Raw genomic sequence first — 55,521 nt, 5'->3', positions numbered from 1 at the left:
CCGGGGCCGCCAGGGCCGCGGCGAGCAGGACGGCCGCGAGGACGAGTTGCCGCGTGTCGCTCACCTCAGACCTCCCCGAAGAAGCGCTTGCCGAACAGACCCTGCGGGCGGACGACCAGGATGACCAGGAACAGCCCGAAGGCGACGATCTCCTGGTAGTTCACGCCGAGGTAGCTCGCCGCGAAGGACTGGATCAGCGCGTACACGAAGCCGGCCGCGACCGCGCCGGTGACGGACCCGATGCCGCCGAGCACGGTGATGACGAAGACCGCGCCGATGAAGGAGTTTCCCAATCCGGGCGAGATCGGGAACAGCGTGCTGGCCAGCGAGCCGGCCGCGCCCGCGAGCGCCGCCCCGATCCCGGCCGTGTAGCCGTAGATCCGCTCCGGGACGATGCCCATCAGGCGCGCCGCCTCCCGGTCGAGGGCGGTCGCCAGGATCGCCTGGCCGAGACGGGTGCGCGTCAGGACGAGGTACAGCAGGCCCGCCAGGGCGAGGGAGAGGAGGGCGGCCGCCAGCCGGACGTACGAGACCAGCACCGGGCCGATCGCGAGCGCCTCGGAGGAGTAGCTCGTGTTGACGGAGCGGATGTCCGAGGTGAACAGCGCGACGAACACGTCCACGAGGAAGAGGTCGAGCCCGAACGTCATCGCGAGCGTGAGCAGCACGCTCGTGCGCATCACCGGGTTCAGCAGCAGGGACTGCACCGCGAACCCGACGCAGAACAGCGCCGCCATGACGAGCGGCATCGACAGGAACGGGTCGATGCCGAGCCGCGCGGCCATCAGGTAGGCGAGGTACGCCCCCATCATGATGTAGGCGCCGTGCGCGAGGTTGATGATGCTCATCACGCCCCAGACCATCGAGAAGCCGATGGTGGCGACGCCGTAGACGCCGCCGAGGAGGAGCCCGTTGACGAAGGTCTGCGCGAGCATGCTGGACCGGCTCCTCGGGTGAGGTCGGGTGCCGGGGCAGGGCGCGATCGCGCCGCGATCATGCCCCGCCCTCGGCTCTGCTGCGGTCGCGCGTCCCGCGACCAACCGGCATCGGCTGCGCCGGAGAACGCCCTAGGGAACCGCGCGCGGGTAGACCGGGTCCGCCTGCTTGACCGCGAAGGGGTAGATCACCTTGGGCTCAGCGCCGACGATCTGCGAGACGTTGAGTCCGGCCCGCGTGTTCACGCCGTTGGCGTCGAACTTGAACGGTCCGTAGAAGGTCTCGCCCTGCATCGACAGGAGCGCGTCCCGGACTGCCGTGGGATCGACCGACCCGGCCTTGTCGATCGCGAGCTGCAGCACCACGCCGGCCGCGGCGCCGCTCGCCGCGTGGAAGGTGGGCGCCTTGGCGTACTTTGCCTCGAACGCCTTCGCGAAGCCGGCGCTGTCCCCGAAGACCGGATCCTTCCAGGTCAGGGTCGGCACCCAATAGTCGACGCCCATGATGCCCTCGGCCGCCGGACCCACCGCCGTCCGGAAGTCCTGGACGCCGACCGCGGTCGCGAGCCCGACGAGCTTGGGCGCGACCTGCAGTTCGCGCAGGGACTTGACCAGGAGGATCGAGTCCTGGACGTAGCCGGTCGCCAGGAGGATGTCGGGGGCGGCCGCCTTGATCTGCGTCGCGACCGCCGAGAGGTCGTTCGCCCCCTTCGGGTACTTGCCGGTGTAGACGACCTTGAGGCCGAGGGCCTCGGCGCGCTTGCGGGCCCCCTCGCCGGTGATGTTGGGGAACAGGTCGTCGGGCCCGACGATCGCCACCGTCCCCGGCGCGGGCTTCAGGTCCTTGGCGAGGTCGAGGATCGGCACCAGCCCCTGATCCGCGAGGGGCGAGGGCGTGAAGAGGTACTTGTAGCCGCGCGCGTAGAGGCTGTTGGCGGTGGCCATCGGGGCCAGGGTGAGCGCCCGGTAGCGCTCGCTGATCACCGCGGTGGCGGTGGCGATGCCCGATGAGTACGGCCCGAAGACGAGCGAGACGCCGTCGTCGCTCACGAGCTTCTCGGTCAGCTGGGCGCTCGTCTGCGCCTTCGACTCGTCGTCGTAGTAGACGACCTGGACCTTGTAGGTCTTGCCCCCGGCCTTCAGGCCGCCGGCGGCGTTCACGCGCTCGCGCCAGAGCTCGTAGCCGTCCCGGAGCAGGCCGCCCTCGCGGGAGAAGGCGCCGCTCAGGCTGACGGCGGCGCCGATCTTGAGCACCTCCTGGGCCCGGAGCGGCGACGAGAGTGACGCCGCCGCGAGGCAGCCCAGAACGACCCGACGCGTCCACGCTCCAGCCATGATCCCGCACCCCGACCGCCCGACGAACCGCATGCATGCTGCATGTCCGGTCTGGTGAATACAAGCTGTATTTTCCTCGGGCGCCCGCCTATGATCGGGGCTCCATCCGGTGCGACCGCGGAGGCGGCTCGATGACGTCGACGAAACGGCAGCGCGCGAGCGCGCCGGCCAAGGGCGGCCCGGGCAAGGGCCGCCCGAGCAAGGGCCGCGGCCGCGAATTCGCCTACGAGACGCTGAAGCGGCAGATCGTGTCGCTGCAGCGCGCGCCGGGCTCCGAGCTCGACGAGCTGCAACTCGTCGGCGAGCTCGGGATCTCGCGCACGCCGCTGCGCGAGGCCTTCGTCCAGCTCGCGAGCGACGGGCTGGTCGTGCTGATGCCGAACCGCGGCGCGCGCGTCGCCCCCCTCGACCTCGCCTACACGCAGGAGCACCTGGAGGCCTTCGACCTCCTGCAGCGCGTCGCGACGGCCTGGGCGGCGGCCCGCTGCTCGGCGGAGGATCTCGCGGGCATCCGGCGCCGCGCCGAGGCCTTCGAGGCGGCGTGGCGGGACCGCGATCCCACCGCCATGATCGACACGAACTTCGCGTTCCACGAGGCGATCGGCCATGCCTGCGGCAATCGCAACGTGGCCCGGACCTATATCGGGCTGCTCAGCGAGAACCTGCGCATCGCGAGGCTCGCGATGGCGTACGAGTGCTACGGGTCGGCCGACGCGTACGAGGCTCACATCGAGTCGATCATCCGGGAGCACGGCGAGATGCTGGACGCGATCGAGACCCGCGACGCGGAGCGCGCCGAGTCGGTCGCCGGCTCTCACGCGGGCCTCGCCCGCAAGCGGGTGATCGAGTACCTCTCGTCCAGCCTGGTCGACGGCCCGATCGGTCGCCTCCTGGCGACGGCGGCGTGACAGGAGCCCCCACGCGATGTGCGACGTCTGCGCCGTCTTCGGGATCGGCGACCATTGGACCGATGCCGCCAAGCTCTCGCGGAGCCCCTTCCCGGCGCGCGACATCCAGAGGCACCGGCGCCACCGGCGCGAGAGGATCGCGCTGATGAACCGCCTGGTCGCGCCCGCCGGGCTCGCCTGCGAGGATTGGGACGGGGACGCCTTCCTGCTGACCGACCGGGCCGGCCGCACGCGGGTCGCCGCCAGCCTCGCGGAGTTCTGGGGCGCGGCGGAGGCGCTCTCCGGCCGGATCCTCGATCCCCTGACCGCGCGCTTCGAGGGAGGAGCCCCGCGATGGTAGCCCTGCCCGAGCCCATGCCGCTGTTCGTCCTGACGGGGTTCCTCGGCAGCGGCAAGACGACCCTGCTCGGCCGCATCCTGCGCGCGGACGCGGAGGCGCGCACCGGCGTGCTCATCAACGAGTACGGCCAGGCCGGCCTCGACCACCGCATCGTGGCGCACGTCGCGGAGGCGAGCGCCGTCGTGGCGAACGGATGCCTGTGCTGCTCGGTCCGGCCCGAACTGGCGCGCGCGCTGCTCGACCTGCTGCGCCGCTCCCTGGCGGGCGAGGTGCCCCGGTTCGAGCGCGTCGTGCTCGAGACCTCCGGACTGTCCGATCCCGCCCCGATCATCAACACGGTCCAGACCCATCCGGTGCTGAAGGAGTACTTCCGGGTGGCGGGCGTGATCGCCACGGTCGACGCCGTCAACGGCCTCGCCTCGGCCGACGACCACGCCGAGTTCGCCAAGCAGGTCGCGGTCGCGGACCTCGTGCTGGTGACGAAGTCCGACCTCGCCGCGCCGGCGGCGGCGCGCGGCTTGGCGGAGCGGATCCGGGTCATCAACGCGCTGGCGCCGGTCCGCGACGCCCGCGCGCCGGACCTCGATCCCGCCTCGCTCCTGCGCGAGCAGCCTGTGTCGCGCGTCTCGGCCGTGAGCGCGGACGCCGCCCCGTCCCACGCCGTGAGCACGTTCTCGATCTCCCTCGACGAGCGCCTCGACTGGTCGAGCTTCGTGACGTGGCTGTCCCTCCTCCTCAACCGGCACGGACGCTCGGTCCTGCGCTTCAAGGGGATGCTGAACCTCACCGACGAGAGCGCCCCCGTGCTGGTCCACGGGGTCCAGCACATCATGCACCCGCCCGAGCACATGGAGGGCTGGCCGGATGACGACCGGCGCTCGCACCTGGTCTTCATCGCTCGGGGGCTCGATCCGGCCGAGATCAGGGCGTCCCTCGCCTCGTTCCTCCGGTTCGCGAGGGAGAACATGGCGCCCCGGCCCGGCCTGCTCGTCGCGGAGGAGGTCTGATCGCCGGGCCGGTCTCCCGCCGCGGGAGCCTGCCCCCGGCAGGGACGCCGGGCGGGGAGGGGACTTCCGGGCGAGGAGGAAACTTCGGCGGTGGAGCGCCGGGACGACCCCGCCCGGGGCCGGGGCCGGCCCGCGGGAGGCTCCTCACGGACCGACCTCCGGTCCCTCGTGCGCGGCCGCCGGGGACACGTCCGACCGGGCGCCCGTGAGGTAGCTGAGCACCATCTCCACCACGTGCCGCCGACGCACCGCCACCCGCTCGCCGGCCATGAAGTCTCGGTCGAGCAGCCAGGACAGCGTGTGCTGGTTCGACAGGAAGAAGTAGGCGAGACCCGAGATCGACAGGTAGAGGTCGACGGCATCGACGTTGTGGCGGAACGTCCCCGCGGCCTGGCCGCGCTTGAGGATCTCATCGATCGTGTCGAGGAGGTTGCGGTAGAGCGGCTTGACCGAGGTCGAGCGCTTCAGGTGCTGGCCGAAATGGATGTTCTCGATGCTCATCAGGCGGATGAGATCGGGCGTCGACACCAAGTGGTCGAAGGTGTTGGCGACGAGGGCCGCCATCGCGGCCGCGGGCGGCAGGTCCCGCAAGGATTCGTCGCGCTGACGGGTGCGCAGGCCGGCATAGATGCGTTCGAGAATTTCGAGGTAGAGGGACTCCTTGGAACCGAAGTAGTGGTAGATCAGGTTCTTGTTGACACCCGCCTGCGCGGCGATGCGGTCGACGCGGGCCCCGTTGAGCCCATGCGTGACGAATTCCCGCCGCGCCGTGTCCAGGATGCGCGCGCGCGTCTCCTCGGCATTGCGCGCCGGCCTGTGGGCCGGCGGGGCGGACTCAGCGCCCATCGGGGACGGCCCCCGGCAGCGGCGCGGCCCGCCGCGACGCGCGCAGGCGGCGCGTCGCGGCCTCGTCGACGATCCCCCGCGCGATCACCACGCCGAAATGCCGCTCCGCGAAGGCCGCGGAGATCTTGCCGTCGAGGCAATCCTCCAGGATCGCCGCGGCGTCGCGGTCGAGCGGGTCACCGAATCCGCCGGCCCCGGCCTGCTCGTGGACGATGAGCGTGCCCCTGCCGACCCGCGTCGTGATCTTGCCGGGGAGAAGGCGGCGCTCGCCGTCGACCTCCATGGCGTTGCGCGACGGACCGCCCGGCTCACCCCCCGCCAGGCCGTAGGGCCGGTGCTTCACCCGGTCGGTCCGCATCTGCAGGAGCGCCTCGTCCGCGAGGATCCGGTAGCTGCGCCGCACGCCCACGCCGCCGCGGTAGCGGCCGGCCCCGCAACTGTCCGGGACGAACGCGTACTCCTCGATCCGGACCGGATGCTCGGCCTCCATGATCTCGACCGGCATGTTGGACAGGTTCTGCGACGCGTTGGTCACCGCCTCCAGTCCGTCCTTGTTCGGTCGTCCGCCCCAGGCTCCGCAGATCATGTCGACGATGATGAAGGGCTGCCGGTTCGGCCTGAGGCCGGAGATGCAGATCACGCTGTTCCCGCCCTCGCCGGCCGCCGGAACCTTGTCCGGAACGATCTGCGCCAGGGCGCCGAGCATGGTGTCGAAGACGCGGTAGCCGGTGAGGGCCCGGGCCGCGCAGGGACCAGGCATCACGGGGTTGAGGATCGAGGCCTCCGGCGCCCGGACGCTCACGCAGCGGAACATGCCGACGTTGTTCGGCACCTCCTTGGCGAGGACGCAGCGGACGGAGAGGTAGGTCAGCGAGTGGGTGAAGCTCAGCGTCGCGTTGATCGCGCCCCTCACCTGCGGCGACGAGCCCGCGTAGTCGACGAGCAGGGAGCCGTCGTCCCTCACCGTGATGGCGACCCGGATCGGGATGGGCGCGTCCGAGAAGCCGTCGTCGTCGATGTAGTCGGTGAAGTGCCAGGTGCCCCTCGGCCAGGTCCGGATCTCGGCGCGCGTCATGCGCTCGGCGTAGTCGAGCAGCTCCTGCATGTAGGCGTCGACCTCGTCCGCCCCGTAGCGCTGCATCAGCTTCTCGAGGGCGCGCCTGCCGACCTGCGCGGCCGCGAACTGCGCCGAGAGGTCCCCCCAGACCCGGTCGGGAACGCGGACGTTGATCCTGATCAGCGCCTCGAGGGTGGTGTTGAGGGTGCCGCGCTCGTAGAGCTTCAGCGGCGGGATGCGCAGGCCCTCCTGGTAGATCTCGGTCGAATCGGAGGCGTTCGACCCGGGAACGCGGCCCCCGACATCGGTGTGATGGCAGATCACGACCGCGAAGGCCCGGCGCTTGCCGCCGTGGAAGATCGGCACGAACATGAAGATGTCCGGCAGGTGCATGCCCCCGTGATAGGGGTCGTTCATGATGACGACGTCGCCGTCGTGCAGGTCGCCGTCGAACGTGGCCAGCACCGCCTGCATGGCTTCCGGAATGGCGCCGAGATGCTGCGCGATCGTCTTGGCCTGCGCCACCATCTGGCCGTCGGCGGCGCACAGGGCCGCCGAGAAGTCCATCACGTCCTTGACGATCTCGGAGCGGGCGATGCGCACGACCGTGTAGGCCATGTCGTCGGCGATCGCGTCGAGGCCGCTCTTGATGACCGCGAAGGTGATCGGGTCGACGTTCATGCGCTGAACTCCAGGACGATGCAGCCGATCGCGTCCTTGCGGATGCTGGCGTCGGGCGGGACGACGATGGTCGCGTCGAACTCCTCGACGACGAGCGGTCCCGGCCGGGCCGTCGCGCCGAGGGCATCGCGGCCGACCACCTCGACGAGCCTGGGCTCCTCGCCGCGCGCGAAGGAGACCGCGCGGGTGCCCCGGCCGGCGGCGACCGCGCGCGGGGCGATCGCCATGGCGTCGAAGGCGAGGCGCTTCTCCCGCAGCCCCCGGCCGACGACCCGCAGCTTCATGAACTCGATCGGCGTCGCGTCCCGGTAGCCGTAGGTCTTCACGTATTCCGCCACGAACCGCTCCTCGAGCGCGGCGAGGTCCTCGCCCTCGAACGGGACGGTCAGATCGGTGGCCTGACCCTCGTGCCGGAGGTCGGCTTCCCAGAGCAGGTGCCGCCGCGCCTCCGGGTAGCCGTCCTGGGCAAGACGCGCCGCGACGTCGGCCTCCAGGGCGGCCTTGGCCGCGGCGAGGTCCCCGGCATCCATGGCGTCGAGGCGGCGCGCGACCACGGCGAGGGCCGTGTGCTCGGTGTCGGAGGCCAGCATGCCGACCGCGCAGAACACCCCCGAGAGGGGAGGGACGACCACGCGTCCGATCCCGAGCTGACGCGCGAGGTCGGGCGCGTGCACGCCGCCGTTCCCGCCGAACGCCATCAGCGTGAAGTCGCGGGGATCGCGGCCGCGCTCGATCGTCACGGCCCGCACGGCGCGGGCCATGGCGGCGTTGGCGACCGCGCGCACCCCGTGCGCGGCGTCGGCGACCGCGAGGCCGAGCGGATCGCCCACGTGGTCGCGGATCGCCCGCTCGCTCAGTTCCCTGCTGATCGCCAGGCGGCCGCCGGCGAGCGCACTCGCATTGATGAACCCGAGGACGACGTTGGCGTCGGTGACGGTCGGGCGCGCGTTGCCGAGGCCGTAGCAGGCCGGCCCGGGCACCGCGCCCGCCGAGTGGGGGCCGACGACGAGCAGGCCGCCCTCGTCGATGGCGGCGATCGAGCCGCCGCCCGCGCCGACCTCCGCGATGTCGATCGCCGGGACCTTGAGCATGTAGCCGCCGGCCTTGATGAAGCGGCTCGAGGTCGAGATCCCGTCCCGAAACTCGTACTCGGACGTCATGGTCGGGCGGCCGTCCTCGACGATCACCGCCTTGGCGGTCGTGCCGCCCATGTCGAACACGATGATGTCGCGGTCGCCGCGCGCGTGGCCGAGGCGCGCCGCGCCCGCGACGCCGCCGGCCGGCCCCGACGCCACCACCATCACCGGCCTCTCCAGGGTCGCGCGCGCGGCCAGCATCCCGCCGTTCGAGGTCATGACCAGGATGGGCGCCCCGACGCCGATCCCGCGCAGCCCGCGCTCCAGGGCGTGCAGGTAGGCGCGCATGGCCGCGAGCAGGTAGGCGTTCACGACCGTCGTGCTGGTCCGCTCGTACTCCTTCATCTCGGGCAGGACCGTGCAGGAGCTGGTGACCAGCAGGTGGGGGAACTGCTCGCGCAGGATCGCCTCGGCGCGCCGCTCGTGCGCGGCGTTGCGGTAGCTGTTGATGAAGGCGACGGCGACCGCCTCGATCCCGGCCTCGCTGAGCTGGCGGCCGGCGGCGACGACGTCGGCCTCGCTGAGGGGCCGCACGATGGAGCCGTCGGCGGCGACGCGCTCGTCCACCTCCAGCCGGTGGCGACGGGAGACCAGCGGCTTCGGCTTGTCCCAGGTCAGATCGAACATGTCGGGCATGCGGATGCGCCCGATCTCCAGCACGTCGCGGAACCCTCGCGTCGTGATCAGCCCCGTCCTCGCCCCCGTGCGCTGAAGGATCGTGTTGGAGCCGACCGTGGTGCCGTGAAGGACTTCGGCGACTTGCGAGGGCGCGATCCCGAGCTCCGCCAGCAGCGCGGCGACACCGGCCACGACGGCCCGGCTGGGATCGTCCAGGGTCGAGGAGACCTTGCTCTGATGGACGGTGCCCGCCGCGTCGAGCAGGGCGATGTCCGTGAAGGTGCCGCCGATATCGACGGCCACGCGGACGCTGGCGTCGGCGGAGCGGGAGCCCATCGGGAACCTCTTCTAACTAACCAGTTAGTTAAGGATGCGGCGCCGAGGATGGGGTGTCAAGGAGGGCACGCGGCCCGCCGCACCCGAGCCGGCGGGTCGGGGTGGGGCCGCCGGGCCACGTGCACCTCACGAGCGTCGTGCCGGCACACCGGACTGTTCGGCTCGCCGTCGCCGCGCTCGGCAGCTCGCCCCCGGCAGAGCGGCGACAGCGCGACCACAGGCTGGCTCAGCACCCGAGCAGGCGGCTGCATCGCCCGCTCGCCGCACGGTTCGAGACCGGTCGGTCGCGCCGTAAACCCGCCACCCCCAGCCGCATGCCAGCGGGCGGCGAATTGCCTCACGCCGAAACAGGTGGAGCGCAAGACAATTGTGCCGGGGTGGCCAGCAGCTCTGGCCGACTTCTCCGGGAAGGATGGCTCGATGACCGTGCAGGCTTGGCCGTGGCTGACCCTGTCCGCGATGTCGCCCGGTGCAGCGGCCATCCGCTTTCCCTCCAGCCGCCGGTCCTCCGATGACGAGACCGGTCGTCATGACTGGACGCGGCCAGGGATAGGCCTGCCGCTCGCAGCAGCCCCGGCAGCACACGAGGATTGTCTGCCTGCTCACGACAGCGAATGCGCTGTCACGACTCAGAACCGCCTCCAGGCCCTCGCCACGGACGCGAGGCACTCCGGCATGCCCGGGGGCGGAGCCGTGTTCGGCATGCCGGCCGCCAACCCGCCGCTCATCGCGACCGCCCTGTCCTTCGACTGCCCAAAGATCTCGTGGACCAAATGAAATTGATATCACATTTTCTACGATCCGACTGCCGCCGCTTGCGTTGTGCTCTAAATACGGCCGCATTCTTTAAGCTGCAATAAATTTGATAAATTCCATGAGTTATTTAGCCGCAATCTTGCGCTCCTGGCGAGGATCCGGGCCGTACATGCGCCGTTATTGCGTCGCTATTATTTTTCTCACGATCTATGAATGGCTTTATTGAAATGTGTGCACAAGGGATTGTATAAATATCATATATCTGAATCATAAGAGCGAAAAGAAATGATGCAAGGCGGGAAAGTAGATGTACAGAAGGTCGCAGGCCGGAACGAGATCATGCCCGACGCATTGGAGAGCGGACGAATCTTCAACGACAGGAGCCTCCCATGCGGCGTTCATTCCTGGCAATTGCTTTAACCGCCGCCATCGCGACACCGGCCTTTGCGGTGGACGACAATCAGAAGGTCCCCACGCGCGGGCCCGAGTTCATCACCGTCCCTCAGGATGCCGTGCTCAGCTACAGTCTCATCGGCCTCAACGTCGTCGATGGGCAGCAGAATACAGTTGGCGGGATCAAAGATCTTGTCCTCGAGAGTGGCCAGCTGAAAGGATACATCGTTTCGGTCGGCGGCTTCCTCGGCATGGGCGAGCGCTACGTTGCCGTCCAGCCGAACTCCATCTCCCTTGGCTACGACGAGGAGAATAAAAAGTGGAAGGCCATCGTTGGTGCGAGCAAAGATCAACTTAAATCTGCTCCGGAATTCAAGTACGAGGGCAAGTTCAAGCGGTAAAGCCAATTCACCGCATTGACGTTCCAGCAAATCATGCCTCGCGCAGCCGATCAACGCGGGCATCACTGCATCTATGGAGAAATGTATGGCTACCGACATCAGCTCGATCTACACGACCGCTCTGCGCAATACACACGCTCTCGAAACCCAAGGCCTCAGCCAGATGGAGCATCAGCTCACCGGTCTTGAGCACTACCCCGAGTACGCGAAGACCCTGCAGGCGCATGTCGGCATCACGCGCGAGCAGATCAGAAGAGTCGAGCAGGCGCTCTCAGCTCTCGACGCCAGCGCCTCGACCCTGAAGGAGACGGTCACCAACACCGCCGGCAAGATCGGCGCAGCCGTGCACGCCTTGGCCCAGGATGAGACACTCAAGAACCTCTACGCGGGCTACGCCTACCAGTACGACCAGATCGCCGCCTATCGCTCGCTGATCGTCATCGCTGAGGCCGCGGGTCACCCTGAGCACGCGCCCCTGTTCCGCAAGTCCCTCGAGGAGGAGAAGCAGGCGGCGCAGCGCGTCGACGGCCTCATCGAGTCCGTGACCCGCGCCTACATCGAGCGCACGACGGCGGGCGCGAAGGCCGACAGCTGAGCCGGCCCGGCGCCGACCGATGCGCGACCTCCGTGTCGATCTGGACAGCGACGTCCTCATCGTCGGGGCCGGCCCGGTCGGGCTGGCTCTTGCGATCGGTCTTCGGCTGCACGGGCTGTCGGTGCGCGTTGTCGACCGGGCACGAGGCCCGAAGAACGAACCCCGCGCCGCCGTGATCTGGCCGCGCGGGGCCGAGGTGCTCGACGACCTGGGCCTCGGGGCCGCCGTGTCGGAGGCGGCCAACACGCTCCGCACGGTGCACTTCTACGGGCAGGGCCGGCGCCTCGGAGCCGCCCAGCTGGGCTCCGTCGCCAGCGCCTACCCGACCCCGCTCCTGATCGAGCAGCACGTGACGGAGCGCCTCCTCGAAGGCCGCTTGCGCGCGCTCGGGGCCGAGGTCGCGTGGGGATGCGAGGCGCGCGACCTCTCGCCCGATCCGTGCGGTGTGACGACGATGCTCGCCGATTGCGCCGGGCGGGCCCGCGCGTGGCGCAGCGCCTGGCTGGTCGGCTGCGACGGCTCCCGCAGCCTCGTGCGGGATCGCCTCGGGATCGCGTTCGAAGGGCACCGCGTCCCTGATCTGCAGATCCTGCAGGTCAACGCCGTCCCCCGCTGGCGGCACCCGGCCAACGCGCGCGAGGGCTACTATTTCCTCGCCCCCGGCGCGTGCCTCGGCTGCTTTCCCGTTGCGGAGGGCTCCTGCCGCTTCTTCTGCTACGCGACCGACCCGGATCCGGACGCGCACGCGCCGCCGTCGCTGGCGGAGGCCGAGGCGCTGATCGCGCGGGTTGCGGGGACGCCCGAGATCCGGCTCGAACGGGCGACCTGGTTCAACCGCGCGCGTTTCCAGACCCGCCTCGCCGCCCGGATGCGCCGGGGTCGCGTGCTCCTCGCGGGCGACGCGGCGCACGTGTGGTCATCGCTCGGCGGTCACGGCATGAGCCTGGGATTGCGGGGCGCCCACAATCTTGCCTGGAAGCTGGCCGCCGTTCACGGAAAGCGAGCCCCGGACCTGCTGCTCGACAGCTACGAGGACGAGCAGCGCGCCAGCGTGAGGCGCTTCCTGAGCCTGATGCGCTACAATCTCGTCGAGACGCCGAGTTCGCGACCCGGCCTCCTCCTGCGGGAGGGCGCCCTGTGGGCGGCGCTGGCGCATTCCGCCCCGATCCGGTGGGTCGAGCGCGCGGTGAGCGACGTCGACGACCATCACCGTGACGGCCCGCTGGCCGGAGGCGCGACCGCCCCGGCGCGAGCGCCGCGGGGACTGCGTCCGGGCGACCGCCTTCCCGACGCCGGTGAGGACGATACGCCCGACCGCCTCCACGGCTGCCTCGACTACCGCTCCTGGACACTCCTGCTGCCGCTCGACGCGTCGGCGGCGGAGCATGCCGCGATCCGCTCCCTGCTCGCTCCCTGGAGCGACACCATCCGGATCCGGGTCGCGCCCGCTTCCGCCAGGATGATCCTTCCGCGCGCAAGCCTCGTCCTGGTCCGGCCGGATCGGCACGTGGCACTGATCGCGCAGCGCCGGGACCTCGCGCGTCTTCACCGGTACGCTGCGCGTTGGCTCGTCGGGCCGTCCCCAAGCGGGCCCACCGCCCCGGCAGCCGCAGACGCGAGCGCCGATGACGGGTCGCTGTGCCGCGACTCACCCCACCTCTAGGACCGTCGGATGGACGAGCCGCCCGTGGCCCGACCACGACCGTGCCCGCGGCTCTCGGCGCGTTCGGCGACGCACCCCCCTCATCACCCTGGCGCACGCGCCGAGCGTGCGCGGCCTCCGGCCCGCCGCGACCGACCGGGCCGAGGTCCAGGTCGGCTCCGTTCCGGCCCGATCTCGTCTTCGACGCTAAATCGTCGCGGCAGAAACATTGTGCCCTCCTCCTTGTTGGCCGATTGGAATGGCCGCCCCGGATCGGAGGGCAGCGTTCCACTCCCAAGCTGCCTCGCCGAGGATCCGCCGCATGACGTCCACACGCGCACGGCTTCTGTCGCTGGCGACCGCGGTCCCACCCCACGTCCTTCGCCAGACGGACGTTGCCGAGATGGCCAGCACCCTGTTCTCCGAACGCTACGGCGAGTTCGACCGACTGTCGCGCGTGTTCGCCACCACGGGCATCCACAAGCGGCATTCCGTTCAGCCGATCGACTGGTACATGCAGGCGCGCGGCTGGCCGGAACGGACGGCCGCGTACCTGCGGGGGGCGGAGGACCTGTTCGCCGAGGCCGCCACGAAGGCGCTGGACGAGGCGGAGCTCCTCGCCCGGGACGTCGATGCCGTGGTCACAGTGTCGTCGACCGGCATCGCGACGCCGAGCCTGGAGGCACGCGTCCTGCAGCGGCTCGGCCTGCGCCACGATGTCATGCGGGTTCCGGTCTTCGGGCTCGGGTGCGGCGGCGGCGTCTCGGGACTCGCGGTCGCGAGCCGGTTGGCCGAGAGCCGCCCAGGCTCCAACGTGCTGTTCGTCACCGTCGAGCTCTGCACGCTGGCCTTCCGCCTCGACAAGCTCACCAAGGCCAGCATCGTCGCCACCGCCCTGTTCGGGGACGGGGCCGCGGCGTGCATCCTGCGCGCGGGCGGGGACGCCGGCGTGGTCGAGGTGGAGGCGACGGGCGATCACACCTGGCCGGACACGCTCGACATCATGGGCTGGGACGTCGAGGAGGCCGGCTTCGGCGTCATCTTCGCCCGCGCCATCCCGCCCTTCGCGGAGGCGAATGTGGGCCCGGCGGTCCTCGGCCTGCTCGAGCGCTGGCAGCTCGGTCCCGAGCAGGTCGACCGGTTCATCTGCCACGCGGGCGGGACCAAGGTCATCACGGCACTTGAGCGCAGCCTCGCGATCGGCCAGGGCGCGCTCGACCACGAGCGCGCGGTTCTGTCGCAGTTCGGCAACATGTCAGCCCCCACCGTGCTGTTCGTGCTCGACCGCGCCCGCAAGGCCGGTCTGCCGCCCCGCTCGGTGCTGACCGCGATGGGACCAGGGTTCACGGCGAGTTGCGCCTCGCTGAGGAGCCCGTCGTGACGGCCGCGATCCTGGTCCTCGCACTGGTCACGCTGCAACGGCTGGGCGAACTCGTGCTGGCGCGCCGGAACACGCGGCGTCTCCTGTCGCGGGGCGGTGTCGAGGTGGCGCCGGAACATTACGGGCTGATCGTCGTCCTTCACGCCGCTTGGCTCGCCGGGCTCTGGCTCCTGGCTTGGTCACAACCCGTGGATCCGACCTGGCTCTCCGTGTTCATCCTGCTGCAGGCCGGCAGGCTCTGGGTGCTGGCCAGCTTGGGAGAGCGCTGGACGACGCGGATCATCGTGCTCCCGCAGGCACCGCTGGTGCGGCGCGGGCCCTACCGCCTGTTCTCGCATCCGAACTACGCCGTCGTGACGGGCGAGATCGCGGCGCTGCCACTCGCGTTCGGCCTCATCGGCTACGCGATCGTATTCAGCATCCTCAATGCGGCTGTGCTGGCGATCCGCATTCGCGCCGAGAACGCGGCCCTGGGCACAGTCCGCGTCGCTCCCCGATAGCGGCGCCGACCAATGGATCCTGCCCCGCGCGCGTGAGGCGGAACACGGGTTCGTGCGCGCGGTTGATCGAGCATTTCACCTCATGAAGGAGCCGTGCCATGGCCGCACCGAGCCGCCTCAAAGAGGTTTACCTCGACGAGCTGAAGGATCTCTGGTCGGCAAACGACCAAATGGCAGGCGCCATCAGGCAGCTGACGAGCCAAGCGAGCGACCCGAAACTGAAGCAGATGCTCGAGCATTCCGTCGGGGGCATCACCAAGCACTCCGAGACCCTGCGCAGCCTGATTGAGCGAGCCGGCGGGCGGGCGGAGCCGGAATACTGCAAGGGCATGGCCGGCCTCGTCGCCGAGGCGCAAAAGCACGGCTCGCAGGAGGCGCCGCAGGACGGCAGGCTGCGCGACGTGGTGCTGATCGCCCAGTACCAGCGCATGACGCATTACGGCCTGGCGGGGTTCGGGACGGCTGCCGCGTACGCTCAGGCGCTGGGCCAGTCAGAGGACGCGGCGAAGCTGAAGCAGGCCACCGCGGAAATCTACAAGGGCGACGCGTACGCGACCAAGCTGGCCGAGAGCCTGCAGCAAGTCGCCGCCAAGTAACCGCCCCGAACAGGCAGCGGGCCGACCTCGACGAGGCCGGCCCGCTCTCAGACGATATGGCCAGATCGCGCGAATTTCCGCCGTGCCTTATGGCAGGGCGCCGGCTTTCTCCTTGGCGCGAGTCATCGTATCGTTGCAGCCCTTCTCGTCACCTGCCTGCTGCTGCGCGCGCGCTTTCCGAATGAGTTCGCGGGCCTCCTGAACGCCCGATGCGGAGGGCTGAAGCGTCCGGTCCGAGGGCTTCGCCTCCGGCGGCTTGTCCAGGGCCTTCGGTGAGTTCGAGGACGTTGGGCCGCCCGGAGGCTCCCGGCCGGTCACCCGCTCGGCACCGGCACTGTCGAGGCGCCGCTCGATCGTCGCGATCTGCTCAGAGCACGAGGAGGCCTGTGCGCCCGGCGCATTCGCCAGGATCGAGGCTGCGGTTGCAAGAACAAGAACAAGAGAAGCGCGCATCGAAAACCCTCATGAATCAGCCCGTCAACGAGCGGGCTGGGCGGTTGATCCGCGTGCCCGCGGCTTCGCTGTGCAGGACGGTGGCATGCTCGCTCAGGACACCACGCGCTTCTCCTCGTCAGTGTGCTGGTCGGCATGGCCATCCACGCCGACCATGTGGCGCTAGGAGAGTTCCGCGCCGGCCCAGCCCGTGATGCCGAGCAATGCCGCCGTTGCGCCCGACAGGGCGACGTCGGTTGCATCGCCGGCCTGGTCGCGATCGCGGCCAGACCGCCGGGCGAGGTTCGCAGCGGCGAGGGCCAGGGCCGCGGCGTTGCCGTAGGCATGCAGGCGGCCGGCCGGCTTCTGTCGCGCCCGGCGGATCGTGAGGTAGTCGATCGCGCCGACCGCGCCGGCGGCCACTCCGGACGCGATCCCAGCTCCCAGCAGGAGCTTCGACGCGCGCGCCCAGAACGGATCGCGCGTTGCACCTGCGGCGATGTCGGTCAGGAGCGCACTGGTCAGAAACGCGATTGGAAATGGGATCATCATCGGGTGGACAGGGTGGCCGACAATCGCGGCCGTGCTCGGCAGACCTCGCGTCGGATTGGCGCGGTCTCCGTCCCGTTCCGGAGTGAGCTGAGAATACATCCGCTGAGCCGGCGTGACGTGTAGATTCATCATATTTCTCCTTTTATATTTCACCGTCGCCGCATAAATTGCGCGCGACGCATCATTGCAGAGATCACAATTGTCCGAATTTTCTTACGAAACTTGGAAAGACATGCATTTGTGTTTGGAAGAATAAATTGCTATGCTTGGTGTTCTCGCGTCGAATTGCTTATTGTAATCACATTCAGGCGGCCGCCGTCAGGATGTCCGCCGATTTCCTGAGTGAGCATATCCGCATGCTTGCCACTCGGAGCATCCTCATCTCGGGACCAAGCCGTTCCCGGGCGCTGTTTGCGGCCGGACGCTGTCACTTCGTCGCATATTGATGCTGGCATGCGGTGCGTGAGCCACCAACTCGCACCTATATGCACTGTTCCAGCCTAGCCGTACCGCGCGCGTTGCTCACAATAGCGCTGCGGCATTGTGCCGGATCACGGAATGGTTAGTGCGGCAAATAGGAGCACGCCGTCTCGCGCCATCCATGAACAACGACTGTCCGTGATGCTCGCCGCAACCGGACATTTCCGTCAAGCGTCGCGATTGGCCGCTCAGGGTCGAGGCCGCGTGAGAACGCGGATCGTTCAGGGTGCGTGCGTCCGCGCGGAGGAGGCCCGCGGATCGAAGCCGCGGGCCTCGAGCCCGGATGGCCGCTCCCGGTGGACCGACCCCGAAGAGCTGGGTGGCGGTCCCCCGGATCCTGGTCCGGCCGGAGGGTGGGCCTCCGGGTCTCGTTAGGCGGCCTCCCGGGCCGCCGCCACGCCCCGATCTGGGCCCGGGCATCGGCCAACGACGGGAACCGGTTCGCGTTCAGGCACTCGTCCCGCGGGCGGCCGTTGAGCGACGCCGCCAGCGCTTTGTCGGTCGGCTTGCCAGGACGCGAGACGTCGAGACGACCTCAGGCCCGTGATCGACCTGAGTCGCACCCGGTGCTCCGCGCAGGAGCGCTCAGCGGGCACGACGGCCACGGCCTGCTCGCCGGTCCGGAGAGGCTCAGGCTCGCCGTTGAGCCTCCATCTGGGTGTGCCCCAGCCCAACCTGAGGCCGAGGCTCTCCACCGTGCGTGTCGGTGAAGGTGGAGCGCTCGCCGGTCTGCTTGGCCCGGTGCACCTGGACTCGCTGCCAGATCAGCACTGCGAACACGAGCGCGAAGGTTGAGAAAGCCAGCCAGTAGATCAAACCCGCGTCACCCATCGGGACCTCGAGAGCACGTTGCAAGATGTTGAGTGGCAACGCCAGCGCCGGAAGCTGCGTTCCAAGCTCGACAGCTCTATCGGCAAGAACTTTCTGCTGACCCGTGGCGGCGTTGTGCGGGCTGTCCATGCAAGGTCGGCAAGGACCCTGACTGGGTCTCGAAGGCGCTCGATCGCCGGTCCTGCGAGACCGGCGTCACGCTCGACGTCTCACGTCCTGGCAGAGCGACCGACGACGCGCCGGTGGCGCATCTAAGCATGCGAGAGCCCGAACGCGAAAGACTGCCGTCGCTGACCGGCATGGACAACAGGATTGAATTCTCGACATCGTTCTACAATAAGGCGTCGCTCACACGTCTTTGCCGCGGCTCACATCCAGAGAATTGCTTTGGGATTGAGCCAAGGGATCGGCGAATCGCTCAGGCGGATCAGCCTGCCGGCACACCGAGATCAAACCTAGGATGCCTGTCGAAAAGCGCAGATGTAAGCGAAGTCATCATCGACATATCTGAGCAGATTTCTCACATCAACGACTTCGAGTTCATTATTGTTCACCCTAATCTCTCGATCAGCAATAAGCCTCTCGATTGCCGAGTCGAAGGAAACATCATCCAAACCTAATGCACAGCAAAATTGCGCTTTCGCGAGAGGAATCGCTGGCATTGCGGAGCGATCTGAATGGGACATCGTGAGACGGAGGGAGAATTCGCATAGCAGTTTCGCGAAGGCGAGCGACGGACGGTCGTGGGACGATCGGTGCGCCAGTGCGGAGCGGATCCGGGAAGGGATCAGCGTCTCGCGCCACAACGCCGTGGTGAGACGGGGGCTGCTCGCCATTGCGGCGAACAGGTCGTCGTGCGGCACGAACCCGAGCGTGGCCTCGGTCACGCTGCCGATCGCTTCCTCTGCGAGCGGCAGCATCAGGCTGCATGCATTGCACAAGTCTCCAGGCAGGTGGAACGACAGCACCGATCGTCTCGACCCGCCCTCGCGGTAGCTGCACAGCCAGCCGTCGAGAACCACGCAGCAGGAGGACGGCAGGTCGCCAGCGCGAACGATCTCTGCCCCCGGTCCGACACGGCGAACGCGGACGGGAAGGGACGCCAGGGCTGCCTGGTCCTCCCGGGACAGCACGGTCCGCACCGTGAGCTTGCGGATCAGCGCCGAGATCGGGCTGCTCTCGATGTCGTACATGGTCGTGCGCGGGTCCGGGCCTCTCAGAGCGGGATGGTGTCGTGCTTCTTCCAGGGCTGCTCCACCCTCTTGGGACGCAGCATGGCCAGGACCCGCGCCACCCGGCGCCGGGTCGAGTGGGGCATGATCACCTCGTCGATGTAGCCCCGCTCCGCCGCCACGAACGGCGACATGAAGCGCTCCTCGTACTCGGCCGTGCGCGCCGCGATCTTGTCGGGATCGCCCATGTCCTGCCGGAAGATGATCTCGACCGCGCCCTTGGCGCCCATCACGGCGATCTGCGCGCTCGGCCAGGCGTAGTTCACGTCCCCGCCGATGTGCTTGGAGGCCATGACGTCGTAGGCACCGCCGAAGGCCTTGCGGGTGATGACGGTGACGAGCGGCACCGTCGCCTGGCTGTAGGCGAAGAGCAGCTTGGCGCCGTGCTTGATGAGCCCGCCATATTCCTGCGCCGTCCCGGGCAGGAAGCCCGGCACGTCCACGAAGGTGACGATCGGGATGCCGAACGCGTCGCAGAAGCGCACGAAGCGGGCCGCCTTGCGCGAGGCGTCCGCGTCGAGCACGCCGGCCAGCACCATCGGCTGGTTGGCGACCAGCCCGACCGTGCGCCCCTCGATCCGCCCGAAGCCCGTGATGATGTTGCGCGCGAAGGCCGCCTGGATCTCGAAGAAGTCGCCCTCGTCGACCACCCGGCGGATCAGCTCGCCCATGTCGTAGGGCTTGTTGGGGTTGTCCGGGATCAGGGTGTCGAGGCTCTTGTCGAGCCGGGAGGGGTCGTCGAAGCTCTCGATCTCCGGCGCGCCCTCGAGGTTGTTGGCCGGCAGGAAGTCCATCAGGCGCCGGATCTGCAGGATCGCCTCGACGTCGTTCTCGTAGGCGCCGTCCGCGATCGAGGACTTGGCGGTGTGGACCTTGGCGCCGCCGAGCTCCTCGGCGGTGACGACCTCGTTGGTCACGGTCTTGACCACGTCCGGGCCGGTCACGAACATGTAGCTGGTGTCGCGGACCATGAAGATGAAGTCGGTCATGGCCGGCGAGTAGACGTCGCCGCCGGCGCACGGCCCCATGATCACCGAAATCTGCGGGATCACGCCCGAGGCGAGGACGTTGCGCTTGAAGACCTCGCCGTAGCCGCCGAGCGCGGCGACGCCCTCCTGGATGCGGGCGCCGCCGGCATCGAACAGGCCGATGATCGGGGCGCGCATCTTGAGGGCCATGTCCTGGACCTTGATGATCTTCTGGGCGTGCGCCTCCGAGAGCGAGCCGCCGAACACCGTGAAGTCCTTGGAGAAGACGAAGACGGTGCGGCCGTTGATGGTGCCCCAGCCGGTGACGACGCCGTCGCCCGGGATCTTCTGCCTCTCCATGCCGAAGTCGATGGAGCGGTGCTGGACGAACATGTCGAATTCCTCGAACGAGCCGGTGTCGAGGAGGAGTTCGATGCGCTCCCGCGCCGTGAGCTTGCCCTTGCCGTGTTGGGCGGCGATGCGCCGGTCGCCGCCGCCGCGCCGCGCATGCTCGCGGCAATCCTCCAGCCGGGCCAGGATTTCCTTCATGGCGTGGCAACCCATGTCTCGAGAATGACGGAGGCCGAGGTCTCGCGAGCAAGCGTCGGCGAGAGCGTTTTCCGACGCGGCGGATGCCGGTTCATCGAAGACGATGCGGCAACATCGATGAGCAAGGGCAGCGTCCGGTTGCACGATGATCGGGCGCGCCCGGGCCGGGTTCGCGCCTCAGCGCGAGCCGGAGAGTTCCAGCACGTCGTCGAAGGTGCGCAGGCCGGCCCTGGGCGAGTTCACCAGCACCGCCATGTTGCCGGGCGCGTGCTGGTTGCGCCACATCTTGGTATGGGCGTGCGGGATCTTGTCCCACGGGAACAGCTCGCTCATGCACGGATCCACCCGCCGGTCGATCACGAACTGGTTCGCGGCCGCCGCCTGCTTGAGGTGCGCGAGCTGCACGCCGAGCCCGCCCGAGGCGCCCCAGATCAGCACGTTCTGGCCGGGCCTCACCGTGTGCGGCGCGTGGCCGAACAGCATCCGGTAGGCGGTCGCGAGGGTGAGCGTGTAGCAGGCGCTCTCCTCCCAGGTCAGGTGCTGGGGCCGCCGCATCAGCTGGCGCGACTGCACCCGGCAGAACTGCCCGAAGGAGCCGTCCGGGGTCTCGTAGCCCCAGATCCGCTGCGACGGCGAGAACATCGGGTCGCCGCCATTGCACTCCTCGTCGTCCCCGTCGTCCTGGTTGCAGTGGACGATGACCTCGTCGCCGACCTTCCAGCGCTTCACCTTGGCGCCGACCGCCCAGACGATGCCGGACGCGTCCGAGCCGGCCACGTGGAAGGGGGCCTTGTGGACGTCGAACGGGGAGATCGGCTCGCCGAGGCCCGCCCAGACGCCGTTGTAGTTGACGCCCGCGGCCATCACGAGGACCAGCACCTCGTCGTCGCCGATGGTCCAGGTCGGGACGACCTCGACCTGCATGGAATCCTCGGGCGGGCCGTGCCGCTCCCGGCGGATCGCCCAGGCGTACATCCTGGACGGCACATGGCCGAGCGGCGGGATCTCGCCGATCTCGTAGAGGTCCTTCGGCGCGACCGACGCGCTTGCCCTGATGAGGCGCGGCCGGTGCAGCAGGAGGGCGCACATGAGGGCCTGCCGGTCGACCTGACCGGCCACGAGCGGGACCGAACGCGCGGCCGAGCGCATCGCGGCCACGACCTCATCGAAGTCGATGCAGTACGACGATTGCAGCACGTACGATCGGGTCGCCGGGTTGGCGACATACGCGTCGATGGCCGCGTCGATATCAGCATCCAAGATGCTGTTCTGCCGCAGCAAATCCAGCACACTCGGCGTTGAACCCGCTGCAGCTGAGCCAGCCAAAGGGTATATATTGTTTTTCATGAACATAGCCGACTCGGCTGGAACGTCGCTTCTCTTTTCGGCGATTTATTGGTCAGGCAGGTGTACGAGGTGTTTTCTCGACAATAAGATCAATGATTTATCAATACAACTCGTAACAATAATTACATTATGTTCCATCCGCCTGGAATCAGGATGGTCCGGCTGTTCATTATCAACGAAATTAAATGTAAAATTATTTTCCAGGTCGACACGACAGATGCTTCGATCACCTGCGGATCTTCAATGGTATAGTTACGCAAATCTCCGCAAAGCGGCCACTGAACAGATTTGATCGTACATGCCCTTATGCCGGACGGCAAATTCAAAGATTGTCACGCATCGTTCTATTAAGTAGATATGCCGGCATGACGGCCCTGAACTACCACCACCTGCGGCTGTTCCACCGCATCGCCCATGAGGGCAGCCTCACCCGCGCCGCCGAGGTCCTCAACCTGTCGCAATCTGCCCTCTCGGTTCAGCTCCAGAAGCTCGAGCAGCAGCTCGGACACCAATTGTTCGAGCGCCGGGGAAAGAAGCTGACCCTCACCGAGGCCGGCCGGATCGCCCTCGACTACGCCGACACCGTCTTCGAGACCGGGAACGAGTTGATCAAGGTGCTGCAGGGACGCCCTCGCGCGGCACAGCACGTGCTGCGCGTGGGAGCGCTGACCACGCTCTCGCGCAACTTCCAGCTCGAGTTCCTCAGGCCCGTGATCGGGCGTTCGGACGTCGAACTCGTGGTGCGTTCGGGCACGATGCGCGAATTGCTGGCCCAGCTGGAGATGCACAGCATCGACGTGGTCCTCGCCACCACCGCGGTTCGGCGGGACGCGGGCTCGGACTTCCACAGCCACCTCATCGCCGAGCAGCCCGTCAGCCTCGTCGGACACCCCGGGCCGCACCAGGAGCCGCTGCGTTTCCCGGAGGCGCTGCGCACCGTCCCGGTGACGCTGCCGAGTCTCGACAGCGAGATCCGGGTGGCCTTCGACCGGGTGCTGTCGCTGGCCGGCATCCACCCGATCATCCAGGCGGAGGTCGACGACATGGCCATGCTCCGCCTGCTGGCGAGGGAGGGGACCGGCGTCGCGGTCGTTCCCCCGATCGTCGTGCAGGACGAGTTGCACGCCGGGCTCCTGATCGAGCATTGCCGCATCCCGGACGTCGCGGAACGCTTCTACGCGATCGTGCAGACCAGGCGCTTCCCGAACCCGATCCTGCAGGAGCTGATCGCCGCGAGCGCCCCGCCGCGCGCCGCGTCGGCGGCCGATTAGGGGCTGGGCCGTCGCGATCCGCGTCGGCCCAGCCCCATGCGTTGCGCGGCGGTCAGACGGCGGCCCTCAGCGGCAGGCCAGGCACGGCGCCGTCGGAGGCCGCGGTGCTCGTCCACCGCAGGTCACCCGCGTAGCGCCACGCCATCCGGCCATCCTGGTCCAGTGCGAACAGGTGCAGCCAGCGATTGTCGAACAGGGCGCGCACCTCGCGGTGACGCTCAAGGACGTCGGTGATCGCCTGCCGCGGCGCCTCGATCAGGACCGACAGCCGCAGAGGCTCGTGCGCGTGGCGCTCGCCGTCGTGGACCGATTGCCGAGGCAGGCCGGCCCGCAACGGACCGCCATTCCCCTCCAGGACCCCGATGCCGCCCACGACGTTGTGCAGCAGCTTGTTGCCGCTGCCGAACAGCTCCGGCGCCACGGTCGACCCGTAGTATTGCAGGCTGATCCAACTCGCCACGACCACCGGCGCGGTCACGATCAGTTCCAGGACGCCGAAGCCCTCGTCCCGCTGCCAGTCGTAGTCGTGCAGGAAGGCGCGGCCGTGCAGGGGCTGACCCGCCGTGCGGTGGCGCGGCGCCGCGATGAAGGCATTGCAGCCGGCCAAGCCCCATTCGGGGCGGGTCTCGGCCCAGTCGCGGCTGCGGCGGACCACCGACGCGTCGTCGCGCGCGCGGGGCAGGCGGAGCGCGCGCTCCGCGCGGGCGAGCTTGCCCGCCTGCGCGAGCCAGACCCGCACCGGCTCCAGACCCTGCAGGGGCGACCCACCCGGAAGATCCCCGGCGTAGAGCGTCACCTCGTCGGTCGTCGTGTCGTGCAGCCCCGCGAGGAACACCGTGTCCGCGGGCACCTCGAGGCCGCGCTCCCGCAGCCCCGCCCGCACATCCGCATCGTTGAGAAGCTGGGCCAGCAGGCGGGCATTCACCTCGCCCGAGTACCCGCCGCACGCGCCGCAATGCAGCGCGCTGGCGTGAGGGTTGTTGACCACGTTCGCGCCGTGCCCGACGAGCAGGACGGTCGGGGCGAAGGTCGAGGTCAGCGACATCGCGCGCAGGACGGCGTCCGCCGTCGCGACCCGGGACGCGAGGTCGCGCGGCGGATCGAGGCGCGGCATCGGATCGTGGGGCGTCGCCGGGCCGCCCAGGTGGAGCGAGTCGCCGAGCAGCTTCGCCGCGTAGAGGGGACCCGCCGCCTCCACGAAGGCGAACGAGGACACGGCCGCCTGCCGGAAGCGGCCCCAGGCGCGGCGCGCGCGCGCGGCGAGCCGCGACGCATGATCCGCGTCCGAGAGAGCGGGACCGCCCGCGCACGTGCGGAGCCCCGGATTGAGGAGAACGGGCAGGCGGCGCTCCGCGATGTCGGACGCGAAGCGCCGGTGCGCGGTCGCGAGGCCGAAGAAGCCCGCGAAGCCGAGGGTGCGGATGCCGGGATCGAGGGATTCCAGGGCGCGGCGGAAGACCTCCGACCGCACGTCGATGCAGAACGCGGCCTGCAGGGCCGGCCGGCTCTCCCCGACCCCGGGGGAGCCGCCGGCAAGCGTGGCGGCAAGCGTGGCGGCGAGCGCGCGCTGCGCCGCGCGCTCCGCGGCGTCCTGCAGGATGGAATCGATCACGAGGTCGCGCGTCGGCCGGGCGGGCGAGGCGTGCGCGGCGGCCACCGCCGCCCAGCTCTCGGCGATCCGCTCGCCGTAACGGGTGAGCAGGGCCTCGTCCCAGATCACCCGGACGGCGAGGAGATCCCTCAGCGTCCCGTCGGTGCCCCCGGCGAGCTCGGCCTGCCAGAGCTTGTAGCGGGCGTACTGGGCCCAGCCGCCGAGGGAGAGCAGAATCTGGTGAAAGTAGCTCTCGAGCGCGCCCGGGCTCAGGCCGAGCCCGCAGACCGCGCGGGCGAGGGCCGGGAGAGCCCCGTCGGGGACCTCCGAGACGTGCCGAGCGAACCCGCCCAGTCCGGCGATCTCCGGGGTCAGATCGTGGATGGCCCAGGCCCGCCAGAGCGCGAGGGTGCTCCCGCCCGAGGGAGCCGCCCACAGGGCCTGCCCCTCGTCGAAGTGCCCCGCCGCCCAGGCACCGAGCCGGTCGGCGATCAGGCCCGGCCAGTCGATCCCCGACGCCTCCGCGCACAGGGACGCCACGGTCGGAAGGGGCCGCACGGGCTCAGGGTCCAGCGCGATGGCGCCTCTCAGGGCGCCGAGGTCGGCCGGGCGCAGGTCCGCAGGCGCGTCCGCCAGGGCGTCCAGGAGATCCTCGTCGGTGATCGACCCCGCCGCGATCCTGTCCCGGTACCAGGACCGGGGCATGGTCACCGCCGCGCCGCTCGCCCGTCCAAGGCGCGCCCCGGCGGCCCAGAGCGGCTCGCCGGTATGGCCCAGGAAGGGATTGACGGCGACGCTGGAGGCCAGCGGCCACAGGGGCGGAATGAGGCGTCCGGCACCATCGGCCGCGGCCCTCACGGCGTCGTGCGGGGTCGGCAGGGAGTGGATAATCTCGATCATCGCAGGATCTCCGAAGCGGTCAGGAGGCGCCGCGCGCGGACCAGCCACCGATCAGCCGATCGAAGGCGGCGTTGGCGTAGAGCCCGTTGGCGAGGTGCACCCGCAGGCCCGCGGCCGCGGGGTGGTAGGCCCAGAGCGGGAACATCGCCTGCAGGACCGCGACCAGCCCGAAGCTGAGCAGGGCGAGCACGATCAGCGCCCATTCCAGCGGCCCCGGCGCCGGCGTCGGCGGCAGCACGCCCGCGGTGAGGCGGATGGCGGCCAGCTGCAGCGCGAAGTAGGCGACCGAGGTGGCGACCGCGTAGACCGCGGTGCGCCGGGTCAGCTCCCGGGGCGCGGCGTCGGCGAAGCCCTGGGCGAGCATGTAGGCGACGCCGAAGATCAGGATGGCGCCGAGCGCGAGGGCCTGGGGCGACTTGTGCGCCAGCCCGAACCCGAGGCCGACCAGCACGAAGATGACGAGGGCGGACAGGAAGGCGCGGCCGACGGCGCCGGCGCCCGGGACGGCGACCGGCCCCGGGCGGCGAATGGCTGCGACCGCCTCGACGGCGCCGCCCGAGGCCAGGAAGGCGTGGGCCTTGTAGAGCGAGTGCGCCACGATGTGCAGCAGCGCGAGCGGGAACAGGGCCAGCCCGCATTCGAAAGTCATGAAGCCCATCTGGGCGACGGTGGACCACGCCAGCGAGGTCTTCACGGCGGGCTGGGTCAGCATCACCAAGCCCCCGAACAGGGCCGTGAAGCCGCCGACCATCACGAGAACCGCGAGCACCCCGGGGGCGAGGAGGAGCACGTCCGCGAAGCGGATCAGCAGGAACCCGCCCGCGTTGATCACGCCGGCGTGGAGCAGCGCCGAGACGGGGGTCGGGGTCTCCATGACCTCGGTCAGCCACCCGTGCGTGGGGAACTGGGCCGACTTGAGCATGGCGGCGAGCGCGAGCAGGCCGGCGGCCGCGACGGCCAGCCCGCCGCCCTCTCCGGCGCGGGCCGCGCCTAGGATCCGGCCGAGGTCGCCGGTGCCGTAGGCCGCGGCGAGCAGACCCGCCGCGGCGATCAGGGCGGCGTCGCCGAGGCGCGCGGTGATGAACTTCTTGCGCGCCGCCCGCCGAGCGGCCGGGCGTTCGCCGTAGAAGAGCAGGAGGCGGTGCAGGAACAGGCTGGTCGCGATCCACGCCGCGACCAGTTGGGCGAGGTTGCCGGCCGTGACGAGCAGCAGCACCGAGGCGAGCGTGAGGCAGAGCCAGCCGGTGAAGAGGCCCTGGCGCTCCTCGCCGTCGAGGTAACGCGACGCGTAGCGCACCACGATCCAGCCGATGAAGGTCACCAGCAGGAGCATGGTGATGCTGACCGCATCCAGTCGGACCGAGAGGCCGATTCCGTGCAGCCCGACCAGGGAGCCCGCACCGGGCCCCGCCATCGCCAGCACGGCCGCCGAGACGATTGCGACCGCGAGGGCAACGAGGGCCGCTCCCTCGGCGAGCCGGAGGACGACATGCGGGCGCCGCTCCCGGTTCGAGAAGCAGGCGGCGGCGCAGGCGAGCAGCGCCGCGGGCGCGAGCAGCGGCACGTCGAGAATGGGCACGAGGATCTCCTCGGGATCTGCTGTGGTCGCGAGATCTCGTACCTAATCGGATGGTTTCTGGAAAATTGATTGTTTATGACACATCATTCTACGAAATGAATAGAGCGAGGCGTCCGGGATCGGGCAGGGTCGGGAGCCTCCGGCTCCGACGAGACGGGCCGGTGATCGGGAGGAGACCCGACCGCTACGGATTGCACGCGGGGCAGGAGCGCGCGGGCGCGCGGCTCAGCCCGTCGCCGCGCGCCCGCTCGTCCCGGTGACCGCAGGCGGGACAACCGAATAGCTCGGCCGCGACCATGTCGGTCGGCTCCCCACACTCCTCGCAGATCAGCCCGCTCCGCGTCCCCGTGCGGCCGAAGCCGGGAGCGCCGCAGGCAGGGCAGGGCGTCGCCAGGCGCCGCGCCAAGCGTTCTGCCAGCACCCCGAGGCTCCTCATCCGAGTCGGATTGAGGTGCGCCCGCATGTCGGTCTCCAGGCGCGCCGCACCGTCAGCGGAGACGGCCGCAGCGTCCCGAACGGCCCGCTCCAGGTTGGTCCGGGAGGTGATCCCCTTGGTCAGGGCCACGAGCGGATCACCCGCGTTGGGGCGGACGATGAGGCCGTGCGACGGAAAGCCGACCCGTTCCAGGAAAGGCGCGAGGGTGTCGCCTGAGGCACTCACGCAATGCGCGAAGTTCGTGGCCTCGTCCACGAGGCTCTCATGGACGACGAGGCCGCGCACCTCGTCGACGAACACGAGCAGTTCCATGCCCGCCGGGAAGAAGGGCACGGCCGGATGCGGTCCGAAGGTGCCCTCGCTGGCGAGCCCGAGCGGGAGGCCCGCGATGTGCATGCCGAGCCGTGCCTTGCGCAGGGCAACCTCCAGCATGGTGCCCCGGCGCGGAACCTCACCCGAGAAGGTTCCGAGCTGATCCGTATCGAGGCCGAGCGCCGGCCGGACGATGAGGCCGAGGTGGTCGGCAAAGGGAGGCGCGATGGCCCGCTCCTTGCCGTGCATGGTTGCGAGCACGACCCCCCCGTAACGCGCGACCGCCGATGCTCCCGGCCCTGGTCGTTTGCCCATCGCACCTCACGCCGCTTCGACACGCGTCAGGATGGTCGTGACGTCCTCGATTCGAACGTCCTGGATCCGAACGTCTTGGATCCGAACGTCCTGGATCCGATGATGGGCATGATGCGCGAGCGCCCGACATGCGAGAAGTTGTCCGTGACCATCTCCGTTCCGCGGGTGGCCTGCCGCACGTGAGTGATCTCCTGCATCGTCGCGCCCTGCTTCCCCATTGCCGAATATCGCCACGATGCCAAATTCACGACCAATATTGGTTAGCCTATGCCGAGTTGACGGGCGGTTTCAACGATCTTGTCCTGCGCGTGCTCAGCCACACCCTCGCCCCAATCGCCCAGGCCGTTTGTGGATGGCAACGGAGCAACCGGGCCTCATCAGACGATCTTTCGAGCCTGCCCTGGCCCGCCCGGCACCCTTCGCCGTGGGGGCCGTCCTCGTCGCCGCGACACCTCGGCTCTTGCGGCCGGAGTGTGGCGCAGCACAGCCGCCTCCCGCGCACCGTTTCACGATGCTGGTCAGCAAACGCGCTGACGCAGAGGAGACGATGATGCTCAAGACCCGGACGAAACCGGCTCAGCTGAAGCTCGACACGCGGGCGGCCATGTCCGACGCGGACCTCGATCAGGTGTCAGGTGGCCTCAACCCGCAGCCGCTGCCGCCGAAGGAACTCTTCAAGGCGTTCAGCTTCTCGTCCTTCAAAGTGCTGCCGTCGTTCACCCTGCCGAGCTTCTTTCGGTTCTGATCGTCCGGAACCACCACAGCGTTTCAGCCCGCCCGGTCCTGCCGCGGCGGGCTTCTCTTTGCCGACGCGATGGCGGCCGGGCTCCGCGACGTCCAGACCGCCTTGGCCAGTGATCCGGGATTCGCTTGATCGAAGCGGATCCCGGATCACGAGCCTGCGCGGCGCCTGAGCGCGGCGCCTGAGCGACGCCGCCATCCGCATGGCCGAAATCGGAGATGGCGAAGCCATCAACCGGATGTCGGATGAGCTGGCCGACGCCTTCACCCGCCGCCCTGCCTGTTCCAAGGCGGCGGTCGCGTTCTCTTCGCGTGCTTAGTCGATCACCTTACCGTCTGGCCCGACTTTGATCTTCTGGCTCCTGTCGGACAGCGCTACACTGATCTCGTAGGCTACCGAGCTACCCTCGCGCTCGACTTCGGCCTCAAATGCTTTCCCGCCACCGGCCTTCTGCTCGGCTATCGCGAGTGCGTCCTTCAACGAGGTCTTGGCGTTCTGGAAATCGCTGACCTTCAGGCGCGTGAAGTAGCGCTCAATCGGCTGGTTCTCCGACTTGATGAGCGCGCCCGTGTCGGCGTTGATGTAATGCTCGACCAGCTTGCCATCCGGGTAGACGACTTTGATCTCCCAATGGGCCGGATTGTTGCTCTTGGCCTTCTCGAAGTCGGCGTCAATGGCACGGCCGCCCTGTCCGCCCTGACTTTCGGCGGTGGCCAGTGCCTGCGCCAAGCCGATCTTGCTCGCCTTTGCGGCTTCCCATTCCTTCAGATCGCCGCTGGCTCGGGCCGAAGGTGCGGGCGTTGGGGACGTTTGCGGGGCTGGAGCCGCGGGTGCGGGCGCCGGGGTCGTGGGTGCAGTCGGCGCGGTCTGCGCAAGGGTGAGGTTCGTGGTGAGCACGAGCAGGGCCAGACCGATAGGAAGACGCGTTGTCATGGGGGATCCCTCTCCCAGGCTGATGACGACGCCCAAACGCTTTGCCTCGGACAGGGTTTCAGCAGAGGATCCCAAGCTCTCAGAGCCTCCGGTTGCCAAATTCAGGCCGAGCCCCGCGGTCCGGCACCCGCCACGAACAGATTGCGGCGGGTCTCGGCCCAGCCCTCCTCCAGCGTCCTCGTCGCGTTGACGGCCGGCCGTCGCTCGTTCACGTCCCGGCCGGAGCGACGCACCATCTGGTCATCTCGGCGATCGCCGAGACCACGGCTTCGGTGCGGCCGGTTTCCGGCAGCATGTCGACCGCGTTCTTGCGCGGGCCGCGAAGGACGAAGCCTGCGTGCCGACGCTGCCCCGATCTCATGCTCGATCTCACGGAATGCACGCCGAGGCTCCCGGCCGCGTCACGGAGCGGCTTCGTGCCCGGTCCGGCCTCGGTTCCGGCACGGGCGGCCGTCCGCGTCGTGCCGGAGCTTCCACGCCGAGACGAGAGGCGGGGCCGCACGCGGCGCCAGCGCACCTCCCAAGTTGCCGCGCCCCCCAAGTTGCCGCGCACCCCCCAAGTTGCGAGGCGACGACCGGGATCCGAGGGGCCGAGATGCGCCGATGTCATCGAAACACGCGGGACGCCGCCGAAGCGGCACGCGGCACCGCGCCGAGAGCGTTCCTTCACGAGCGCTCGTGGATCCGGACGAGGCCGCGGACGCGGCGGACCGCTCCAGCGCCTGCGAGGCTCTGCTCAGCAGAATTGCATGGCGCAATTCTGCTTAGACTTTTGGTTTCGCATCATTCTTGCCGCCAAACCGGTGACCACTTCGGCGAATGATGCTTAGGGTGAGAGCGTCTGGTCCGTGCGCGGAGGCAACTCTCAATGGCCAAGCGGATCCTGGTGGTGGGCGGCGGCTTCGCCGGCCTCTGGAGCGCGGCAGCGGCCGCGCGGGCCCGCGACGCGCTCGGGCTGAGCGGACAGATCGCCGTCACCCTCGTCGCACCGGACCCGTTTCACGTCATTCGGGTGCGCTGCTACGAGGCCGACCTCGCGCCCCTCGCCGTGCCGCTCGACGACGTGCTCGGTCCCGTCGACGTCGACCGGATCGAGGGGACCGTCACGGGGATCGATGCCGTCGCGCGCCGCCTCGTGGTGCAGCCCCGGGGCGGGCCCGGCCCGTTCACGCTCGCGTACGACCGGCTGATCCTCGCCCCGGGCAGCGTCCTGACCCGCCCCCAGGTGCCGGGGATCGACGCGGCACTCAGCATCGACACGCTCGCCGGCGCGCGCCAGCTCGCCCGCCACCTCGACGGGCTCGGCCGCGGTGCCGGTCGGGACCGGACCGGACGCTGGACCGCCGTCGTGGTCGGCGGCGGACTCGTCGGACTCGAACTCGCCTGCGAACTCCCCGCCCGCCTCGCCGCGGCCCGTGACCGGGCCGGGGAGGCAGGTCCCGTACGGACCGTGCTGGTCGACCGCTCCGCCGAGGTCGGGTCCGCGATGGGCGGCGCGGCGATGCCGGCCATTCGGCAGGCCCTGGCGGCGGCCGGCGTGGAATCCGTCGTCGGCGGCGTTGCGGCGGTCGACGCGGCGGGCGTGACCCTCGGCGACGCAACCGCGATCCCGGCGCTCACCGTGGTCTGTGCCACCGGGATGCGGGCGAGTCCCCTTGCCGGAGAGCTCGGGGTACCCCGCGACGACCTCGGCAGGCTGCCCGTGGACGCGCTGATGCGCGTCATCGGCGTCCCGGCCGTGTTCGCGGCGGGCGACGTCGCCGTGGCCGACGCCGACGATGCCGGTCACCGGACGGTCATGTCGTGCCAGCACGCGCGGCCGATGGGCCGCTTCGCGGGACACAACGCGGTCTGCGACCTGGCAGAGCGGCCGGATCTTTGCCGACCGTTCGCGGCGCCCGATTACGTCACGGTGCTCGATCTCGGCGAGTGGGGGGCCGTCTACACCGCGGGCTGGGACCGCGAACGTCTGATGGCCGAGGGCGCAGCGGCGAAGGCGATCAAGCGCACGATCAACGGCAGCCGCATCTACCCACCGCTCTCCCGCGATCGCGCCGCGATCCTGGCCGCGGCCGCGCCCATCATCCAGGCGCGCCCCGCGACGGCGGCCTAGAGCAGCACCCGATCACGTTGCAACCGGGTGCCGCTCTCGATCTTTGATCTTGCCGCATTTTCTGCGACGAACCGGCATCCACTTCGTCGGAAAATGCTCTAGCGCGGGATCGGGTCAGCCGGCTCAGGGAGGGGCGAGCGGGACACCGGCGCGCCGGGACGCCGCCCCGTCCGCGCGCCTCGCAGGCGCGGCGGTCCGGCCGGGGCCGGTCGGGCCGCACGAGGACAGCGGCTGCCACGCGGTGCCGCCCGCGGTCCGGCGTGTGTGCGGCGCGCGATCTCGTGAAGCAGAAAGAATTCGCCGCGACATCCTTCAGATGGAGGATGATCGATCGCGTGAATATAAGATCGCACGCAATGCAACCGCTGCCATTCGACACTAGTCTCACGATTCGTGCTTTGGGCGAGAACTTTATTCGTGCATGATGCCAGCCGACAACGTCGCGCAGGTGATCGCCTGTGGACCGGGCTGCCGCATGGCACGATGTGGGAGGCTTGCATGAACAAGCTGAGCTTATTCGCCGCCGCTCTCGCCCTCGCCACGGCGGCGTTCTGGGCCACGATGCTGACCTCTCCGCCGACGTCGGAGGCCTCGGCGCCTGCCGGCCGCGTCGGCGCGGAGTTGTCGACGGCAGACCACTGCGTCTCCTTCGGCGTCTGCCCGTGACGCCCCGCCCGCCGCGGGCGGGCGCCCGTGGCCTCGTTCGAGGGTCTCAGGCACCCGGGAGGCGTTGCGTTCGCTCCCGTCGGATGGTGGCTCGCCATCCTGGCGCTGAGCGGCGCCGGCCTCTCGCTCCCGGCGCATCGGGGCGACCTCCGCCGCTTACGACCTAAGACCAACGCGATATTCCGGCTGATGCGCCCGCGCCATCAATCACAAGTGACCGAGTAGCAGGTGCTATCGAGAGGCATACAACGTGAGATAATACATCTGCTAACCGGTCGTATATCAAATTTTAGATATTTGTCCGATAAAATGAGCACCGATCGCTGGGATGCGGGGGGCCGCCCCTCGAACCGATCGGAATCTGTACCATGACTGCTCTCTCGTCGATCAAAGCGCGACTTGTCGGAACCCTGCTGCTGCTCAGCAGCCTGGTCTCGGTCGCGGCGGGCTACCTCTCGCTGTCCTGGAGCACGGCCAGCACCCGAACCATCTACCAGGATCGCGTCGTCTGCCTCGGGCAGATCGCCTCGATCCGGGACGGCTACGACCGCATCACCGCGATCCTGCGCGAGATCCGCGAGAGCGCGCTCGCGCCCCGGACCGGCCTCGAGCGCGTCGCCGGCATGCAGGCGGAGATCAACTCGGCCTGGTCGGCCTATCGGGCCACCTACCTGGCTCCGGAGGAGAAGCTGATCGCCTCCGAGGTCGAGACGCGCATGCGGGAGAACGCCTCGCTGCTGCGCGGCATCGGGCAGGCCGCGGAGACCGACTCGGCCGGCCTGCGCCAGATGGTCCAGCACGCGCTCGACACCATGGTCCGACCCACCCACGCGGCGCTTGAGAAGCTGACCGCGTTCCAGATCCAGGAGACCGGCCAGGAATTCGCCCGCTCGGAGCAGACGGCCGGCCGATCGAAGGCCCTCCTGATCGCCTGCCTCGCGGCGGCGATGCTGGCGATCGGCTTCGGGCTCTACACGGTCGTGAGCGGCGTGGTGCAGGCGGCCCAGGGCACGCAGCTGGTCACCGCCAGCATCGCGGGCGTGCGGGACGCGGCGTCGGAGACGGGCGCGGCGTCGGCGCCGGTGCTCGCCTCCGCGGGCGCGCTCGCCCGTCAGTCGGACCGGCTCGGCGTCGAGGTCGCGACGTATCTGCGGAACGTGCAGGCTGCCTGAGCGGGTTCGGGCACGAAGCCGTCCGTCCCGCTCGGCCGAGCGCTGACGGCCCAGCACTCGGCTGCGACCGAGGGCTGTCGCGATCTTGCCTCGCGGCGCCGGAGTGCCGTGATCCGGGATCCGGTTGACCAGAGCGGATCCGGGATCACGCGCCCGCGCGGCGCCTGAGCGAAGCCCAGATCCGCCATCCCCGAAGGGATCAAGCGGATCAGGAGCCCGCGCGGCGCTTGAGCGAAGCCCACATCCGCCATCCCGAAGGGATCATTCGGATTTGCGATGATACGGGATGGCGCGGCACCCTGGAGGAGCGTCTTCCGGCGCCTGTCGTGCCCCGCGATCGCGCCCGGCCCGCCGCCCGCGCGACGGGCCGGCACCGGCAAGCTGCGCGCCGCCGCGCAGCAGGACCTCGCCGGGCCGTTCGGGGCATCGACGCTCCGAACGGGGAATGCGGACCGTCATCCGGCAAGCCGCCTCGCGCGGCCTCATACGACGGAGCCACTCAATCCTAGATTACAACGGCACAGATCTACCAAATCGTTAGCGGTCGAGATCTTATCACATGTTATAGATATAGTTCCTACGGCATATGCAATGTTCGTCCTACGGCTAAGTTGTTCTCTGTGTTGGATTTATCTATAAGACTAGCAAAGCGGCTGCATCGCACGACGATTCTGTCTCGACTATGCGAGCGGCCGAACACCAGAATGGTGGATGCAATGGAAAATGTAATCCCATTCTTGAATGTGAACGCATCGCAAGACGACTTCAGGAGGCTCACAGACGACCTGAGGGCCGCTTTCGAAAGAGGAGACGATCTTGGTTCTCGGGCTATTCACATTGAGAAGATTGCCACCGAAATCAATATTAAGATCCTGAATTTGCGAGCTGAAATTGAAAATCTGGAGAGGATCAGATACGTTGATGGCACCACTCACGACGTATTTTTAGAGTCGTGCGAGAAGTTATGTGATGATTTGGAGAAAATCGCAAATTCGTTCATAGCTTTGTCAAATCATGCGGCCAATGTCGAGGAGGAACAGGAAATCCGCTGAGGATTTCAGCGCGGAAGAGATCCTGACCGGTGTCGCTGACTCGCGGAGTTGAAGGGCCGCAGCCGATCCCTCGACGGCTCGCGCCCATGCTTCGAAGCAAACGCAAGGGAGCTGTCCGGCTCCGCCTGCCGAGGCTCGGCCGCAGCACGCGCAGGGACGGCCGCGGACGGGCCGGCCGGCGATCTCCTGGACGCCCGCCGTCCGGCAGCCGGGGCCCGCTCGGGACGTGCGTCGCGTGCGCGAGGCAACGCCCCGCGCCGGCCGTGACCGTCGTCGGCCCCCGATGCGCGCCCGTCTCCCCGCGAGGTGCGGGGAGTGCCGTGAAACCGAGGAGGATCGCGGGCACGATGAGGAGCGGCGGCGCCTTGAGCCCGGCCCACCGCGAGGGCTGGGCGCTCCAGCTTTCGTGGTCCCGCGTTCGGGCCCGGATCGCCGCGCGACGGCGTTACGCGCCCATGCCGACGCCGCTCACTTGAGCCTGGGTCGGGTGAGCACGGTCCAGTACGCGGCCGCGAAGCCCAGGAAGGCAGCAGCCCACAGGGTCCCGGCGATGGGAAGCAGGACGCCGAACCATGCCGGGTGGACCGAGGCGCAGACCCGGGCCAGCACCGAGGCGACGACGAGGGCGTAGACCGCCTGCACGGCGGGGGACGCCGCAAGGGGCCGGCCGGTGTGCCCGAGGCTTGCGCGCGACATCACGGCGAGGGTCATCCCGCCGATGGCGCCCCCGGTCCAGGCGTGGATGCCGGCCCCGGCCGGCAGCGTCCCGAGCGCCGCGAGGCCGATGAGCACGAAGCCGAGCGGGACGAAGCCGTAGGCCACGTGCAGGATCAGGACCAGCCGGTCCCGCCAGGTGCGGTCTCCGGCCCAGCGGGCGAGGCGCACGGCCTGGAGCAGCCCGGCCGCGAGGAGCGCCGCGCCCGTCCAGGGCCCCTCCGGCACCGCGACCCAGGCGGCGAGCGCGACGGCGGCACTCACCAGCGCGACCGCGTCGAAGCGGTCCGCCGAGGCGGGCAGGCGTCCCGGGTTCTCGCGGGCGAGCCAGTTGCGGGTGAAGCTCGGCACGATGCGGCCGCCGATCAGCATGACGAGCGCCAGCGACGCGGCGATGCCGACCCGGGTGCCGTGCGCGGCGATGCCGGACAGGTGCGCCTCCGCGTGGAACAGCGCGTTGCCGCCGAGGAGCAGGGCGAGGACGCCGAGCACCTTGAGGTTGCGCCAGTTGCGACCGGCCAGGATCTCGCGGGCGACCGCGGCGGTGAGGAGAGCGAGGAAGGACAGGTCGGCCAGCGCGGCGGGAAGCCAGCCGGTCAGGGCCGACAGCCCGACCGCGAGCCGTCCGACCACCCAGGCGAGCACGAGGACGAGGAGGGGGGTTCCCTGCAGCGGCAGCCGGCCGGTCCAGTTCGGGACCGCGGTGAGCAGGAAGCCGGCCACCACCGCGGCGACGAAGCCGTACAGCATCTCGTGCACGTGCCAGTCGCGCGCCGCGAACGCGGTCGGGAGCGCGAGGTCTCCGCCGAACATCGGCAGCCACGCGAGCACGGCGAGGCCCGTGTAGAGGGAGGCCAGCAGGAAGAAGGGCCGGAAACCGTAGGACAGGACCGCCGGTCCCTCGTAGGCGCGCAAGCGCGGTATCGGAGCCATGGCCGTCCCTCCTCGCTCGGCTGGCCCGCCAGGGCGGCGCGCGCCGGCCGGGCGGTCCGATCCCGGATAGCGGCTCCGACGACGATGCTGATTGACCTGGATCAAGGCCATGATTGGCACAGGTCACATCTTCCGGACGCGACCACGGGAGGGGGTGACGATGCTGTCCTGGCTGAGACGTCGCGCGGCGCGGCAGGAGACCGAGGCGGCGGACGATCCCGGTTCCCTCGACCCGGACGTGCTGGATTGCCTCAAGGGCGTGCTCGACCCCGAGGTGGGCGTCAGCGTCGTCGCCCTCGGCCTCGTCTACCGGGCACTCCGCACGCCGGACCGCGTCGAGGTCGACCTGACGCTCACCACGCGCACCTGCCCGCTCGGCGGTCTCCTGGTGGAGGACGCCCGGGAGCATCTCCGCCGGCGCTTCGGCGACTGCCCCGACGTCGTCGTCACGCTGGTCTGGAGCCCGGCTTGGACGCCCGACCGGATCACCGGCGAGGGCCTGGAGGCGCTCGGCCACCAGCCCCCCTCCCTCCGGGAGCGCCTGCGGGATTGATCACGGTCACCGTGAACAGGGATCGCGGCGAGCAGGGGCCTCCCGGGTTGCACGGCACGCAGCGGCCACCCCGCGCAGCCCGCTGCCGGCCGGCGGCCGGGAAGCCCGGCCGAGGATTCGGGTGACGGCGGCTGGGCCGCAGCGGCCGGCGCGGCCGCTGCGCGCACGATCCGCGGATGTCGACTTCGCTCAGGCGCCGCGCACAGGCGCCGCGCAGGCTCGTGATCCGCTTCGATCAAGCGGATCCCGGATCAGGCGTGCCGGGCCGGCGCGTCGCCGCCCATCCCGTCCAGGGCCCCCGCGCGCCCTGACGGCGATGGGCGCGTGAGCAGCCGGCCGCGGCACCACGCCTCGATCCGGTCCGCATCCGGGGGCATGACGGCGTCCTCCTCTCCCGCGAAGGCGCGCCATGCGGGCAGCAGCGCCTCGCTCACCGGCACGACCGACGGGATGCCGGCCACGATCGCCGCCGCCGTCTCGGCGCGGAGCCCCCGCCCCTCGGCCTCCTGACGGCCGAAGCGGTTGACGAACAGGAGCTCCGGCTCCGCCGCGACCGCGGCCGCGAGCCAGGCGGCCCCCTCCGCGAGACCGCAGGTGGTCAGGCGGCACCCGCGCGCCGCGCCGCCGCGGCTCTCGAAGATCTCCACCCGCCGGCCGGACCCGATCTCCTCCAGGAACAGGCTCGCGCAGCGCGACGGAGTGCCTCCGCGGCGGAACTGGAGCAGGCCGCCCACCCGGTATCCGGCGCCGGCGAGCCGGCGGACGACTTCCGCCAGGACCACGTCGGGGCGGCTCGCGCGCCCGTAGGCGACGACGCAGATGGAGGAGGCGCACATGGCGGAGAACCGATGGCGGAGAACCGATGGCGGGGAACCGGTCTCGGAGCAGATTTCAGGACGGCCGGAAGGCCCGCACCACGGCGGGGTCGGTCTCGATGCGCGCCGCCCCGATCAGGTCGAGGCAGTAGGGCACCGCCGGCATGATTGCGAGCAGGGACAGGCGGATCGAGGACGGGCGTCCCGGCAGGTTGATGACGAGGGCCCGGCCGCGGATGCCGGCGGTCTGGCGTGACAGGATGGCCGTCGGGACCTGCTCCAGGCTGCGCGCGCGCAGCACCTCGCCGAATCCCGGCATCATCCGCTCGCAGGCCGCCCGCGTCCCCTCGGGCGTGAGGTCGCGCGGTGCCGGGCCCGTCCCGCCGGTCGTGAGAACGAGGTCGCACCCCTCGCCATCGACGAGGTCGATGATGGCGTCGCGCACGCTCTCCAGACCGTCCGGCACGAGCCGGGCGACCGGCTCCCAGGGCGAGGCGAGCAGGTGCGCGAGTTCCGCCCAGATCGCCGGGCCGCCCTCGTCGGCGTAGAGGCCGGCCGAGGCGCGGTCCGAGACGGTCAGGATGCCGATGCGGGCCATGTCCACGGCTAACCTCCCGTGACGCTCATGTGGCGGGCCAGCGCGGCCCCGGCGCCCCGTCCGATGACGAAGTCGTGGCCCTTCGGCTTGTGCAGGACGGCGGCGTCGATCGCCGCCTGCAGCAGCCCGTCGCCCTCCGAGCCCCGGAGCGCGGCGCGCAGGTCGCGCCCCTCCTCGTGCCCGAGGCAGGTGTAGAGCATGCCGGTGCAGGTCACCCGCACCCGGTCGCAGCCCTCGCAGAAATTGTGGGTCAGCGGGGTGATGAAGCCGAGCCGCCCGCCCGTCTCCGCGACGCGGACGTAGCGGGCCGGGCCGGCCGAGCGGTATGCCAGCGGTTCAAGGGTGAGGCGCCGCGCCAGGCGCCGACGCACGACGTCGAGGGGGAGGAACTGGTCGGCTCGGTCGGGTCCGACCTCGCCGAGCGGCATGACCTCGATCAGGGTCACGTCCATGCCGCGCCCGTGCGCGAACCGCACGAGGTGCTCCAGCTCGTCCTCGTTGGTCCCCTTGAGCGCCACCGCGTTCAGCTTCACGGACAGGCCGGCGGCCTGCGCGGCGTCGAGCCCGTCGAGGACCGCGCCGAGATCCCCGCGGCGGGTGATGGCGCGGTAGCGGTCCGGGTCGAGCGTGTCGAGGGAGACGTTGACCCGCCGCACGCCGCACGCGGCGAGGTCGCGCGCGCGGGCCGCCAGCAGGGTCCCGTTCGTGGTCAGGGTCAGTTCGTCGAGCCCGCCCGCCCCGAGGTGCCGGGAGAGGGAGTCGAGCAGCCGGACGACGTCCCGGCGCACCAGGGGCTCGCCGCCGGTGAGCCGGATCCGGCGCACGCCGCGCGCCACGAAGGCCGAGCAGAGCCGGTCGAGCTCCTCCAGGGTGAGGAGGTCGCGCCGGGGCAGGAAGGTCATCCGCTCGGCCATGCAGTAAGTGCAGCGCAGGTCGCAGCGGTCCGTCACCGACACGCGCAGGTAGCTGACGTGCCGGCCGTACCCGTCGACGAGCGGGTGGCCGGAGCGGGCGGGGACCGGGCAGGTCATGGTGCGGCGGCCTCTCGGTGGTCCATGCTCCGGCGGGCATCCGCCTCCCCGCAGGGGGCATCCTCGACGCCGTCGAGCAGGTGCACGGCGCTGAGCCTGATCTGAGCCGAGCGGTCGTCGGCCGGCGTCGGGTCGACGTGCCGCGCCGGGACGGGCGACGCCCGCGGCCCCGCGGCGTCGTGCGTGACGCAGAGGTCGCGCACCAGGCCGTCCCGCAACCCGTAGATCCAGCCGTGAACCTGCAGCGGGCGGCCCGCCGCCCAGGCGGCGCGGACGATGGGCGTGCGCGCCACGCGCGCGACCTGCGCCTCGACGTTGAGCTCGCAGAGCAGGTTGACCCGGGCCTCCGCGTCGCGGATCGGGGCGAACCGGTCGCGCTGGCGCGCGTGGATGGCGGCGACCGGCGCGAGCCAGTGGTCGACCAGGGATCCGCCGTCGCACCGCAACGCCCGGCGCACCCCGCCGCACCCGTAATGCCCGCACACGATGATGTGCCGCACGCCGAGCGTCCCGACCGCGTATTCGAGCACCGAGAGCAGGTTGAGGTCGCCCGTGTGCACCACGTTGGCGACGTTGCGGTGGACGAACAGCTCGCCCGGGTCGAGCCCGATGATCTCGTTGGCCGGCACGCGGGAATCCGAGCAGCCGATCCACAGGAAGTCGGGGGCCTGCTGCGCCGCCAGCCGGCGGAAGTAGCCGGGGTCCTGCCGCGTCTTGGCGATGGCCCAGTCGGCGTTCCGGTCGAACAGGTCCGCGATGGTCCGGTCAGGCATGGCCGACCCCGCCCGCAAGCCGCCATCCCCGGCGCGCCGCCATCCGCCGCGACAGGCCCGCCAAGTCCGCCGCCGTCAGCCGCGTCCCGGCGAGCGGCATGACGAGCGCGTTCTCGACGGCCACGCGCCGGCGCAGGCGGGACGCGAACAGGCGGAGGGACCGGCGCAGGCCGTCGTCCGGCGCCGCGCCGCCGGCCACGGCCGACAGGCCCTGCGCCAGGGCCGCGACCAGCTGCTCCCCGAGCGCGTGGTCGCCGGCGAGCGCGCCGAGCACGTCCTCGACGCGGTCCTCGGGCCAGGCCCTGCGCCGCACCAGCGGGTGGAGGTCCTCCTCGTCGTCGAGCCCGTGGATGGAGAGGTCGCCGACGAGGTGGCCGGCGAGCGCGAGGGCGAGGGCGCGGTCGACGGCGTCCTCGTCGGCGGTCTGCTCGGCGAGGGTGCAGAGCCGTCGCATGCGCAGGTGGTCGACGAGGAGGTAGTCGAGCGGGTGCGCGAGCAGGCCGCGGTCGGGCGGGGCGAAGGCCTCGCGCCCCGCGCGCGCGTTCGCGGCGGGCTCAGTGGCGGTGTCCGCAGGCATGGGAGCCTCCCGGGGCGCTCAGCGCGAATTCGACCATCCGGCGCAGGCAGGCGAGGCCGGGCTCGGTCGTCCGGCCCATCGCGCCGATCAGGCCGACCCACTCCTCGTCGGAGGCGGTGTCGGAGAACAGGCCGACCGCCCGCGCCGCGAAGGCGCCGGGCGCCACACCCGCGCGGGCCGCGGCCTCCTGGACCCGGCCGAGCAGGACGAGGTCGCCGAGCTGGACGAGGGTCTCGGCGGCGACGGCCTCGTCGTCGAGTCGCGCGATGATGTCGCCGAGCAGCATGGCGCTCTCCTCAATTGACGTTGAGCGCGCCCGGCGCCGGGATCTCGATGCCCTCGATGCGCGCCTGCCCGAGGAGCCGGGCGACGTACTGCGCCTGGGCGCGGCGCCGGACCGCCTCGGACAGGTACGCGGCGATGCGCGGGCTCGCGGCCTCGAAGGGGAGGGTGCCCCCGTCGAGGCGGCGCCCGAGGCGGATGACGTGGACGCCGTAGCGGGTCTCGACGGGTGCGCGGGAGATCTCGCCGGGGCGCATGCCGCGCAGCGCCGCCTCGAAATCCGGCGTGGTCTGCCCGGTCGTGACCTGGCCGAGGCTGCCGCCGACCTCGCCCGAGGGGCAGGCCGAGTGCAGCCGCGCCAGTTCCTCGAACGTGTCCGGATCCTCCTCGAGCATCGCGATGATCATGTGGGCGTTGAGCCGGGCGAGCTCGTAGGCGGCCGCGTCGTCCCTGGCCGCGGCGAACAGGATGTGCGACGCCTCGAACAGGTCCGGCGTGCGGAAGCGGGCGGGGTTGCGCTCGTAGTAGCGCCGGCACTCCTCCTCGGTCGGCGCGGGCACGGCCACTTCGCGCTCGACGAGCGCCCGCATGCGGGCCTCCTCCTCGGTCTCGCGGCGCCCCTCCGCGTCGCGCGCGGGCTGCGCCGCGATGCCCAGGCGCCTCGCCTCCTGCCCGAGCGCCTCGCGCAGCACCAGGGCGAGCGCCGCCGCCCTCCAGGCCGCGACCGGGGTCGGGGCCGGGTGGTTCTGCACCTCGCGCGAGATCGCCGCGCGGGAGATGGTGACGCCGTTGACCCGGATCGGCGGCCTGGGGGCGTCGGGAACGGGGTGGAGGGAGCAGGCGGACATGGTGGGCGTCTCGGGTCGGGCGTCTCGGCGCGGGGGAGGGGGAGCCCGGGGCGAGCCCCGGGACGGGGTCACTCCGCCGGCTGCGGGGCGGGGACGGGGCGGATCCCCGAGAGGGCGGGGCGCGCTGCGGCCTCGCGGACGGGCCGCGGCCTCCTCGTGCGCACCACCTGGTAGCCGCGGCGGCCGAGGTACCAGACCGGCGCCGACCAGACGTGGACGAGGCGGGTGAACGGGAACACCAGGAGAATCGTCATGCCGAGCACGATGTGCAGCTTGAACACCGGGTGCACGTCCGCGACGATCTCGGCGAGGCCGGGCCGCAGCGTCAGCACGCCCTGGGCCCAGGTCATGAACTTGACCATCTCGTGGCCGTCCATGTGGCCGAGCGAGACCGGGATGGTCGACAGCCCGAGGATCAGCTGGGCGTAGAGCATCAGGAGGATCGCCGTGTCCGAGACCGACGAGGTCGCCCGGATGCGCGGGTCGAACAGCCGCCGGTGCACCAGCAGGCTGAGGCCGACGAAGCAGGCCGTGCCCGCGACACCGCCCGCCACGATGGCGAGGCCCTGCTTGAAGCCGTGGCTCACGCCCACGGCGTCGAAGACCGCGATCGGGGTCAGCAGGCCGAGCGTGTGGCCGGCCAGGATCGCCAGCACGCCGACGTGGAACAGCACCGAGCCGAGCATCAGCTGCCTGCGGCGCAGGAGCTGGCTGGAGCCGGCCTTCCACGTGTACTGCTCGCGGTCGAAGCGCAGGAGCGAGCCGACCAGGAACACGGTCAGGCAGAGATAGGGGTACCAGCCGAACAGGACGTGGTTGAGGTTGCTTGCCATGGCCCTCTCTCCTCAGGCGCGGGAGGACAGGTGGGTGAAGACGGCGCGGGACGGATGCGCCCCGGGCACCTCGACCCCGGGCGCCGGGCGCCGGGCCTGGCGCAGCTTGGCGGCGAGGCTCTCGGTCCCGCAGGCGGCGTCCGCCCCGAGCCCGAAGCGGACCTCCACCTCCTCCCAGGCGGCGTCGAGCGCCCCGAGATCGGTCGGGTCCTCGCCCGCGTCCGGGACCACGGCGCCGCGCGCCTCCTCGCTCGGCGCGGCGGCCGCGAGGGCGACGAGCGCCTCGAACACGGCCGCGTAGGCCGTGTCCCGCTTGCGCAGGCGCTCGCCGAGGGCGGCGAGCACGTGGGCCGGCTCGGCCAGGAGCTGGCGCGCCTCCGCGGGCGGGCGCAGCGCGCAGAATTCCAGGAAGAGCGGCACGAAGTCGGGCAGGTCGCCGCCCTCGATCGCGAAGCCCGCCGCCTCGTAGACCCCGCGCAGGTCGACCATGGCCTGGCCGCGGTCGCGGCTCTCGCCGTGCACGTGCTCGAACAGGTGCAGCGAGAGCGAGCGGGTGCGGTCGAACAGCATCCCGTAGCGCTCCTGCAGGTCGTAGAGGTCCCCGGCGGCGAGGTCGCGCAGCAGCGGCTCCAGGGCGTCGCGCCGCGGTCGGGCGAGGACGCCCTCGTCGTGCAGGACGTCGCGGATCTCCGGGACCGCCCGCGCCAGCGCGGGCGACGGGTAGGTGAGCAGGGCCGAGAGGGCCTTCAGCGTCTTCATGTCGGTGCTCCGCCTCAGGCGACGTCCACGGGGGTCTTGACCCTGGCGGCCTTCGGCGCGCCGAACAGGTTCGCCTCGGTGCGGCCGCCCGAGCAGCCGTTGCCGAAGGAGAAGCCGCAGGAGCCGCGCAGGTCGTAGGCGTCCTCCAGGCCCATCTCGCGGTGGCTGGTCGGGATCACGAACCGGTCCTCGTAATTCGCGATCGCCATGACCCGGTACATCTCCTCGACCTGGGCGGCGCTCAGGCCGACCCGGGCCGCCAGGGCCTCGTCCACCACCCCGTCGACGGTCTTGGCGCGCATGTAGGCCCGCATCGCGAGCATCCGCTCGAGGCCGGTCACCACCGGCGCCTCGTTGCCGGCGGTGAGCAGGTTGGCGAGGTAGCGCACCGGGATGCGCAGGTTCCTCACGTCCGGCATCTCGCCGTCGAGGCCGATCTTGCCGGCCGCGGCCGCGGACTGGATCGGCGAGAGCGGCGGCACGTACCAGACCATCGGCAGGGTCCGGTATTCGGGGTGGAGCGGGAAGGCGATCCGCCACTCCATCGCCATCTTGTAGACGGGCGAGCGGCGCGCCGCCTCCAGCCACGCCTCCGGGATGCCCTCCCGGCGGGCCTCGGCGAGGACGCGCGGATCGCAAGGGTCGAGGAAGACCTTGAGCTGGGCCTCGTAGAGGTCGCCCTCGTCGCGGGTCGAGGCGGCCTCCTCGATCCGGTCGGCGTCGTACAGCACCACGCCGAGGTAGCGGATCCGCCCGACGCAGGTCTCCGAGCACACGGTCGGCTGGCCGGCCTCCAGGCGCGGGTAGCACAGCGTGCACTTCTCGGACTTACCCGAGGACCAATTGTAGTAGATCTTCTTGTAGGGGCAGCCGGACACGCACATCCGCCAGCCGCGGCACTTGTCCTGGTCGATCAGGACGACGCCGTCCTCCTCGCGCTTGTAGATCGCGCCCGACGGACAGGAGGCGACGCAGGCCGGGTTGAGGCAGTGCTCGCACAACCGCGGCAGGTACATCATGAAGGTGTTCTCGAACTGGCCGTAGATCTCCTCCTCGATGCCCTCGAAGTTCCGGTCCTGCCGGCGCTTGGCGAATTCGCCGCCGAGGATCTCCTCCCAGTTCGGCCCCCAGGCGATCGTCTCCATGCGGGCGCCGGTGAGCTTCGAGCGCGGCCGCGCGGTCGGGAAGGTCTGCAGCTCGGGCGCCTTCTGCAGGTGCTGGTAGTCGAAATCGAACGGCTCGTAGTAGTCGTCGATCTCCGGCAGGTCCGGATTGGCGAAGATGTTGGCGAGGACGCGCCACTTCGCACCGATGCGCGGCTCGATCCGGCCGTCCTGGCGGCGGCGCCAGCCGCCGTTCCAGCGCTCCTGGTTCTCCCAATCCTTCGGGTAGCCGATGCCGGGCTTGGTCTCGACGTTGTTGAACCAGGCGTACTCGACGCCCTCGCGGTTGGTCCAGACGTTCTTGCAGGTGACGGAGCAGGTGTGGCAGCCGATGCACTTGTCGAGGTTGAGAACCATCGCGATCTGCGCGCGGACTTTCATGGCGGACTTCCTTCGTCACCGGCGGCCGGGACTGGGTGCTCGGGAGGGGAGGGCGGGGGCGGGGCGCCCCCGGCGCGGCGGGCCTACTCGGCGGCGTGGAGCCTCGCGGCGCCCGGCCCGGCCCCCGCGGGGCGCGGCTCCTCAAGCCAGTCGACCTGCGCCATCTTGCGCACCACCACGAACTCGTCGCGGTTCGCCCCGACAGTGCCGTAGTAGTTGAAGCCGTAGGAGAGCTGCGCGTAGCCGCCGATCATGTGGGTCGGCTTCAGCACCGCCCGGGTGACCGAGTTGTGGATGCCGCCGCGCTGGCCGGTGATGCCGGAGCCGGGCGTGTTCACGATCTTCTCCTGGGCATGGTACATCATGCACATGCCGTCCTTGACGCGCTGGGAGACCACCGCCCGGGCCGCGATCGCGCCGTTGACGTTGTAGACGTCGATCCAGTCGTTGTCGGCGATGCCCGCCTTGCGCGCGTCGCTCTCGCTGATCCAGACCACGGGCCCGCCGCGGTTCAGGGTCAGCATCAGCAGGTTGTCCGAGTAGGTTGAGTGGATGCCCCATTTCTGGTGCGGGGTGATGAAGTTCAGCACCAGTTCGGGATGGCCGTTATCGACGCGGCCCCGGATCGGCTCGATGGTCTTGAGGTCGACCGGCGGCCGGTAGACGCAGAAGCCCTCGCCGAAGGCCCGCATCCAGAGGTGGTCCTGGTAGAGCTGCTGGCGCCCGGTCAGCGTCCGCCACGGGATCAGCTCGTGGACGTTCGTGTAGCAGGCGTTGTAGCAGACCTTCTCGGATTCGAGGCCCGACCAGATCGGCGAGGAGATGATCTTGCGCGGCTGGGCGACCACGTCGCGGAAGCGGATCTTCTCGTCCTCCTTGGACAGGGCGAGGTGGGCGTGCTCGCGCCCGGTCGCCTTGCCGAGGCTCTCCCAGGCCTTGACCGCGACCTCGCCGTTGGTCTCCGGCGCCAGCATCAGGAGCACCTCGCAGGCGTCGATCGCCGTCTCGATGCGCGCCAGCCCCTTGGTCGGCCCCTCCTCGGTCACGGTGCCGTTGAGCGCCTTGAGCAGCTCGACCTCGTGCCCGGTGTTCCAGGCCATGCCCTTGCCGCCGTTGCCGACCCGGGCCAGCAGCGGCCCGAGCGCGGTGAAGCGCTTGAACAGGTTCGGGTAGTCGCGCTCGACGATTGTGACCGTCGGCATCGTGCGGCCGGGGACGGGCTCGACCGCGCCCGTCTTCCAGTCCTTCACGTCGAGGGCCTGGGCGATCTCGCCGGGCGTGTCGTGCAGGATCGGGGTCAGCACGACGTCCGTCTCGACCCCGAGCACCTCGGGCGCCACCCGCGAGAAGGTCTCGGCGAGGCCCTTGTAGATGTTCCAGTCGGTGCGCGCCTCCCAGACCGGGTCCACCGCCGCCGTGAGCGGGTGGATGAAGGGGTGCATGTCGGAGGTGTTGAGGTCGTCCTTCTCGTACCAGGTCGCGGTCGGCAGCACGATGTCGGAGTAGACGCAGGTCGTCGACATGCGGAAGTCGAGGGTGACCAGGAGGTCGAGCTTCCCCTCGGGCGCGTCCTCGTGCCAGACGACCTCGTCGGGCTTGCGGCGGCCCTCCGCCCCGAGATCCTTGCCGAGCACCCCGTGCGAGGTGCCGAGCAGGTGCTTGAGGAAGTACTCGTGGCCCTTGCCCGACGAGCCGAGCAGGTTCGAGCGCCAGACGAACAGGTTGCGCGGCCAGTTCTTGGGGTTGTCCGGGTCCTCGCAGGACATTCTGAGCTCGCCGGACTTCAGGGCCCAGGCGACGTAGTCCTTCGGCTCGAGTCCGGCGGCGGCCGCCGCGGCGGCGATCCCGAGCGGGTTCTGCTCCAGCTGCGGCGCGGAGGGCAGCCAGCCCATCCGCTCGGCGCGGACGTTGTAGTCGATGATGGCGCCGTCCCAGGGCCCGGCCGGCGCGGTCGGCGAGAGGATCTCCTTCACGTCGAGCGTCTCGTAGCGCCACTGGTCGGTATGCGCGTAGAAGGCCGAGGTGGAGTTCTGCTGGCGCGGCGGGCGGCCCCAGTCGAGGGCGAAGGCGAGCGGCGCCCAGCCGCTCTGCGGGCGCAGCTTCTCCTGGCCGACATAGTGCGACCAGCCGCCGCCGGACTTGCCCACGCAGCCGCACATCACCAGCATGTTGATCGCGCTGCGATAATTCATGTCCATGTGGTACCAATGGTTCATCGCGGCGCCGATGATGATCATCGACCGGCCATCGGTCTTCTCGGCGTTCCGGGCGAATTCGCGCGCGACGGTCACGATCTGGTCGCGCGGGACGCCGGTGATCCGCTCCGCCCAGGCCGGCGTGTAGGGCTCGTCGGCGTCGTAGGAGGCGGCGACGTTGCCGCCGCCGAAGCCGCGGTCGAGGCCGTAATTGGCCAGGAACAGGTCGTAGACGGTCGCGACGAGCGCCTCGCCGTCGCGGGTGGCGAGGCGCCGCACCGGCACGCGCCGCGCGATCACGCTGGCATGGTCGCTCGACGCGAAATGCGCGTGCGCGATGTTGCCGAAATACGGGAAGGCGACGTCCTCGAACTCGTCCGCGGCGCCCGCCAGGGACAGGCGCAGGTCGACCGCGCGTCCGTCCCCGGCCCGGCTCTCCAGGTTCCACTTGCCGGTCTCGCCCCAGCGGAAGCCGACCGAGCCCAGGGGCGCGACGAGCGCGCCGGTCTGGTCGTCATAGGCGAGGGTCTTCCACTCGGGGTTGTTGGTCTCGCCGAGCGCGCCGTCGAGGTCCGAGGCGCGCAGGAAGCGCTCGGGCACGAGCCGCCCGTCCTGGCGCACGAGGCGCACCAGCATCGGCATGTCCGTGTAGCGCTTGGCGTAGTCGATGAAGGAGGGCACCTGCCGGTCGAGGTGGAACTCGCGCAGGATCACGTGGCCCATCGCCATGCCGAGCGCGGCGTCGGTGCCCTGCTTCACCGACACCCACATGTCGGCGAATTTCGAGGCCTCGGAGTAGTCGGGGCAGATCACGACGCTCTTGGCGCCGCGGTAGCGCACCTCGGTGTAGAAATGCGCGTCGGGGGTGCGGGTCTGGGGGACGTTCGAGCCCCACAGGATCAGGAAGCCGGCATTGTACCAATCGGCGCTCTCGGGCACGTCGGTCTGCTCGCCCCAGGTCTGGGGCGAGGAGGGCGGCAGGTCGCAGTACCAGTCGTAGAAGGACATGCAGACGCCGCCGAGCAGCGACAGGTAGCGGGCGCCCGCCGCGTAGGAGACCATCGACATGGCGGGGATCGGCGAGAAGCCGAAGACGCGGTCGGGGCCGTGCGTCCTGACCGTGTAGGCGTTGGCGGCCGCGATGATCTCGTTGACCTCGTCCCAGGTCGCGCGCACGAAGCCGCCATGGCCGCGCACGGAGGTGTAGGAGCGGCGCCGCTCCGGGTTCTCGACGATGTGGGCCCAGGCCGCCACCGGGGTCCGCATCACCCGGGCCTCGCGCCACAGCCGGAGCAGGCGCGAGCGCACCAGCGGGTGCTTCACGCGGTTGGCCGAGTAGAGGTACCAGGAATAGCTGGCGCCGCGGGCGCAGCCGCGCGGCTCGTGGTTGGGCAGGTCGGGCCGGGTCCGGGGATAATCGGTCTGCTGGGTTTCCCAGGTGACGATGCCGCCCTTGACGTAGACCTTCCAGGAACAGGAGCCGGTGCAGTTCACGCCGTGGGTGGAGCGCACGATCTTGTCGTGCTGCCAGCGCTTCCGATAGCCGTCCTCCCAGGCGCGGTCCTCGGCCGTGACGATGCCGTGACCATCCGAGAAGGTGTCGACCGTCTTCCGGAAGAAGGTCAGTCTGTCGAGGAAGTGCGACATCGCGCGGTGCCTGGTCGGTTTCGAGGTCTTCGAGGGCACTCTGGCCGCGTGGTCAGGCCCAAGCCTTGACTTGGATCAATCGCTCAAGTGACCCTCGTCATGTCGCCCCAACGGGACGGACGGCGGGAGGTGTGCCTCCCGCCGGCCGTCCGAGCGTCGGTGCGGCGTCGCCCTTCGGCAGGGCGGCCCGTCAGCAGGGCGTGGCGGCGCCGCGGCGGGCGTACATCCACCAGTTCATCGCGACGTTGAGGGCGAAGAACAGCGCCAGCCCGTGGAAGACCCCGTTCGGGCCGCCGAAGCGGTCGAAGGCCCAGCCGAACAGCATGCCGAAGGCGAAGGGCCCGTAGGCCGCCACCGCGCCCGTGAAGCCGATGACGCCGCCGGCCTGGCGGGGCGGGAAGATCATCGGCATCTGCTTGAAGGTCGAGGCGTTGCCGATGCCCGCGAAGGCGAACAGCCCGAGCATCGCCGCGACGAACCAGGGGAAGCTCTCCATCGAGGTGGGGGCCGTGAACAGGGGGACGATGGCGGCGCAGGCGGTCATGCCGAGGCCGGCGACCACGGTGACCTTGGCCCCGCCGAACCGGTCCGAGACCGGCCCGGCCGCGACGCGCAGGAGCGACCCGACCAGCGGGCCGAGGAAGGCGTAGGTCAGGGGGTCCGGGGCGCCGGGCAGCGTGCCGTAGCACTGCTTGATCAGCAGCGGGAAGGTCCCGGCGAGCCCCGAGAACGCCCCGAAGGTCATGATGTAGAGCGAGGTCATCGCCCAGGTGTGGCGCGAGCGGAAGATGTCGACCTGCTCGCGGACGTTGGCCTTGACCGGGACGCTGCGCAGCGCGAGCCACGCGGCCAGGGCGAACAGCACGATGAACGGGATGTAGACGGCGGCGGCGTTGTGCAGCCAGACCTGCCGGGCGATGGCCCCCTTGGTCATGGTCTGCGACTCGCCGAGCAGCGTGCCGCCCGCGAGCGCGAAGCCGATCACCCAGGGCGTCAGGAACTGGACCACCGAGACCCCGAAATTGCCGATCCCGGCCTGGATGGCGAGGGCGGTGCCCTGCAGCCGCTTGGGGAAGAACAGGCTGGTCGAGGGCATGAAGGAGGAGAAGTTGCCGCCCCCGAGCCCGGCCAGGAAGGCCAGCACCAGGAGGACCCAGTAGGGCGTGGACGGGTCCTGCACCGCGTAGAACCAGCCGATGGCCGGGACGAGCAGCGACAGGCTGGCGAAGGTCACGACGCGGCGCGTGCCGAACATCGGCGTCAGGAACATGTGCGCGAGGCGCAGCGTGCCCCCGGCGAGGCCCGGCATGGCGGCGAGCCAGAACAGCTGGCCGGTGGTGAGCCTGAAGCCGACCGCCGGCAGGGCGACCACCAGGGCCGAGACCATGAACCAGACGATGAAGGACATCGTGAGGTTGGCGGTCGTCACGGTCAGGGTGCGCCAGGCGAGGCGGCTGCCCTCCCGGGCCCAGAAGGCCGGGTTCTCCGGCTCCCAGCGGACGAGCCAGCTGCTCCCCGCGGGCCGGCCGGCCGTCAGCGTTTGCGTACCAGCACTCATGGCTGTTGCCTCTCAGGATCGGGACGGGCCGGCCGGCGCCCCGCGCCGGCCGGAAGGGGGATTCAGGCGGCCGGGAGGCCGGCCAGCGGCGCGGCCCGGGGGGCGCCCTCGCGGGCGGCGCGCAGGCGCTCGACCTCGGCGCGCAGCGCCTCGACCTCGGGGAGGTCCTTCGGCTCGCGCAGGGCGGGATGCTCCCGCGTCTCCAGGGCGCGGATCGCCGCGAGCATCCAGGCGGTGCTGCCGGCGGCGATCGCGAAGAGCAGCATGAAGCAGGAGGTCCAGACGCCGACGAGGTCGTTCATGAGGCCGAAGGCGATCGGCAGCACGAAGCCGCCGAGGCCGCCGATCAGCCCGACCACGCCGCCCACGGCGCCGACCCGGTCCGGGTAGTAGACCGGGATGTGCTTGAACACGGCGGCCTTGCCGAGGCTCATGAAGAAGCCGAGGGCGAAGGTCAGCACCGTGAAGCCCGCCGGGCCGAGCGCGAGGTCGAAGGCGATCGGGCCCCGGATGCCGGCGACCACGTAGTGGGTCGCCGGGTAGGACAGCAGGAAGGTGCAGGCGCAGGAGCCGGCGAAGGTCCAGACCATGACCTTCCGGGCGCCGTGCCGGTCGGCCAGGCGGCCGCCCAGGATGCGGAAGAGCGAGCCCGGGATCGAGTAGGCGGCGGCGAGCCAGCCGGCCGTGACGATGTCGAGGCCGTAGACGCCCGTGTAGTAGCGCGGCAGCCAGAGCGCGAGGGCGACGAAGCCGCCGAAGACGAAGAAGTAGTAGAGCGAGAAGCGCCAGACCTGGAGGTTGGCGAGCGGCGCCAGCATGGCCCAGAGGGGCTCGGGGGACGCGCCGGCGCGCCGGCGGGCGGCGAGGTCCGGGTCGTCCGCGGTGCCGAAGTAGAAGACCAGCGCCGTCACCACGAGGCCGAGCGCCCAGATCTGCGCCACGGCCTTCCAGCCGAAGGCGACCATGACCAGGGGCGCCAGGAACTTGGTAACCGCGGCGCCGACATTGCCCGCGCCGAAGATGCCGAGCGCGGTGCCCTGCTTCTCCTTGGGGAACCACTTCGACACGTAGGCGACGCCGACCGAGAAGACCCCGCCGGCGAGCCCGACGCCGAGGGCGGCGAGCAGGAAGGTCGGGTAATCGTGCGCGTAGGTGAGGAGGTAGGTGGCCAGCGCGGCGAGCAGCATCACCGCGAGGGTGACGGTGCGCCCGCCATACTGGTCGGCCCAGATGCCGAGGATCAGGCGGACGAGCGAGCCGGTCAGGATCGGGGTCCCGGCCAGGAGGCCGAACTGGGCGTCGGTCAGGCCGAGGTCCTTTTTGATCTGGACGCCGATGATCGAGAAGATGGTCCAGGCCGCAAAGCAGGTCGTGAAGGCGAGCGTGGAGAGCCAGAGCGCGCGGCCCTGGTCGCGGCTCGCGGGAGCGGCGGGATCGTGCATGGGAAGACCCTTCAGGCGGGTGTGTCGCCCGAAGGACTGTGTTGCGAAGCACATCAACGGCGTAATTGATGCAGATCAAGGATGAGTTTGGGACAAATCAACGAAGGCTGAGGCGCGCGATTCCTGTCACCATCCTCAGCGGCATCCCGGAGCTGACATCTCCGACGCGGTTCGGCCGCTCGCGCGAGCGATCATGCCGGGCCCGTGGGGCGGCCGAGCGACTGGAGGGAGAGTGGGATGGCCGAGGAACCGGAGGAGTTGCCGTCGGGTCGAGGTGCTGGTCGAGGCCGCGGCCGAGGTCGGGCCCTCGCTGTTCTTCTCGCTCCTCGTCATCACGGTGAGCTTCCTGCCGATCTTCACCCTGGAGAGCCAGGAGGGGCTGCTGTTCGGGCCGCTCGCCTTCACCAAGACCTTCGCCATGGCGGCGGCGCTGCTGTCGGTCACCCTGGTGCCGGCGCTCATAGTGCTGTGCGTGCGCGGGCGCATCATCCCCGAGCACCGCAACCCGCTGAACCGACTCCTGATCTGGCTGTACCGGCCGCTCATCGCCGGCGTGCTGCGGGCGCGGGGGCTCACCATCCTGCTCGCCGTATGCGTGCTGGCCGCCACCGCGTGGCCCGCCCGGCAGCTCGGCTCCGAATTCATGCCGGACCTCGACGAGGGCAGCCTGCTCTACATGCCGACCACCCTTCCGGGCCTCTCGGTGACCAGGGCCGGCGAACTCCTCGCCACCCAGGACCGCATCATCAAGTCGTTTCCCGAGGTCGCCTCGGTCTACGGCAAGGCCGGGCGCGCCAGCACGGCGACCGACCCCGCGCCGATGGAGATGTTCGAGACGGTCATCGCCCTGAAGCCGAGATCCGCGTGGCGGCCGGGCGTGACGCTCGCGAGCCTCAGGGCCGAGATGGACAGGGCGCTGCAATTCCCGGGCGTGTCGAACGCCTGGACGCAGCCGATCCGCGCCCGCATCGACATGCTCTCGACCGGCATCCGCACCCCGGTGGGCGTGAAGGTGCTGGGAACCGACCTGAAGGAGATGGAGGCGGTCGCCCGCCGGGTCGAGGCGGTCGTCCGGAATGTGCCGGGCACGTCGAGCGCCTACGCGGAACGCGTCATCGGCGGCGACTTCCTCGACATCACGCCGGACCGCGAGGCGCTCGGGCGCTACGGCCTGATGGTCGGCGACGTGCAGGACGTGATCGCGACCGCGCTGGGCGGGCAGGCCGCGACCAACACGGTCGAGGGCCGCGAGCGTTACACCGTGAACGTGCGCTACCCGCGCGCCTTCCGCTCGGACCCGCGGGCGATCGCCGACGAGGTGCAGGTGCCGCTTCCGGCGGGCGGCACGGTGCCGCTGCGCGAGGTCGCCAGGGTCGAACTCACCCGGGGGCACTCGCCGCCCCGGCCCGGCTTCGTGCCCTCGCGGGGTCGGCCCGGTCGCCGGGGGCCGCCGGCTGGAAAGCGTGAGGCAGGGCCCGCGCCCTCGGCGGCCGGAACCCCGTCTCGACGCGCCCGCCGCCCGAGGCATCGCTCGTCCTCGGAGCGACCCTGATCGCCCCGGGCGCGGTCCGGGGATTGCGGGATGCCGAGCTTGATCCAGATCAAATCAAGATCTCATCGCTCGTCATAGATTGATGCGATCAGTTGCGTCGCGTATTGTCCGCCGCAATCGAGTGAAATCGCACCGGATCGGCGGCACCATCTCTGCGGCGTCTGCGGGCGAAGATCCCATTCGCCCCGGCAATGCCCTGACAGAGCGGGAAGGCCGCGCGTCGCGGGCTCGCCCCGACGGGTCGACCGGGCGGCCTCGGACAGGCCGGTCCCGAGGCAGCGCCGGGCCGGCCGGAAGCGGGGGCGCCGCGGAGAGAAGGCGATCAGGCCGTCGTCGGCCTTCGGCTGGAGATCGGAAGCCAGAGTTCGACACGAGGGGAGAATGGCCATGGACTCGATGCACCGTCGCGCCGTGCTCAGGCAGTTTTCGTGCGCCGTCATCACGGCCGCCGGCCTGGCTCTGGTGCCGAGCGCCGCGGAGGCCGTGCTTCTCAGGGCAGGGCCCGTCGGCGACGCGAACGACGACGCCCTCGTCGAGAAGGCCCAGGCCGTCGTCGTCGTCCCTCGCCGCCGCCGTCGCAGGGTCTGCTGGTGGCGGCGGGGACGCCGCGTCTGTGCGTGGCGCTGATCGCGTGTCCCGCGAGCGCCGTCGGCCGCGGCCGGTCAGCCCCGGCCTTCCGGCACTCTGGCGAGCCGCAAGCCGATGAACCGAATTCGCTCTGCCCGGGATGGAGTTGGCCGATGTCAACGAGACGCGAGTTCATCAAGGCCCTGCCCGGCGCAGGCGCCGCATTCTCCGTCGCGGGTGCCTTCGTGCCCGGGGAGAGCGTCGCCCGGGCCCAGGGAGCCGAGAGCGTCTCTCCCCCCGAGGGGCATTTTCACCCGCAGGGCAAGCCGCCCTCCACCTTCACGCGCGACGTGTTGCGCCGGGCGCGAGCAACCCTCCCGTTCGCGGACGACAGCGACTTCGCGGAGCAGCGCAAGGGGCTGATCGCCCCCATGACCGCCATGACCATCCCGGCCGAGGCCGGCCACGTCGCCTGGGACATGCAGCAATTCCGCTTCCTCGACGAGCAGGACGAGTTCGACAGCATCCACCCGTCGCTGGTCCGGATCTCGCGGCTCAACAACAATTACGGGCTCTACGAGGTCGTCCCCGGCATCTACCAGGTGCGCGGCTTCGATCTCTCCGATCTCACCATGGTGCGGGGGAGGAGCGGGTGGATCGTGTTCGATCCGCTCATCAGCCAGGAGACCGCGCGCGCCGCCTGGAGGCTGTTCCAGGCGCATGTGGGCGAGGGGCGTCCGATCTCGGCGGTGATCTACTCCCACACCCACGGCGACCATTGGGGCGGGGTGCGCGGCATCCTCGATGAGGAGGAGGTCCGGTCCGGCCGCGTGCCCGTGATCGCCCCCGCCGATTTCATGGCCCACACGGTGGCCGAGAACGTCTACGCCGGAAACGCCATGAACCGGCGGCTGTTCTATCAGTACGGGCTGCTCCTGCCGGCGGGACCGCACGGCTATGTCGGGCAGGGCCTGGGCCAGCGCGTCTCGGCCGGCGCCACCGGCCTGATCGCTCCGACCCGGCACGTCGTCGATCCCATCGAGGAATTCGAGGTCGACGGCGTCCGGATGATCTTCCAGAACACGCCGAACACCGAAGCGCCCCGCGAGATGAACACCTACCTCCCGGACATGAAGGCGCTCTGGATGGCGGAGAACGTCATCGCATCCCTGCACAACATCTACACGCTGAGGGGCGCCCCGGTGCGCGATCCCCTCAACTGGTCGAAATACATCAACGAGGCGCTCTACCGCTTCGGCATGGAGGCCGAGGTGATGTTCGCCTCCCACCATTGGCCGCGCTGGGGCAACGCGCGGATCCAGGAGGTGCTGCGGGCGCAGCGCGACCTCTACGCCCACATGAAC

General features: G+C 70.2%; 49 protein-coding genes and 3 pseudogenes (2 of these 52 only partly in view). 20 read left to right on the top strand and 32 right to left on the bottom strand.

The genetic code is table 11. The annotated features are described in order from the left end of the window. From MET2598_RS0134470 to MET2598_RS0134460, 3 genes are all read right to left on the bottom strand, one after another. Window positions 1-64: the 5' portion of a branched-chain amino acid ABC transporter permease gene (locus tag MET2598_RS0134470; RefSeq protein ID WP_018263916.1), read on the bottom strand. It extends 890 nt beyond the left edge of the window; 64 of the gene's 954 nt are visible here — the first part of the coding sequence; the start codon lies at window positions 62-64; its stop codon lies off the left edge, out of view. A 1-nt stretch (window position 65) separates the two neighbouring features. Next, window positions 66-935 carry a branched-chain amino acid ABC transporter permease gene (locus MET2598_RS0134465; RefSeq protein ID WP_012335313.1) on the bottom strand — a complete coding sequence of 290 codons (870 nt, stop codon included), beginning with the start codon at window positions 933-935 and terminating at the stop codon, window positions 66-68. Window positions 936-1,067: 132 nt separating this feature from the next. Continuing rightward, window positions 1,068-2,270: an amino acid ABC transporter substrate-binding protein gene (locus MET2598_RS0134460; RefSeq protein ID WP_236728876.1), complete on the bottom strand. Its 1,203-nt coding sequence runs from the start codon at window positions 2,268-2,270 to the stop codon at window positions 1,068-1,070. A gap of 131 nt (window positions 2,271-2,401) precedes the next feature. Between MET2598_RS0134460 and MET2598_RS0134455 the strand changes: the two genes are divergently transcribed. Genes MET2598_RS0134455 through MET2598_RS0134445 form a run of 3 tightly spaced genes read left to right on the top strand, consistent with a single transcriptional unit; the run spans window position 2,402 to window position 4,525 of the window. Continuing rightward, the gene (locus MET2598_RS0134455) at window positions 2,402-3,178 is read left to right on the top strand and encodes a GntR family transcriptional regulator (RefSeq protein ID WP_018263914.1); all 777 of its coding nucleotides are present in this window, start codon (window positions 2,402-2,404) and stop codon (window positions 3,176-3,178) included. 16 nt (window positions 3,179-3,194) lie between these two features. After that, window positions 3,195-3,518, top strand: coding sequence for a hypothetical protein (locus MET2598_RS0134450; protein WP_012335315.1), 324 nt, complete (start codon window positions 3,195-3,197; stop codon window positions 3,516-3,518). Then, window positions 3,512-4,525, top strand: coding sequence for a CobW family GTP-binding protein (locus tag MET2598_RS0134445; protein ID WP_012335316.1), 1,014 nt, complete (start codon window positions 3,512-3,514; stop codon window positions 4,523-4,525). The genes MET2598_RS0134450 and MET2598_RS0134445 overlap by 7 nt, the downstream gene beginning before the upstream one ends. A 144-nt stretch (window positions 4,526-4,669) precedes the next feature. On the opposite strand, the gene MET2598_RS0134440 is transcribed toward MET2598_RS0134445, so the two are convergent. From MET2598_RS0134440 to MET2598_RS0134430, 3 genes are read right to left on the bottom strand one after another with little or no spacing between them, the layout of a single operon-like run. After that, on the bottom strand, window positions 4,670-5,371 hold the full coding sequence (locus MET2598_RS0134440; RefSeq protein WP_018263913.1) for a TetR/AcrR family transcriptional regulator: 702 nt from the start codon (window positions 5,369-5,371) through the stop codon (window positions 4,670-4,672). Beyond that, on the bottom strand, window positions 5,361-7,109 hold the full coding sequence (locus MET2598_RS0134435) for a hydantoinase B/oxoprolinase family protein (protein WP_018263912.1): 1,749 nt from the start codon (window positions 7,107-7,109) through the stop codon (window positions 5,361-5,363). Before MET2598_RS0134435 ends, MET2598_RS0134440 begins: the two co-directional genes overlap by 11 nt. Beyond that, window positions 7,106-9,199 (bottom strand): hydantoinase/oxoprolinase family protein, encoded by a 2,094-nt coding sequence (locus tag MET2598_RS0134430; protein ID WP_018263911.1) that lies wholly within the window; start codon window positions 9,197-9,199, stop codon window positions 7,106-7,108. Before MET2598_RS0134430 ends, MET2598_RS0134435 begins: the two co-directional genes overlap by 4 nt. Before the next feature lie 420 nt (window positions 9,200-9,619). On the opposite strand from MET2598_RS0134430, the gene MET2598_RS41840 reads away from it, so the two are divergent. The 7 genes from MET2598_RS41840 (at window position 9,620) to MET2598_RS0134395 (ending at window position 15,463) form a co-directional block, all read left to right on the top strand. Continuing rightward, complete coding sequence (locus MET2598_RS41840; RefSeq protein ID WP_157182316.1) at window positions 9,620-9,976, top strand: hypothetical protein; 357 nt, start codon at window positions 9,620-9,622, stop codon at window positions 9,974-9,976. Between the two features lie 368 nt (window positions 9,977-10,344). Next, on the top strand, window positions 10,345-10,749 hold the full coding sequence (locus tag MET2598_RS0134420; protein WP_018263909.1) for a PRC-barrel domain-containing protein: 405 nt from the start codon (window positions 10,345-10,347) through the stop codon (window positions 10,747-10,749). Window positions 10,750-10,834: 85 nt separating this feature from the next. Continuing rightward, complete coding sequence (locus MET2598_RS0134415; RefSeq protein ID WP_012335321.1) at window positions 10,835-11,344, top strand: ferritin-like domain-containing protein; 510 nt, start codon at window positions 10,835-10,837, stop codon at window positions 11,342-11,344. Window positions 11,345-11,363: 19 nt separating this feature from the next. After that, complete coding sequence (locus tag MET2598_RS0134410) at window positions 11,364-13,007, top strand: FAD-dependent monooxygenase (protein WP_018263908.1); 1,644 nt, start codon at window positions 11,364-11,366, stop codon at window positions 13,005-13,007. 301 nt (window positions 13,008-13,308) lie between these two features. Beyond that, a complete protein-coding gene (locus MET2598_RS0134405) occupies window positions 13,309-14,367 on the top strand; it encodes a type III polyketide synthase (protein ID WP_026191090.1) in 1,059 nt (352 codons plus the stop codon). Continuing rightward, window positions 14,364-14,867, top strand: coding sequence for an isoprenylcysteine carboxyl methyltransferase family protein (locus tag MET2598_RS0134400; protein ID WP_012335324.1), 504 nt, complete (start codon window positions 14,364-14,366; stop codon window positions 14,865-14,867). Before MET2598_RS0134405 ends, MET2598_RS0134400 begins: the two co-directional genes overlap by 4 nt. 98 nt (window positions 14,868-14,965) lie before the next feature. Continuing rightward, entirely contained in the window at window positions 14,966-15,463 is a 498-nt protein-coding gene (locus tag MET2598_RS0134395) for a ferritin-like domain-containing protein (RefSeq protein WP_012335325.1), read from the top strand. A gap of 87 nt (window positions 15,464-15,550) precedes the next feature. Here MET2598_RS0134395 and MET2598_RS40240 read toward each other — a convergent pair whose 3' ends face one another. The 7 genes and pseudogenes from MET2598_RS40240 to MET2598_RS0134370 form a co-directional block, all read right to left on the bottom strand. Continuing rightward, window positions 15,551-15,916, bottom strand: a complete 366-nt coding sequence (locus MET2598_RS40240; RefSeq protein ID WP_084673983.1) for a hypothetical protein — start codon at window positions 15,914-15,916, stop codon at window positions 15,551-15,553. Between the two features lie 162 nt (window positions 15,917-16,078). Continuing rightward, window positions 16,079-16,576: a DUF2231 domain-containing protein gene (locus tag MET2598_RS37880; protein WP_198293044.1), complete on the bottom strand. Its 498-nt coding sequence runs from the start codon at window positions 16,574-16,576 to the stop codon at window positions 16,079-16,081. A gap of 433 nt (window positions 16,577-17,009) precedes the next feature. Further along, a pseudogene (locus MET2598_RS43950) lies at window positions 17,010-17,441 on the bottom strand (integrase core domain-containing protein); the annotation flags it as partial. 116 nt (window positions 17,442-17,557) lie between these two features. Continuing rightward, window positions 17,558-17,887, bottom strand: a complete 330-nt coding sequence (locus tag MET2598_RS40230) for a hypothetical protein (RefSeq protein WP_018263905.1) — start codon at window positions 17,885-17,887, stop codon at window positions 17,558-17,560. Window positions 17,888-18,213: 326 nt separating this feature from the next. Next, entirely contained in the window at window positions 18,214-18,951 is a 738-nt protein-coding gene (locus MET2598_RS0134380) for a Crp/Fnr family transcriptional regulator (RefSeq protein WP_018263904.1), read from the bottom strand. Between the two features lie 23 nt (window positions 18,952-18,974). Next, window positions 18,975-20,507, bottom strand: a complete 1,533-nt coding sequence (locus tag MET2598_RS0134375; RefSeq protein ID WP_018263903.1) for an acyl-CoA carboxylase subunit beta — start codon at window positions 20,505-20,507, stop codon at window positions 18,975-18,977. Between the two features lie 177 nt (window positions 20,508-20,684). Then, a complete protein-coding gene (locus MET2598_RS0134370; protein WP_051086621.1) occupies window positions 20,685-21,596 on the bottom strand; it encodes an alcohol dehydrogenase catalytic domain-containing protein in 912 nt (303 codons plus the stop codon). A gap of 623 nt (window positions 21,597-22,219) precedes the next feature. Here MET2598_RS0134370 and MET2598_RS0134365 point away from each other — a divergent pair. Beyond that, window positions 22,220-23,125: a LysR family transcriptional regulator gene (locus MET2598_RS0134365; protein WP_012335332.1), complete on the top strand. Its 906-nt coding sequence runs from the start codon at window positions 22,220-22,222 to the stop codon at window positions 23,123-23,125. Between the two features lie 52 nt (window positions 23,126-23,177). On the opposite strand, the gene MET2598_RS0134360 is transcribed toward MET2598_RS0134365, so the two are convergent. From MET2598_RS0134360 to MET2598_RS0134350, 3 genes are all read right to left on the bottom strand, one after another. Further along, on the bottom strand, window positions 23,178-25,616 hold the full coding sequence (locus tag MET2598_RS0134360) for a YbcC family protein (protein ID WP_018263901.1): 2,439 nt from the start codon (window positions 25,614-25,616) through the stop codon (window positions 23,178-23,180). A gap of 19 nt (window positions 25,617-25,635) precedes the next feature. Further along, on the bottom strand, window positions 25,636-27,195 hold the full coding sequence (locus tag MET2598_RS0134355; RefSeq protein ID WP_018263900.1) for an NADH-quinone oxidoreductase subunit L: 1,560 nt from the start codon (window positions 27,193-27,195) through the stop codon (window positions 25,636-25,638). A gap of 184 nt (window positions 27,196-27,379) precedes the next feature. Then, window positions 27,380-28,192, bottom strand: coding sequence for a DUF6671 family protein (locus tag MET2598_RS0134350; RefSeq protein ID WP_236728875.1), 813 nt, complete (start codon window positions 28,190-28,192; stop codon window positions 27,380-27,382). Between the two features lie 613 nt (window positions 28,193-28,805). Here MET2598_RS0134350 and MET2598_RS0134340 point away from each other — a divergent pair. Then, entirely contained in the window at window positions 28,806-29,003 is a 198-nt protein-coding gene (locus tag MET2598_RS0134340) for a hypothetical protein (RefSeq protein ID WP_012335337.1), read from the top strand. 312 nt (window positions 29,004-29,315) lie between these two features. Here the strand turns inward: MET2598_RS0134340 and MET2598_RS0134335 are convergent, their stop codons facing one another. Next, window positions 29,316-29,933, bottom strand: coding sequence for a PepSY domain-containing protein (locus MET2598_RS0134335; RefSeq protein ID WP_012335338.1), 618 nt, complete (start codon window positions 29,931-29,933; stop codon window positions 29,316-29,318). A 101-nt stretch (window positions 29,934-30,034) separates the two neighbouring features. Beyond that, window positions 30,035-30,169 (bottom strand): hypothetical protein, encoded by a 135-nt coding sequence (locus MET2598_RS43500; RefSeq protein ID WP_012335339.1) that lies wholly within the window; start codon window positions 30,167-30,169, stop codon window positions 30,035-30,037. 632 nt (window positions 30,170-30,801) lie between these two features. On the opposite strand from MET2598_RS43500, the gene MET2598_RS0134325 reads away from it, so the two are divergent. From MET2598_RS0134325 to MET2598_RS41830, 4 genes are all read left to right on the top strand, one after another. Continuing rightward, complete coding sequence (locus tag MET2598_RS0134325) at window positions 30,802-32,046, top strand: NAD(P)/FAD-dependent oxidoreductase (protein WP_018263895.1); 1,245 nt, start codon at window positions 30,802-30,804, stop codon at window positions 32,044-32,046. A 498-nt stretch (window positions 32,047-32,544) separates the two neighbouring features. After that, window positions 32,545-32,712, top strand: a complete 168-nt coding sequence (locus tag MET2598_RS42480; RefSeq protein ID WP_018263894.1) for a hypothetical protein — start codon at window positions 32,545-32,547, stop codon at window positions 32,710-32,712. Between the two features lie 368 nt (window positions 32,713-33,080). Next, the gene (locus MET2598_RS0134315; protein WP_018263893.1) at window positions 33,081-33,884 is read left to right on the top strand and encodes an MCP four helix bundle domain-containing protein; all 804 of its coding nucleotides are present in this window, start codon (window positions 33,081-33,083) and stop codon (window positions 33,882-33,884) included. A gap of 704 nt (window positions 33,885-34,588) precedes the next feature. Further along, entirely contained in the window at window positions 34,589-34,936 is a 348-nt protein-coding gene (locus MET2598_RS41830) for a hypothetical protein (protein ID WP_157182315.1), read from the top strand. Window positions 34,937-35,404: 468 nt separating this feature from the next. On the opposite strand, the gene MET2598_RS0134310 is transcribed toward MET2598_RS41830, so the two are convergent. Further along, window positions 35,405-36,583: an NnrS family protein gene (locus tag MET2598_RS0134310; RefSeq protein ID WP_026191087.1), complete on the bottom strand. Its 1,179-nt coding sequence runs from the start codon at window positions 36,581-36,583 to the stop codon at window positions 35,405-35,407. Window positions 36,584-36,743: 160 nt separating this feature from the next. On the opposite strand from MET2598_RS0134310, the gene MET2598_RS0134305 reads away from it, so the two are divergent. Then, window positions 36,744-37,136, top strand: coding sequence for a metal-sulfur cluster assembly factor (locus tag MET2598_RS0134305; protein WP_018263891.1), 393 nt, complete (start codon window positions 36,744-36,746; stop codon window positions 37,134-37,136). A 251-nt stretch (window positions 37,137-37,387) separates the two neighbouring features. Here the strand turns inward: MET2598_RS0134305 and MET2598_RS0134300 are convergent, their stop codons facing one another. From MET2598_RS0134300 to MET2598_RS0134240, 13 genes and pseudogenes are all read right to left on the bottom strand, one after another. Beyond that, window positions 37,388-37,972: a DUF2478 domain-containing protein gene (locus MET2598_RS0134300; protein ID WP_018263890.1), complete on the bottom strand. Its 585-nt coding sequence runs from the start codon at window positions 37,970-37,972 to the stop codon at window positions 37,388-37,390. Between the two features lie 55 nt (window positions 37,973-38,027). Continuing rightward, a complete protein-coding gene (mog, locus tag MET2598_RS0134295; protein WP_012335345.1) occupies window positions 38,028-38,549 on the bottom strand; it encodes a molybdopterin adenylyltransferase in 522 nt (173 codons plus the stop codon). Window positions 38,550-38,557: 8 nt separating this feature from the next. After that, complete coding sequence (gene moaA / locus MET2598_RS0134290; RefSeq protein WP_018263889.1) at window positions 38,558-39,580, bottom strand: GTP 3',8-cyclase MoaA; 1,023 nt, start codon at window positions 39,578-39,580, stop codon at window positions 38,558-38,560. A gap of 191 nt (window positions 39,581-39,771) precedes the next feature. Continuing rightward, window positions 39,772-40,371, bottom strand: a pseudogene (locus tag MET2598_RS0134285) (carbonic anhydrase); the annotation flags it as partial. Next, window positions 40,346-40,930: a hemerythrin domain-containing protein gene (locus tag MET2598_RS0134280; RefSeq protein WP_012335348.1), complete on the bottom strand. Its 585-nt coding sequence runs from the start codon at window positions 40,928-40,930 to the stop codon at window positions 40,346-40,348. The pseudogene MET2598_RS0134285 and the gene MET2598_RS0134280, both read right to left, overlap by 26 nt. Continuing rightward, window positions 40,908-41,216, bottom strand: a complete 309-nt coding sequence (locus MET2598_RS0134275; protein WP_012335349.1) for a hypothetical protein — start codon at window positions 41,214-41,216, stop codon at window positions 40,908-40,910. The genes MET2598_RS0134280 and MET2598_RS0134275 overlap by 23 nt, the downstream gene beginning before the upstream one ends. 10 nt (window positions 41,217-41,226) lie before the next feature. After that, window positions 41,227-42,060: a peptidylprolyl isomerase gene (locus MET2598_RS0134270; RefSeq protein ID WP_018263887.1), complete on the bottom strand. Its 834-nt coding sequence runs from the start codon at window positions 42,058-42,060 to the stop codon at window positions 41,227-41,229. Between the two features lie 68 nt (window positions 42,061-42,128). Next, on the bottom strand, window positions 42,129-42,893 hold the full coding sequence (gene narI / locus MET2598_RS0134265; RefSeq protein WP_012335351.1) for a respiratory nitrate reductase subunit gamma: 765 nt from the start codon (window positions 42,891-42,893) through the stop codon (window positions 42,129-42,131). A gap of 12 nt (window positions 42,894-42,905) precedes the next feature. Next, window positions 42,906-43,652, bottom strand: a complete 747-nt coding sequence (gene narJ / locus MET2598_RS0134260) for a nitrate reductase molybdenum cofactor assembly chaperone (protein WP_012335352.1) — start codon at window positions 43,650-43,652, stop codon at window positions 42,906-42,908. Between the two features lie 14 nt (window positions 43,653-43,666). Next, on the bottom strand, window positions 43,667-45,196 hold the full coding sequence (narH, locus tag MET2598_RS0134255; protein ID WP_018263886.1) for a nitrate reductase subunit beta: 1,530 nt from the start codon (window positions 45,194-45,196) through the stop codon (window positions 43,667-43,669). 83 nt (window positions 45,197-45,279) lie between these two features. After that, window positions 45,280-49,038: a nitrate reductase subunit alpha gene (locus MET2598_RS0134250; RefSeq protein WP_018263885.1), complete on the bottom strand. Its 3,759-nt coding sequence runs from the start codon at window positions 49,036-49,038 to the stop codon at window positions 45,280-45,282. 190 nt (window positions 49,039-49,228) lie between these two features. Continuing rightward, window positions 49,229-50,596 (bottom strand): MFS transporter, encoded by a 1,368-nt coding sequence (locus tag MET2598_RS0134245; protein ID WP_018263884.1) that lies wholly within the window; start codon window positions 50,594-50,596, stop codon window positions 49,229-49,231. 62 nt (window positions 50,597-50,658) lie between these two features. After that, entirely contained in the window at window positions 50,659-52,038 is a 1,380-nt protein-coding gene (locus MET2598_RS0134240) for an MFS transporter (RefSeq protein ID WP_012335356.1), read from the bottom strand. Between the two features lie 265 nt (window positions 52,039-52,303). Between MET2598_RS0134240 and MET2598_RS37875 the strand changes: the two are divergent. The 3 genes and pseudogenes from MET2598_RS37875 to MET2598_RS0134230 form a co-directional block, all read left to right on the top strand. Next, window positions 52,304-53,428 (top strand): annotated as a pseudogene (locus tag MET2598_RS37875) (efflux RND transporter permease subunit); the annotation flags it as partial. Between the two features lie 549 nt (window positions 53,429-53,977). After that, window positions 53,978-54,217: a hypothetical protein gene (locus tag MET2598_RS37870; protein WP_236728874.1), complete on the top strand. Its 240-nt coding sequence runs from the start codon at window positions 53,978-53,980 to the stop codon at window positions 54,215-54,217. A gap of 113 nt (window positions 54,218-54,330) precedes the next feature. Then, on the top strand, window positions 54,331-55,521 hold the 5' portion of the coding sequence (locus MET2598_RS0134230) for an alkyl/aryl-sulfatase (protein WP_018263882.1). It continues 924 nt past the right edge of the window; 1,191 of the gene's 2,115 nt are visible here — the first part of the coding sequence; the start codon lies at window positions 54,331-54,333; its stop codon lies beyond the right edge, outside the window.

This window comes from Methylobacterium sp. WSM2598, assembly GCF_000379105.1.
Classification (GTDB): Bacteria; Pseudomonadota; Alphaproteobacteria; order Rhizobiales; family Beijerinckiaceae; genus Methylobacterium.
Note: the sequence above shows the minus strand (reverse complement) of the source record. Positions and strands in the feature narration are given on the sequence as shown.

Bases quoted from the DNA above. Each gene is read 5' to 3' on its own strand.
- MET2598_RS0134440 (WP_018263913.1), bottom strand. From the start codon at position 5,371: ATGGGCGCTGAGTCCGCCCCGCCGGCCCACAGGCCGGCGCGCAATGCC.
- MET2598_RS0134450 (WP_012335315.1), top strand. From the start codon at position 3,195: ATGTGCGACGTCTGCGCCGTCTTCGGGATCGGCGACCATTGGACCGAT.
- MET2598_RS0134300 (WP_018263890.1), bottom strand. From the start codon at position 37,972: ATGTGCGCCTCCTCCATCTGCGTCGTCGCCTACGGGCGCGCGAGCCGC.
- MET2598_RS0134275 (WP_012335349.1), bottom strand. From the start codon at position 41,216: ATGCTGCTCGGCGACATCATCGCGCGACTCGACGACGAGGCCGTCGCC.
- moaA (WP_018263889.1), bottom strand. From the start codon at position 39,580: ATGACCTGCCCGGTCCCCGCCCGCTCCGGCCACCCGCTCGTCGACGGG.
- MET2598_RS0134410 (WP_018263908.1), top strand. From the start codon at position 11,364: ATGCGCGACCTCCGTGTCGATCTGGACAGCGACGTCCTCATCGTCGGG.
- narI (WP_012335351.1), bottom strand. From the start codon at position 42,893: ATGGCAAGCAACCTCAACCACGTCCTGTTCGGCTGGTACCCCTATCTC.
- MET2598_RS40230 (WP_018263905.1), bottom strand. From the start codon at position 17,887: ATGGACAGCCCGCACAACGCCGCCACGGGTCAGCAGAAAGTTCTTGCC.
- MET2598_RS0134325 (WP_018263895.1), top strand. From the start codon at position 30,802: ATGGCCAAGCGGATCCTGGTGGTGGGCGGCGGCTTCGCCGGCCTCTGG.
- MET2598_RS0134365 (WP_012335332.1), top strand. From the start codon at position 22,220: ATGACGGCCCTGAACTACCACCACCTGCGGCTGTTCCACCGCATCGCC.
- MET2598_RS0134245 (WP_018263884.1), bottom strand. From the start codon at position 50,596: ATGAGTGCTGGTACGCAAACGCTGACGGCCGGCCGGCCCGCGGGGAGC.
- MET2598_RS0134270 (WP_018263887.1), bottom strand. From the start codon at position 42,060: ATGTCCGCCTGCTCCCTCCACCCCGTTCCCGACGCCCCCAGGCCGCCG.
- MET2598_RS41840 (WP_157182316.1), top strand. From the start codon at position 9,620: ATGACCGTGCAGGCTTGGCCGTGGCTGACCCTGTCCGCGATGTCGCCC.
- MET2598_RS0134310 (WP_026191087.1), bottom strand. From the start codon at position 36,583: ATGGCTCCGATACCGCGCTTGCGCGCCTACGAGGGACCGGCGGTCCTG.
- MET2598_RS0134405 (WP_026191090.1), top strand. From the start codon at position 13,309: ATGACGTCCACACGCGCACGGCTTCTGTCGCTGGCGACCGCGGTCCCA.
- MET2598_RS0134305 (WP_018263891.1), top strand. From the start codon at position 36,744: ATGCTGTCCTGGCTGAGACGTCGCGCGGCGCGGCAGGAGACCGAGGCG.
- MET2598_RS37880 (WP_198293044.1), bottom strand. From the start codon at position 16,576: ATGAATCTACACGTCACGCCGGCTCAGCGGATGTATTCTCAGCTCACT.
- MET2598_RS42480 (WP_018263894.1), top strand. From the start codon at position 32,545: ATGAACAAGCTGAGCTTATTCGCCGCCGCTCTCGCCCTCGCCACGGCG.
- MET2598_RS41830 (WP_157182315.1), top strand. From the start codon at position 34,589: ATGGTGGATGCAATGGAAAATGTAATCCCATTCTTGAATGTGAACGCA.
- MET2598_RS0134415 (WP_012335321.1), top strand. From the start codon at position 10,835: ATGGCTACCGACATCAGCTCGATCTACACGACCGCTCTGCGCAATACA.
- MET2598_RS0134465 (WP_012335313.1), bottom strand. From the start codon at position 935: ATGCTCGCGCAGACCTTCGTCAACGGGCTCCTCCTCGGCGGCGTCTAC.
- narJ (WP_012335352.1), bottom strand. From the start codon at position 43,652: ATGAAGACGCTGAAGGCCCTCTCGGCCCTGCTCACCTACCCGTCGCCC.
- MET2598_RS0134445 (WP_012335316.1), top strand. From the start codon at position 3,512: ATGGTAGCCCTGCCCGAGCCCATGCCGCTGTTCGTCCTGACGGGGTTC.
- MET2598_RS0134280 (WP_012335348.1), bottom strand. From the start codon at position 40,930: ATGCCTGCGGACACCGCCACTGAGCCCGCCGCGAACGCGCGCGCGGGG.
- MET2598_RS0134250 (WP_018263885.1), bottom strand. From the start codon at position 49,038: ATGTCGCACTTCCTCGACAGACTGACCTTCTTCCGGAAGACGGTCGAC.
- MET2598_RS0134360 (WP_018263901.1), bottom strand. From the start codon at position 25,616: ATGATCGAGATTATCCACTCCCTGCCGACCCCGCACGACGCCGTGAGG.
- MET2598_RS0134430 (WP_018263911.1), bottom strand. From the start codon at position 9,199: ATGGGCTCCCGCTCCGCCGACGCCAGCGTCCGCGTGGCCGTCGATATC.
- MET2598_RS0134380 (WP_018263904.1), bottom strand. From the start codon at position 18,951: ATGTACGACATCGAGAGCAGCCCGATCTCGGCGCTGATCCGCAAGCTC.
- MET2598_RS40240 (WP_084673983.1), bottom strand. From the start codon at position 15,916: ATGCGCGCTTCTCTTGTTCTTGTTCTTGCAACCGCAGCCTCGATCCTG.
- MET2598_RS0134395 (WP_012335325.1), top strand. From the start codon at position 14,966: ATGGCCGCACCGAGCCGCCTCAAAGAGGTTTACCTCGACGAGCTGAAG.
- MET2598_RS0134315 (WP_018263893.1), top strand. From the start codon at position 33,081: ATGACTGCTCTCTCGTCGATCAAAGCGCGACTTGTCGGAACCCTGCTG.
- MET2598_RS0134375 (WP_018263903.1), bottom strand. From the start codon at position 20,507: ATGAAGGAAATCCTGGCCCGGCTGGAGGATTGCCGCGAGCATGCGCGG.
- MET2598_RS43500 (WP_012335339.1), bottom strand. From the start codon at position 30,169: ATGGTGCGTCGCTCCGGCCGGGACGTGAACGAGCGACGGCCGGCCGTC.
- MET2598_RS0134340 (WP_012335337.1), top strand. From the start codon at position 28,806: ATGATGCTCAAGACCCGGACGAAACCGGCTCAGCTGAAGCTCGACACG.
- MET2598_RS0134435 (WP_018263912.1), bottom strand. From the start codon at position 7,109: ATGAACGTCGACCCGATCACCTTCGCGGTCATCAAGAGCGGCCTCGAC.
- mog (WP_012335345.1), bottom strand. From the start codon at position 38,549: ATGGCCCGCATCGGCATCCTGACCGTCTCGGACCGCGCCTCGGCCGGC.
- MET2598_RS0134370 (WP_051086621.1), bottom strand. From the start codon at position 21,596: ATGTGCGCCCTCCTGCTGCACCGGCCGCGCCTCATCAGGGCAAGCGCG.
- MET2598_RS0134335 (WP_012335338.1), bottom strand. From the start codon at position 29,933: ATGACAACGCGTCTTCCTATCGGTCTGGCCCTGCTCGTGCTCACCACG.
- narH (WP_018263886.1), bottom strand. From the start codon at position 45,196: ATGAAAGTCCGCGCGCAGATCGCGATGGTTCTCAACCTCGACAAGTGC.
- MET2598_RS0134455 (WP_018263914.1), top strand. From the start codon at position 2,402: ATGACGTCGACGAAACGGCAGCGCGCGAGCGCGCCGGCCAAGGGCGGC.
- MET2598_RS0134240 (WP_012335356.1), bottom strand. From the start codon at position 52,038: ATGCACGATCCCGCCGCTCCCGCGAGCCGCGACCAGGGCCGCGCGCTC.
- MET2598_RS0134350 (WP_236728875.1), bottom strand. From the start codon at position 28,192: ATGCACGGCAAGGAGCGGGCCATCGCGCCTCCCTTTGCCGACCACCTC.
- MET2598_RS0134420 (WP_018263909.1), top strand. From the start codon at position 10,345: ATGCGGCGTTCATTCCTGGCAATTGCTTTAACCGCCGCCATCGCGACA.
- MET2598_RS37870 (WP_236728874.1), top strand. From the start codon at position 53,978: ATGGACTCGATGCACCGTCGCGCCGTGCTCAGGCAGTTTTCGTGCGCC.
- MET2598_RS0134460 (WP_236728876.1), bottom strand. From the start codon at position 2,270: ATGGCTGGAGCGTGGACGCGTCGGGTCGTTCTGGGCTGCCTCGCGGCG.